Source organism: Kitasatospora sp. NPDC008115, from assembly GCF_042957205.1.
Lineage (GTDB): Bacteria > Actinomycetota > Actinomycetes > Streptomycetales > Streptomycetaceae > Kitasatospora.
On sequence record NZ_JBIBHU010000037.1, the window covers coordinates 1 to 56341 of the forward strand.

Consider the following 56341-nt stretch of genomic DNA (forward strand, 5'->3'; position numbering starts at 1 on the left):
TAGGGGGCAAGCGGTACACCGCGTTGGCCGTGCGGTGTGCCGCTTTGGGGCCGCTCGTCGGTGGTGGGGTCTAGGGTGCGGTGCCGTGGACGCTGCTGATCTTGATCGTCAGGCCAGGACTCTGTCCGGCTGTATCCCGCCCGAGTTCGTTGCGCAGATCCTTGAGCGTGGCCACGAACACGAGGTGGCGTTGCAGGCCAGCCAGGGCGAGTGGTTCTGCGCACGGGCATGGGCCCAACTTCTTGGCGAGCGCGGCCGGCGGGACGACGCGCTGGCAGTGCTGGCTCCGTACCTCGCCACCGGATGGTGGCCGGCCGCCCGGGCCCAGGCGGAGCTGTTGGAGAGCTGGGGCGGGGCCCAGGAGGCGATCGCACTGGCCCGGCCGTACGCAGCGGCCGGGGGAAAGGCGCTGGAGTTCTTCGCGCGCCTGCTGGCCCGGCACGGGGGTGCCGCGGAGGCGTATCAGCTGTTGCGACCTGGGGTCGAGGACTGGGTCCTTGCCACCGCCCTGGTCGACGTCGCCGAACTCGCCGGCCTGGACGAAGAAGCCGCCCGCCTGCTGTCCGGGCACATCCCGGCCGACCACCGCTGCGATTCCCCGTGGTGTTGCCGCGGCGTCCTGGACGCCGATACCGCACTCGGTCTGCTTGCCCGGATCCGGGAGCGCCAAGGCCGCACCGATGAAGCGATCGCCCTGCTGCACACGCGGCGCATCACCTCCGTCAACAGCCGTGACCAGCTCGCCGACCTGCTGGCCCGGCACGGCCGGCTCGACGAACTGCGCGAGTACGCGGCCACCGACGTCCACGGGCACGCCACTCAGCGCCTGGCCGAGGTGCTGGAGGTACGCGGTGACGTCGAAGGCGCGGTCGCGCTCTACCGGCGGGCGGACGGGGCCGTGGCGGGTGGCCCGAACGCGGCGTACGACCTCGCGCAGCTCCTGGCCCGGCACGGACGTGGCGGCGAGGCGGTCACCGTGATGCGCGCCCAGGCCGATGTCCGCCCCGGCGACGGCTGGATCCTCCACACACTGGCCGGTCTCTGCCTCGATCAGGGCAGGCCGCAGGACGGCCTGGCGCACCTCGATGGTCTCAAGGCCGCCCGGGGCGGTGAGGAGGAGTGGGACCTGTTCTGGATCCGCCTGCCGCTGATCGCCGCCAGCTCTGGGCCCGACGCGGCGCTCCAGCAGGCATCGGCCCACCCCGAAGGCGACAGCGCGTACGCCGCCGAGCACATCGCCCGGGTGCTGCACGACGCAGGCCGCACCGAGGAGGCCATCGGTCTCCTCGACCGGCACCTCCCGGCCAACCGCGGTGACATGGCCGGCTACTTCATCAGCCTCTACATGACCGACCACGCCGTGGAACTTCTCCAGCAGCACGACCCTCGTCCGACCGGTCAATGGAGTGGCACCTGGTCCAGCGAACCTCCGTTCTGACGGTGCTCCGCATCTCCGCCGGGGCCGGCCCGCCACCGACGCTATCCGCCCGCACGCGCCGCCGTGGCCGTTTCCGCGCGATGTCCCCCGCCCGGAAGCGGGGCACGACCGGCGACCGCCCGGTTCTACGGGATTCCGCCTCGGACGGCGCCCGGCCGGGTCATCATCGCGGCATGGATGACGACCTGACCCCTCCTCCGGGCCACACCGCGCGCCTCGACCAGCTCGCCGCCACGGCCCGCGATCTGCCGGCCGAGGCGCGCGAGCGGATCGAGGCCGCCGCCGCCCAGGTCCGGGAGAACCCGAGCGCGCAGACCGTGGCCGCGCTGCTGGCCGAGCTCAAGGCGGCCGGGCTCGGCGGGTAGCGCACCAGCGACCCGGACGACCGGTCCGCCCGACAGCTCCGGCAGGCCTCGACGCGCTCTCGCCGAGCCGCTGGCCCGGCGGCGGCCGCCCGTGGCCGGGCGGGCGCGGGATGCAGGCGGCCGCGTCCCGAGGAGGCAAGGGGGGTGTTCCGCGGGGCCCGGCCGGTGGGAGGCCAGCAGCGCCGGGGAGGACATGGGCGCGGCTGCTCTGCCCGGCGGCCCGGTGGTGCTGTGGCGGGGCCGCCGTGCCGGGAATGCTAGACCCCGAACGCCGACGTTGGAAGGTCCCTGACCTGGGATTTTTCGGCCGCGAACATGCCATCGCGAAGGTCTCGCCCGGCCGGCCGGGAGAATGAGCCCGACGTGGACAAGGACCAGGCCGCTCCGGTCGACGAAGCGCGGGCCCGGGAACTCACCGAGCAGCTGCGCGCGGCGATCGACGACGTCCGCGCCGCCGTCCTGGTCCTCGCCCGCCGGGTCCGCGCCGCCCACCAGGCCCGGGTCTGGACCGTCCTCGGGCACCCGTCGTGGCCGGCGTACGCGCTCGCCGAGTTCGGGATCGGCCGCTCGACCGCCTACCGGCTGCTCGACCTGGCGGCCGTCGCCGAGGCGATCGAGGACACCGTGCAGACGGAGCTCGGGGTGTCCCACGCGTGGGACAGCACCGACCTGGTCCTGCCGGTGCGCGCGGTCGTCGACCTCAAGGGCCGCACCGCCGAGCTCACCGACCAGCTCACCGACCTGATCGCCGACCGCCTCACCGCCGCCCAGCAGGACGCCGGCGGCGCCGCGCTCCCGGCCGGGAGGGTCGGCGGGATCGTCGCCGCCGCCGTCGCCGAGGTCCGCGCCCTTCCCGACATCCCGGCCGCCGAACTCGAGACCGGGCCCACACCGGACGGCATCACCGCCGAGGCCTGGCGCCGCCACGTCACTACCGGCCGCGACGCGATCTCCCAGCAGCGCGCCGCCCAGCTCGGCATCGGCGCCCTCGCCCTCGAGGTCGCCCCGGCCCACGTCTCCGACCGCCGGGCCGAGGACCACGGCCTGGCCCGCCTCGCGAACGACATCGGCATCACCACCGAGGAGATCCTCGCCTGCCGCCGCTACGCGATCTCCGGAGACGTCCGGGCGATGGAAGGCTGGTAGAACCACAGGCCAGAAGAGGCGGCTAATAGTTTTGCCCCCGCCTCCGAGGGCCTCGGACGGAGGAGGATTTATGAAACCGCCGCAGGTCACGGGTCTGCGGCGGGGGTGGTGGGGCCGGTCAGATCTGCCGGTCCGGGTCGGAGAACGTCAGCCCACCAGGCGAGAGCCGGCGACGGACCGGCACGGGCGCGGCCGCAGTCTCACCGGGCGGCTGGCGGAAGTCGGCGCCCTGCTCGACCGGCAGCAGCCGGCGCCCGCCGGACTGCGCGGGCACCGGAACGTCGACGGCGGACTCGGAGAAGGGCAGCGAAAGCCTGCGGCGGTCAGTCATGATCACCAGTCTCGCAGCCCGGACGCGGCCGGGTAGGCCAGACTGCTATCACCGGTGATAGCAGTCTGACCCTGGCCACCGGCGCCGACGGCCCTACCGAACTCCGTCGATCGACCACTGGACGCGGGCTACCGCGCGAGCAAGTGCCACAGCTGATTCCTGCCCAGCCACAGCGCGCACCTCGTGGTCTGGGCCCTCCAGCGGGGCCGGCCCACGGTGACCGTCGGAACCTACGCAGCTGAGTATCTATACGGATAGAGATCGGTCGCTCACTGAAATAGCCTGCCTTCTGATCGGAGAGCTTCTGGGGAGGGGAACAAGTGGGCCATCTTGAGGTAAATCCGGGTGAGGTGCACAAGTCCGCAGGGGTGGCACGGGCCATTGGCGAGGACTTCACGAAGCCCTACGAGGCGACGATTTCCGCCAGCCACAGGGCTAGCGGCCAGCTGACGGGCTGGTCGGTCGGTAGCAGGCTCGGCCTGGTGGCGAGCAACTGGGCCCCCGTGCTGGCCGGTGTCCGCGACCGTCTCATCAAGACGGCCGACAACCTCGCGGCCACCGCGCAGGCCTATGAGGGCAACGAGAACGCCAACGCCGATGTCTGGCAGAACCGGCGAATCGGCGAAGCGTGGGAGAAGCAGTGAGCAACGATTTCGAGCGGCTGCTTCGATTCGACCCGGCAGGGCTGCATGACGCGGCGAAGGCGTGGCGTGGTCTGGCAAGCGGAGCCGAGTCGGCCGAGAGCAGGCACCGCAGCCAGGTGAACGGCCCGTTGCGACAAGCGGGCTGGAAGGGAAGCGACGCCTCGTACGCGTTCTCCACGATGGGACGCACGGAGCAGACCCTGGGGATCGTACGGGTCGAGTCCGCAGCCGTGGCACTCGTCCTGGACACCGTCGCCGACCGGATCTACCAGGCGCAGACCAATCTGAAGAACGCTGTGCGTCGCGCTGAGGAGTGGGGGCTGTGGATCAGTGCTGACGGATCGGTGAGTCTGCCGCCGCTGAGCAAAGCCGAGCAGAACGAGCCCGAGGCCGATTCCAGTCCCGAGCGCCGGGCGTTGGCCACGCTGCGCGGGGATGTCCAGGAGCGGATCAACAAAGCGCTGGCCGATGCGAAGGAGGCGAGCGACAAGGGTGACCACGCGCTCAGCCGTCTCGATGCCGACGTGCTGACCCAGCCGAGGGTGTTCGGTTCCGCCGCGGAGGCCGCCCGCGATGTGAAGGACATTGCGAAGGACCTCGGCCTCGCCGAGCCGTACATCCCCGACAACCAGGACCCGCAGAAGTCCGCCGACTGGTGGAAGTCCCTGACCCCGGAACAGCAGAACACCTACCTCACGCTCTACCCGGAACGGATCGGCTGGGTGGACGGTCTTCCCACCGATGTACGGGACGAGGCCAACCGGCTGGTCCTCGACCAGCAGCTGGATGCGCTGAAGGCCGGCAACGCGCGTGGGAGCGGCCTGACGGCGGAGGAGTACAACGCCCGTGAGCAGACGCTCATGGCGCTCAAGGAACGGCTCGACCAGCAGGACGGAGCGCCGGAGGACAAGCAGCTCTTCCTGCTCGGTCTCGATGCCGGGGCCTACGGTGGAGACGGCAAGGCGATCGTCGCCATGGGCAACCCTGACAGGGCCGACCATACGGCTCTCATGGTCCCGGGCACGGACACGACGCTCGCCAGCATGCCCGGGCAGATCACGCGTATCAACGCACTGCAGGAAGCCGCGAAGCAGGCGTCCAAGGGGACGGACCAGAAGATCTCAGTGATCTCCTGGCTCGGGTACGACGCACCCGAGGTGGACGGGACCGTCATGACCACGGACCGGGCACAGGGCGCCGCCGAACCGTTGCGGCAGTTCACGAAGGGCGTTCGGGTCGTTCAGGGAGACCACCGCAGCCACCTCACCGTCGACAGCCACAGCTACGGCACGACAGCCGTCGGCGCGGCCGCTGCCGGCGGGGAAGGGCTGGACGCGGACGACATCATCGCCATGGCCAGTCCGGGGATGACCGTCCAGCGCGCGGAGCAGCTCCACATCGACCCGAGCCACTTCTGGACCGGCAGGGTGGGCGACGACATGCTGATCCAGACCGTCTCCGGCCTCACTCTCGGCGACGACCCGATGATCGACGAGTTCGGCGGCAACAACATCAAGACCGACACCTCCGGGCACAGCGGCTACTGGGCCCCGAACAGCCAGAGCCTCCTCAACCAGGGCCGCATCATCGTCGGAGGGACGCCGTCCACGATTCCCAAGGAGCCGGACCTCGTGATACCCCCGCCGTGATCACCAGGAGCCGGGCCGTCCAGGCCCGGCTGTACCGCCCCGCCCCCGTTCCGGCCCCTAGGAAATCCATGCCGTTCGCCCTGCCACGAATCGCCGGGCGTCGCGCTCCGGCGCGACGCCTCGCCGCTGCCGTGGCCGTACTCTGCCTGCCCTTGTTCCTCGGAGGATGCATGACCACGTCCGATCGTGACGCGCCGCTGCCCGTCATGGCCCGTCAAGGCGCCCAGGACTGGGCGCAGCACATGACCGAGTACATGGCCCAGACCGCCGGCATCGCCCTCACCCCCGGCTCAGCGGAACCGTTCTTCAACGACTGTGTCGGCAAGCACGATGAAGTTGCCAAGGACGGCCGGTACACGATGTCCTACGCGGTCTACAGCTCCGTTCCGCTGGAGACCCACCCCGAGGCCGTCCGTAAGATCCGCACAATGCTCGAAGAACAGGGCTTCAAGATCGAGGGCTACCGAGAGACCGCTAACGGGAAGATCTCGCCCCTCCTCGACGCCTCCCAGCCCTCCGGCAACTACCTGATCAGTGTCGAGACCACCACGGGAGGGCTTCTCCTCCTCCGGGTCAACACCACCTGCCTCATGCCTCCCGCGTCGCCCTCTCAGAGCGCCGGCTGACCTTGCAGCAGTGTGCCGGATCCCGGCGAGCCGCTGGTGGCGAGGACACGCGGGATGCCAGGACCCGCAGGTCGCACACTGACACCCCTTACAGGCGCGGGCCCGCCGCAGCCGTGAGGCGTCCCTTCTCCAAACGGGCGGGGGTCCGCGCAGCGGGGGTGTAGCGCAGCGTCGCCGATGGGCGAGCCTCGCCCGCCGAACAAGCAGACCGGCCGGTCCCGGGGCAGAAGGGGGGTGTTCCCCGGGCCCGGTCGGCGGGAGACGCAACAGCGCCGGTCCGAAACGGCCTCGGAGCCGGCGGGGCGGTCGGCGGCAATCACCGCGCGCGGATCGGCCTGGACCCGGCGGGCAACGGCGTTGCGTCCTGGGGGTCGGCGAGGTCGGCGGACAACGGCGAGGGGCAGGTCCACGCACTCGCCCAACCGCGGTGCGCAGGGAGCGCGCGGCCCAGCACGCCCGCGTGCTCGGTGGTGCCGCAGTCCCTCGCACGGCAACGCCCGGCGGGCTGGTTCCAGTGTCCCGCGTGGCGGCCCGAACCGGTGGGTCAGACGGCGACCAGGTTCGGACGGCCCGCCGCCCTGGGCGGCTGCTTGCGGTAGAGCGGTGCGGCGATGTCCGGCAGTCGGCCTTCGCGGACGTCGACGGCGGCCAGGCGGAGGGCGTCCTCCATCTCGGCCTGTGAGGAGTACTTGGCGATGAACGGGTGCAGCCGGTAGCTGTGTCCGCGGCCGTCTCCGCTGCGGATGACCAGGTTGCGGGCGACGAGGCACTTCATGCCGCGGCTGACCGCCGATTCCGCAAGGCCGAGGCGCTCGGCCATGTCGACCTGGCTGTGCCGGACATCGCCACCGGGAAGTTGCAGCTCGGACATGATGCCGAGCACGGCGATCGCGGACGGGGTGAGCTTCAGCCGGGGGATCATGCCGAGCACGCCGGAAGGGGTGATCTCCATGGGTGCCTCCTCAGCTTTCGCGGGCGAAGTCGTCGGGCCCGATCGTATCGGGGAACTCGGAGGCGAGCTTCTCCGCCCGGACAACGGCCAGGACGCCGTTCTGCTCATCACCGTTGCCGCGGAAGCACAGCCTCGGGTTCACGTCGTACTGCCCGCGCTTCTTGTGTCGACGAATGTAGTTCAGCTCGCACAGCCGGCCGATGGCGCTGTTCACACTGCTGCGCGCCACGCCGAGCTCGGTTGCCATCTCGACCTGGGTCTGGATGATCTGGCCTCGGTTCTGGGAGCCCATCATGTGCAGCAGTACTGCGACCTCGACCGGGCTGAGCCGGTGGGCCACGATGCACCGTGCCAGCACCTTCGCCAGGAACCAGTTGCTCGTCAGGGAGTAGCCCATCGAGCCGGCCATGTCGTGCGTGGCACGGCGCGGCCGGAACTTGACGGTGACTTCCTCGACCGACGGTGCTGCGGCCTGGGTGGCGATGTCCATCGCGAGCTGTTCGCCGAAGCGGTCGAGCATGCTGACCAGTTCGGGCTCGGCAGCGGGGCGGACCGGCCGGGTCCTGGGTCCCGTGCCGGCGGGCGCGGTCCGTCGTTCTGCTCGCACGCGGTCCTCCATCGAACGGTCTGGTCGGCAGGACACTACAGGAACTTGCAGATGGCTCGAAGATTCGATGCGGCGAGTCGCAAGTCTTGTCCGCCAGATCCGACACCTTCTGCAGAGAGCCTGGAGGCGCCGCTCTCGCCTGGCGGGAATCTTGCATGTGGCAGCAAGTTCCTCCCGTTCCGCGAACGACCATCCGAACGCGTCCGGCGGCGTGTCGAAAAGTTGGGACCCACCGCAACCAATCTTGCGGGCCATAGCAAGTTTCTGTCGCGTACTGGAGACACAACCACGGGAAGTGTCCCGAGTCCGGGACACTTCCCGTGACCCCCGGATTCGGCCGACTCCAATCGCCCCCTGTGGAAAACTTTCACCTACATGCAAATTTGCCAGTGCACTGTCCCGGATCACCGGGCACAACTTCGCGCTCAGTGTCCGGTAGGACCAGACACTGAGCTTTACAAACCAGCAGGTCAAAGGGCATTTCAACCTCGCAGCCTCTTACTAAAGAGGGACCGCCCCGAACGTTTCCCTCCTCTTCCTAGCACTGCGGTTCGATGGGGATGCACGAGCAACTGGAGGACCTCGGTTGGCACTCCCAGGTCGTGGAGGTTCACAGCATCGTGTTCGTCAGGTGGGTGGTGGCGTCGGCAACCACTCAGTGGCGGGCAGGCCGGGCCAATCAGGGCAGGCCGGTTCGGCAGGCAGCCGAACCGGGCCGGGGACTGTTGACCTTCACCGAGGGCAACTGCCCAGGCCGGACCGTCCACGGTCCGGCCGGTGCGGCGACGGGCCGACGGTGGGGCCGGCTACGGCCCTGACGGCGGATCCGGCGGCGCAGGGCAGGCGGCAGTGGATGGTCCAGCGCATCCGGGCGCTGGCCAGGGTGCGGTAGCGGAGCGCGCCGCGCCCAGCCACCCGGTCCGCGGCAAGCCGCGACGTCGTTGCGGTTGCCGCCGGGTCCCGGTGCGCCGGCGGACACCGACCGCAACCGACCAATCTTCCAGGGTGCTGCCGGGTGCGGTCGTCAGGGTGGGAGGAGCACACTCGATCGGGAATACACTGGACACCTGATCTGCTGATCTGTGGTGTCCAGAGATTCAAGATTGACGTTGAGGGTGGCCCAGCCCAGCCGAACCATCCAGATCGACGACGAGGTGTTCGCCTATCTCCAGCGGCACAGCGAGCCCCTGGTGGACACGCCGAACGACGTGCTTCGGCGCTTGCTGCTCGACGGCGAGCGGCCGGCATCCGATCCTGCGGGTTCGCGCCCCACCGGTGCGCTGATGCCGCTGATCGAGGCCGGGCTTGTGCGGCCCGGCGATCAGCTGCGGCACACCCAGAGCCGGCTGAAGTTCACCTACACCGCCACCGTCACCGCCGACGGCTGGATCGACATCCCCGACGGGCGGACGTTCCGGCTGCCCTCCCCCGCGCTCAAGGCCCAGGTCGGCTACGACGTGTCCGGCTGGGCGCAGTACGTCCACGTCCCCAGCGGCGCCACGCTCGCCGAGCTCCGCGAGCGGCTGGCAGCCGGTCACCCCTGAGAACGGACGGCAGGGCAGAGCGGACAAGGCCGTCGGATCGGGCAGAGCGATGAAGAGGGAGCACGTGGGGCTTTCGGAGGCGGAGAGCCTCGCCGTGCTGGAAGGAGTGGTCCTTCCGGCGGCCACCGCCGGGGCGGTGGCCCAGGAACAACCGGTGGTGGTGCTCGTGGCGGGGCAGCCCGGCAGCGGCAAGACCACCCTCGGGGACCTGCTGCACGCCGTCCTCGACGTGCGGGGCGGGGCGGTGCGGATCGGCGCCGACCTGTACAAGGCCGCGCACCGGCACTACCCGGTGCTGCTGGACGAGGACGTGCGCACCGCCGGCGCCGGCGTGCGGGCGGACACCCGCCGCTGGCAGGCCGCCGTGGAGGAGCGGGTGCGCGAGGGCCGCCTCGACGCGCTGGTGGAGACCGCGCTCGCCGACGCCGACGAGGTGCGCGCGCAGGCTGCGGCGTATCGGGCGGCCGGGTACCGGATCGAGGTGGTGGCGCTGGCCTGCGCCGAGGCGTGGAGCCAACTGGGCGTCCTCGCCCGCTACACCGAGCAGACGCTGGCGACCGGGGCGGGCCGGTACGTGTCCTGGGAGAACCACGACGCGTGCGCGGCCGCGCTCGTCGCCACCCTGCGGGTGGTCGAGGAGGAGAGGCTGGCCGACCGCGTCACCGTGGTGCGGCGCGGCCTGGTCCCGCTGTACGGCAACGACCTCGTCGGCGGTGCCTGGGCGAAGGCGCCGGGCGCGGCGCGGGCGGTGAAGTTGGAGCGGGCCCGCTGGTGGGACGCCGTAGAGAGCGAGGGCTTCCAGCGCGAGCTGTCCCGCACCGAGCGGGCGCTGGTCCGGGCCGAGGAACTGGTTCCGGCCGACCGCGTGCTGGCGGTGGCCCGCGACGCGCGCCGGGCCACCGCGCTGTCCGAGCCGGTGCGCCGGATCGCGCAGGCCCTGCGCCGGCCGCCGGGCGTCGACTTCCACCGGCTGTCCCCGGCCGAGCACCGCGAGATCTTCGACCTCGACATCGCGCCGATGATCCTTAGCGGCACGGTCACCCGGGAGCGGCCGGTGGCGGTGTTCGTGGTGGGCCAGCCCGGCGCGGGCAAGAGCGACGTCGCCCTGATGGTCACGCGCGCGATGCGCCCGGGCGCGGTCCACCTCGTCGGCGACGACCTCAAGATGATGCACCCGGACTACTACGACCTGCTGCGGTGCGAGGCGCGTGACGCGGGGGCCGCGATCCGCACGGACTACAAGGCCTGGTTCGCCATGGCGCAGGCGTACGTGCGCGAGCGGCGCGGCGACATCGTCGTCGAGACCGCCCCGGGCAGCGCCCGGGAGGTGCTGGCCGGCGCTGAGGCGTTTCACCGCGCCGGCTACCGCGTCCAGGTCCTGGCGCTGGCGGTGCGCGCCGCCGACAGCCGCCAGGGCACCGCCCGCCGCTACGCGGACGCGCAGCGCCACGGGATCCCGGCGCGGTTCACCACGGTGGCCGGCCACGACCGGTGCTTCGAGGCGGTGGCCGCCATGGTCGAACAGGCCGTCTCCTCGGACGCGGTGGACGAACTGGTGGTGATGAGCCGTGACGGAGGCGCGCTGTGGCGCCGGGGACGGCCCGGCACACCGGGGTGGGCGCTGGCCGCCGAGCGGAGCCGCCCCTACACCGAGGCGGAGGCGCTGCGCTTCCTCACGGTGCAGGCGTCGGTGCGCCGGGCGCTGCCGCAGCACCGCGCGGAGGTGGAGGGAATCGCGGCGCTCGCCCGCCCGCTCCTGCCGGAGCGTCTGCGGCCCCTGTCGCTGGACGTTCCGCCCGTCGGGCCGCTGCCCGCCGTGCCGGTCGCCTGAGCGCCGGTCAGCTCCCGCCGGCCAGCTCCCGCAGGATCGCCGTGTAGTGGGCGGCCAGGCGGGCGGCCTCCCCGGCGTCCACGCCGTCCTTCAGCCGCTGGAGGTCGGTCATGGCCTGCTGCCGGGCCTCCAGCAGAACGTCCAGGGCCGCCGGGTCTGCGCCTTCCCGCGCCGCGCGGCGCAGGTCGCGGATGCCCGAGCTGGACCAGGCCACCACCGCGCGCACGGCCCACACCGCCCGGTCCCACTCGTCGCCCGGCTCCTGCGGGCCGTCGGCGGCCGGCAGGCCGGTGGTCTCGGCGGGGCCGTCCTCGGGACGGGGGTCAGGCACGGTGGCACCACCTCGGGTCGGATCGTCACGGTCGCGGCCAGTCTCACACGCCGCCAGTGCCGCGCCCGCTCGTCCCGGCGGCGGAACGGTCGGTGTCCCGGGCGGTGCTGCCGACGGCCAGTACCGGCGCCGGCGGGCGAGGGCGTAGGTTGATGCCCGGTCAGACACACCGGGGGAGGGCACACATTGGCGCGAGACCTGCGGGCGCTGTTCGGCTCGAACAACCGGGCCCTGGACGCGGACGAGGCGTTCACCAACCGCCAGGCCCAGTGGGCCGCCGTCGCCTCCGCGCTCACCGGCCACCTCGCCCGCATCGCCGCCCCCGGCTTCGACGTCCAAGACCTCGAGGCGTCCCGGTGCAACGTGCTGGTCTTCCACGGGGTCGGCGGCATCGGGAAGTCCACGCTCTCCCGCAAGCTCGAGGCGGCCCTCGCCGACGCGGACCGGCGCCCCGCCCAGTGGGGAGAACCCGCCTGGCCCGACCACCCCCGCCTCCTGCCCGTCCGCGTCGACCTCGCCCGCTCCACCGGCACCGACTTCGAGCACCTGGTCCTCGCCCTGCGCGCCGCCCTGGCCCACCTGGACCGCCCGCTGCCCGCGATCGACCTGGCGCTCGGCCGCTACTGGGAGCACAACCACCCCGGCGAGCCGCTGGAGGACTACCTGCGCCGCGCCGGCCTAGCCGGCCGCGCCGGACGGGCCCTGCCCGGCCAGCTGCAGGCCGCCCTCGGGGAGGCGGCCCAGCAGCTCGGCCTGCCCGGCGCGGTCGGCTCCGCCGTCGGCCAGGTCACCACCGCCGCCGTCCGGGCAGTGCGCGAGCGCCGCGCCGCCGCCCGCGCCCTGGCCGGCTGCCCTCGCCTGGCCGACCTCCTGGAGGCCGAACCGGACCTGGAGGCGCTGTCCTACTACCCGCACCTGCTCGCCTACGAGATCGACCGGCTGCCCGCGAAGAAGGCCGTCGTGCCCGTCGTGCTGCTCGACACCTTCGAGGACACCGGCGACCGCACCAACTGCGACCTGGAACGCCTGATCCAGCGCGTGGTGTGGCTGATGCCGAACGCCCTGTTCGTCGTCACCGGCCGCTCCCGCCTCCAGTGGGCCGACCCCGCGCTGCAGGGCCAGCTCGACTTCACCGGCCCCACCGCCTGGCCCCGCCTCGCCACCGCCTCGAGCCCGCTGCTGCCCGCCGCCCGCACCCCCGATTCGGGCGCCGGCCCGCAGCAGATCCTGATCGGCGACTTCTCCCCCGAGGACTGCGAGGACTACCTCGCCCACCGCCTCACCCTCGACGGCCGGCCCCTCATCCCCGCCGAGACCCGCGACGTCATCACCACCCGCTCCCACGGCCTGCCCCTGTACCTGGACCTCGCCGCCCTGCGCTTCCTCGAGATCCGCCGCACCCGCACCCCCGAGCCCGCCGACTTCGAGCACGACTTCCCCGCCCTCCTCGCCCGCACCCTCCAGGACCTCACCCCCGACGAGCGGCACGTCCTGCGCGCCGCCAGCCTCCTGGACGCCTTCGACCTCCCTCTCGCCACGGCCGCCGCCGGGCTGGACCGGCAGGCCGCCGCCCAGCGTCTGGTCGAGCGGCCCTTCGTCCGCGAGCACGAGGCCGCGCTGTGGCCTTACCACCTGCACGCCGTGGTGCGCTCCACGATCCGCCGGGCGGACGACCGCACCGACGACCGCTGGACCCCGGATGACTGGCAGCACGCCGCCGCCCGTGCCCTGGACGCGCTCGGCGGCCAGTGGACCGCCGGACGCGACGCCCGCGGGCGGGCGTTTCTCACCGGCTGCCTGCGCCAGGGCCTCGCCCTGGCTCGCGACCACCGGCTCGACATCGGCTGGCTCGCCGACGCCGCCTGGGCCTACGTCTCCGACTCGGTGTGGGAACCGATCACCCCGCCCCCCGCCGACTCCTCGGCCGCCCCGGGCGCCCCGGCCGGGCAGGCCGCCGCTGGCGGGCCGGACAGCACCGTCGCCGTCCTGGCCACCCCGGCCGACGCCCTGGTCGAGGCCCTGCGCACGCTCGCCGCCCGCCAGCGCGAACACCGCACCCACACCGCCGACCGCCTCACCCGCGTCATCGACAGCCGGCTGCTGCCCGCCGACCTGACCGACCTCGCCCTCTACTACCGGGCCAAGGCCCACCGCGATCTCGGCCGCACCACCGCCTCCCGCCAGGGCATGCAGCAGGTCGCCGCCGGCACCACCCGTCTCGCCCCCGCCGCCCGCCGGGGCCTGGCCCACCTCGCCCGCCTCGACGGCGACTTCCCCACCGCACTCGCCGCCGCGCAGAACCTCGGCTGGGCCGGCCGCCAGCACCGCGTCCTCGGCGACCTGTGGTGGGTCCACGGCGAGATGGACCAGGCCGCCGCCGCCTACGAAGCCGCCCGCACCGACGCCGAACACCACGGTGTCGCCGGCGAGCGCGCCACCTCCCAGGCCCAGCTCACCTTCGTCCGCGCCTTCACCGACCCCCAGGCAGCCGACGACGACCTCCACCTCGCCGAACAGCTCCTCACCGGCCTCGACCTGCGCGCCACCACCCTCACCACCCGCATCGCCGCCCTCATCCGCGACGCCGGAACCCCCGGCGACACCATCCCCGAACTCGCCGACGTCCTCGGCGCCGAGGTCCGCACCTCCGGCGTCCGCGCCGCCGAGGCCACGCTCGCCCTCGCCCTGTGCTTCCACCACGCCGTCCTCGACGACCCCGACGACCAGACCGCCCTCGCGATCGCGATCCGCGACCTCGACCACCTCACCCGCGGCCGCGACTACGCCTACTACACCGACATCGCGACCTTCATGGCCGGCCAAGAACTCAGCTTCCCCTCCCCCGCCCGCTGGTACGACGGCCCCGACCAGGTCCGCGACCGCTGGCGCACCCTCGTCACCGCCCGCCAGGAACGGCTACGCGGTACCGCACGCTAGAGAAGGCCCGGCACTCGACACCCCGGCGGAGAAGCGGGAAGGCCATGACGGGCCCGGCACGGCGACCGGCCGGCACCGGATACCGTGGTGCCCAGAGGCAGAGGCAGGAGGAAACCCATGAGCGTCCAACCCGTCTACCACCCCCCGCAGCCACGCGTGCCCCGCACCCCCGACGGCATCGCCGCCGCACTGCAGGGCGGCCGCCGCATGGAGTTCTACCGCGAACTCGGCCAGGCCCCCATCGACCAGGCCGAGCAGGTCCTCAACCGCTGGTGGTGCGAAGCGGAGATGGACACCGACCCCGACCAGGACCGCACCATCGCCGCCGCCCGCAACGGCACCCTGCCCACCACCACCATGGCCGATGTCCTACGGCTGCGCCGCGAACGAGGCGGGGACCTGCCCGGTGAGTGACGAAGAACCGGACGACCTGTGGCCGGTCCTGCCCTCCGAAGCCGTCCAGGACGCCCTGTCCGATCCCAGCCTGCCCGTCGACCTGTTCTCCGTGATCGTCGCGCTCACCGTCGCGATCGCCGAGAACCCGTGGCTGCCGGAGAGCAGCGCCCGCGACAGCGCTGGCGACTGGCGCCGGCTCCCGATCCCCCACGGGCGCGGCCTGGTCGAATACGTCATCGACACCCACAACCACGTCGTGCGCCTTACCCGCGTCATCCCCCTCTGACAAGCCACCGCCCCCAGAGGCCGGGCTGGCTGTGAGGGTCCTCCGGAATGGTCAGACCCAGGCGTGGAAACCGGGTCCTCGCCGCCCGGGAGCCGACGCCTCGCTCCCCCAGCCCCCAGCCGGCTCAGGACCACGGACGCCGCGACGCCGGTGGCGGTGCCGGCCTGGACGGCGGCGTGGATCCGGTCGCCCTCCGGGTCCCGGTAGAGCTCAGCACGAAGCCACCAGCGGCGCAGGACGCCGCCGATCGTCCCGTCATCGGCCCCCATCTCCCGGTAGAGCTACATCCGCTGCGCGGAAGGCAGGGCCTCGGCCACGACGTCCTGGGTACGCGGGATGGGCTGGCGGCCGTCGTGGTGGCCGTGCACGGGCTGCGCGCTCAACCGTTCCTCCGGAAGTCTCGTGCGGACGGGACCGGCACCAGTGTCCCCCCGGCCGGTAGTCGGCCCCGCGTTCATCGGGGAGCGGCGGCCCGGGGCGGGCGTCGCACCTGCCGGCTGAGGTTGATCAGGACCTCGCCGTAGCCGTTGTCGTCGAGGAACCTGCGCAGCAGCCGCCAGTCGAAGCGGGCTCACGGGGCAGGCGTGGGTTCCGGTGCCGCGTCCCACCAGCTGGCGTCAAACAGGATCGCGGCGACCGGTCTGGCCATGACGTCTTCCTTCAGGCGGTTGGTGGGGACACTGTTGGCGGCTTGCGGGAGCTTTCCGGAGTCCTGCGGTTGGTCGGGTCCCCGGTGCATCGACGCGATGCCAGCGCCGACGGGTGGTTCGCGCACGTCGTCTCCGGGCTGAAGCGTGGGGGTTTCGCGGACGGCGCGTTGGCGGCCGTGGCAGGATGGCGCGAGCACCACGTTCGGGGAGGATTCGGTGACGCTGCGTCGGGATCAGTGGTTCGTATTGGAGGTTCTGGCAGCTCAGGGCAGTATCTGGGTGTCGAACGTACGACCGCCTCAGGCCCGCAGTAGTCCCGGCACCATCGCGCAGGTCCTGGCCGAGCACGGCCTGTGCGAACTCGCTCCCGACGATATCCTCGACACCCTTGTCGCCGACGGCGCGCGTCCGGACTGGGCGGCGCGGATCACGGCCCTCGGCCGGACCGCCCTGACCTACCGGGCCCTCCAGCAGAACCCGACGCCCCAGCCGGACCCGGAACTGGACCCGCTCGAGATCGACCTCTGCGGCTCCGCCATGGACGTCTTGCGCGCTGCCCTGGTCGCTGCTGAAGCCGGCACACTCCCCGGAGTCGACGATGCGAGGCTGCGTGCCGCTCTGGCCGGAGCCAGATCGGTCCCCGGATCGCTGCGGCACACCATGACCCCGGCGCCGGAGGAACTGCTGGCGGTCTTGTCCGTTCTCCATCTGGAGTCTCTGGTCCGGGACGCCAGTGGCTACCACCACCTCCTGCGGCAGCTACCCGGCGACCTGGCCACATGGCGGGCGCTGACAACGGTGCCAGCACAAATCGGCTGCTGAACCGGATCACCCGAAATCCCCTCGATCAGTCGGCGGCGCAGTGCCTTGGTCTCGACCAGGACGGCGAGGGCTTCGGCTTCGGCGGTGCTGCGGACCATGTCGGCGAGCTTGTGGAGGCAGTCCCGGCCGCCGGCCCTCGCCAACAGGCCCTGCTCGCTCACGCTTCTCCACCTCGCTGCCGCCGCGATGTGGCCCGGGCCGGGGCCGACACGGCCGGGGAGAAAGTCCTCCCCGGCCGGCACGAATTCAGGAGAACATATGGAAATCATCGTTTCCGGACTGCTGGCTGTCGGCCGCGGCTTCATTGCGGTCCTGAACTGGATCAACACCATTGAGGGAGTCAAGATCCTCTCCAAGGAGATCAAGAAGACCAGGGAGAAGTAACCGCCGCCGAGTCGCAGTCCCTGACGCGCGGTGGGGTGCCCGGAAACGGGCGCCCCACCGCGCATCCATGTCCCCGAGCCCGTGCCTGGACGGCGGCACGCCGGTGACGGTCAACGCCACCGCGGCGCTGAGTGCCCTCCCCATGAGCGTGAGGGGCAGCCGCATCCGCAACACGGCCGTGGACGGCTGACCGTCCTCCCCGCAGGTGCGGGACCGCCTTCTCGAGCGCCTCGCCGAGGTGGCCACCCCAGCCGGCCCGACCCCGAGCGAGCTCAGCGCCGAACCTGGCAGACCCCTGCCCCGGACCGTCCGATCAGCACCTGACTCCACCGACCGAAAGTGCTGCTGACATGCGCCCAGACCTCTTCACCGTCGACCTCCCCGGCCCGGGACGACTGAGTACCATGGCCAGACCTCGTGGCAATGACTGGCTTGAAGACGAGATGGCCGCGCTGAGGAAATGCGGCGTCGACATCCTGGTCTGCGCGCTCACCGAACCCGAACTCGACGAACTCGGCCTCGCAGACGAACGCCGGACAGCTGCAGCAGCCGGGCTGTATACGAGCGAAACCTGGGTAGGTACGGTGACAAGCTCGGGCCCAGCATCGAATTGCTACGAGCACGTGGCAAATCGTGGGAGGACATCATCGAGAGTGCGGCGCGGACCGGCGGCCAAGACCTCGGACTGGGGAAGAGGTAGTGATGCTCATCGCATCCTTCAGCACCTTCGGCCTGGCAGCCGACTTCGACCCCCCGTTCAGCCGGAGGAGCCCTGAAAGGACAGCCAGTCCCACCGACGCGCCGCATGGCCACTACGGCGAGCTCGCCGACACCAGCGTTGTCCTTTACCGGGAAGCGGACGGGCTCCGACTTCGGGTAGGCGAGAAAGCGGTCCGGCTCGACGGAGGCGTTGACGCCCACCATCGTGTGGTCGGATCCGATTGTGTTCTGACCGTAGGGCAGAACACCGAGCTGCACTATCCGGTCCCGCCCGAGTGGTACGGCCTCAAGGACGACTTGACACCGTTCGTCGAGGCCGAGCACTTCGACCTCGGTCTGTTCATAGCGAACGTGGTCCGCGATCCCGAACGGGCGGCGCGGATCTACCGCTGACATGCCGGTGCGGTGAACACCGGGCTGGTGGCCCGCCTCCTCTCGGAGCGGGCCACCAGCCCGACACTTTCACCCAGAGTCGGGCCGGGGAGAGCTTGCGGAGGTAGTCCCGGCCGCTGGCCCTCGCCAGCAGGACCTGCTCGGTCAGCTTCCCGGCAATCTTGATCGGGTCGGTGGGATCGTCGGCGTACAGCTCCAGCACCGCGTTGTAGATGAGCTCGTGGGCCGGGCGATAGAAGCTGGATGAGCGCAAGGTCTCCACGACGTCGGCGATGGCGTCCTTCGAGAGCATCGTCGCGCCGAGGAGCAGCTGCTCGGCACGCAGGTCGTGGGGCACCTCGAAGGCCGGGCCGCCGGCGCCGGGTTCCTGCTCGCTCACGCTTCTCCACCTCGCTGCTGCCGCAATGCGGCCAGGGCTGACGAACGGGTTGTCGCGGCCACCCTGCCGCCCCCACCGACCGGTGGTCCTGACTCTCCCCGAACGGGCGACACTGTCGCGGATCACGCCGCGCCGGTCCGCAGCGGAGCCGGGCGGGCGGTGTGAAGCGGGATCGCTCCGGCCCGGGTGGTGCGGGCGACGGCGAGCGCGGCGTGGTGGCGTGCACGTTGCTGATGGCCAAGTCCCGGCACAAGAAGCCGGAGAACGTGCGCCGCTACTTCAAGCCGTCCCCCGAGACGATCTCCGAGCTGACCAGCCTGCTGGCCCCCGGCGACGCACGCCGCTTGATCTCTCCCTGGGCCTCTACGGGCAGCGCGACTCGGCCAGCGCGTGCTGCGCCTCAGGAGTCCGTGAGACCGGGGAGGCGGCCGCCGCTGCCCGGACGGGCCGAGGTGTCAGCCGGGCGATGAGCACGGCCAGGACGAGGCCGAGCGCGGCGGCGAGTGCGGTCCATGCCGGCAGTGCGCCGGCGCTGATGCCTGCGGCGAGCAGGGCACTGCCGGCCGCCGATCCTGCGGCGGAGCCGAGGTACATCGCGGCCATCTGAAGGGCGACGACGGTCATCGCCTGTTCGGTGCGGTCGCGCGTGAGTGCCTGTTGCAGGACGGGCACGCTGATCCAGCCGCTTGCGCCCCACACCGCGGTGGCGGTCAGCCACGCCGCGGGGTGATCGACGAGCCAGACGACGAGGAAGGAGGCGAGGAGGAACGCGGGGACGATGGGCATCAGCCGGCGGGGCCCCTGTGTGTCGAGGGGTTTGCCGATCAGGCCGGATCCGAGTACGCCGCCGATGCCCCAGGCCCAGACGAGCGCGAAGCCCCAGCCGCCCAGGCCGCGTTCGTCGGCCATCGGCAGGAGGTAGGTGTAGAGGCCGAGGCTGGCCAGGCCCAGGACGAAGGACAGCGTGATGCCCATTGCGATGTGCGGGCTGCGGAGCACGGAACGGGTCCCGGTGCCGCGAGCGGCAGGAAGCTGCGGCAGCGTGCCGGAGCGCAGGGCGAGGGCGACCATGCTCAGGACGCCGATGAGGACGACGAAGCCCATCGTCCCGCGCCATCCCACCTGTTCGCCGATCAGCATGCCCAGCGGCACGCCGGCCACGGTCCCGGTGGACAGTCCGAAGGTCACCAGTGCCATCGCGCGCCCGCGTTCGTGGTCGGCCACGAGCGCTCCGGCGGTCGCCGTGGCAACCGCGGTGAGCACGCCGGCACCGGCGCCCGCCACGACGCGGGAGGCCAGGAAGACGCCGAGGGTGGGGGCCAGTGCGGTGGCGAGGTTGCCGAGGTTGAAGGCGCCGAGCGCGACCAGAAGGGCCGTTCTGGTCGACCGGCCGGCCAGCACACGAGAGAGGAAGGGGCCCGCTGCGGCGTAGGCGGCGGTGAAGGCGGTGACGCCCAGTCCGATCGCGCCGGCTGTGGCGGCCAGGGAGTCGGCCATGTCCGGCAGGACGCCCGCCAGGACGTAGGCGTCGATGCCCAGGGAGACCGCAGCGACGACCAGCGGCCAGATCTTCCCGATCACGCGGCACCCCCCTCGGCTTCGGCCGTGCCCTCGTCCTGGTAACCGGCCAGAACGGTCTTCACCAGGCCCGGGAACCGGGCTTCGAGGTCTTCGGTGCGCAGCCGGATCATGCACTTACGTCCTTCGGCGCGGACGAAGACCACGCCGGATTCACGCAGCAGGCTCGTGTGGTGGGTCAGCGTCGAGCGCGGCAGGTCCGGGCCGAGCTCCAGACTGTCGACCTCTCCGCGCTCGGTGAGGATGCGCAGCATCGTCAGGCGCAGGGGCTCGCTGAACGCAAACAGCACGCGCGGGAGCGCGATGTCGTCCGCGTCGGGATGGTGGTACGTGCGGGCCGCGGCCATCACGTCACTCCAATCGTTCGAGAATTCCCGCACAATATAGTGCGGGAATTCTCGAACGATCAACCCCGGGGCCGGATGGACGGCGGGCCGCTCTCACTCCTCGTCGGAGGCGTCCTTGTCGCGAAGGGGAGGCTGGCCAGAATGACTGTTCAGCGGTGCTCCCGACCGAGCCGGGAGGCGGCGGCTGGGACATGGCCTTCAGGTACACATGTGATGTGACCCCAGGATCACGTCACATGTACGCCCGCTCGTCGACACCCGGGTCCTGGAGCAGGACCGCGGAAGGAGGCTCGGTTCGGCCTGGGGCCGACCGGCGGCCGCTCAGGGCTCGATGTGGACGGTGACGTAGAGGTCGCCGTTGTCGCCGCCGTTGGTTCCGCGTTCGCCCAGGCCGCGGAGCCGGACGCGCTGTCCTTCGCGGAGGCCGGCGGGGAAGCGGACCCGGTGCTCCTGGACGCGCTTGGGAACGAGGCCGATCCCGCGGCACAGCGAGCACCAACCCTTGTCCTGGCGGCGGGGGTCGCCGGCGCAGTCGGGGCAGGTGCTCCGGGCGTTCTGCCGCAGTGGCACGGTCGCGCCATGCCGGGCTTCCTCCTGGCTGAGCGTGATCCGCCAGCGTATCTGGGGTGTGCACATCACACGCTGAGAACAACAGAACCCGCACCGCGCACCGGTGCCTCGCCTTACCCCCTCGCGGCGTATCGCGTCGGATAAGTCTTGGCTATCCGACGCGACGGGACGTCGGGGCGTTTCGGCGACACCCGGCGACAGGCCGGCCCCGATCGGGTGACCGCAGGGCGGCGGCATTGACTCGTTCATATAGACACCGAACTGAGGCTGAATGGATGAGGTGGAGTCCCGCTACGCTCACCCCGTCCATCTGGCATCAGATCAGGTTGGACCTAACGAGCGGGAGCAGCGATGAAGGTTCGCATCGTCCTTGAAGACCCGGCCCCGGAGGACCTCGACCGTCTCCGGGACTTCCTGGCGCCCTACACCCCGACCGTGGAGATCCAGCACGACGACACCTGGACCACCGACCGGATCGAGCGGTATTTCCTGGCCCTGCCGCCCAACGCCCAGCGGATCCTGGAGGAGGCGATCGCCCGCGGCGGCTATGTGGAGGCCGAGGCGCTGCGCGGCGACGACGGGGCGGCCAGCCTCAAGGGGCACTCGGCCGGCCTCAAGCGGGTGCTGGACCGCGGCGTGCGCGAGGGCTGGTGGCCCGATACCATCGCCGCGCCCGTCCAGGCCCAGGGCCCCGGCTTCGGCAAGGTCGTCGGCTACCGGATCACCGCCGACCTGTTCGACGCGTTCAGCGACGCGGTCCTCTCCCTGCCGACCAACCGACGCGCCATCCTCAGCCAGGAGATCACCCAGCGCGGCCCGGGGGTGCCCTGGGACGCCCAGCTCGCCGTCGAGGTCCTCGGCATCCACGGGCTCGACACCACTCCCAAGGGTGCCCGCGCCGTCCTGCGCCACCTCGCCGAGACCGGGCTCATCGTCAAGACCGACCCGAACCGCGCCGTCTACCGACTCGCCGCTGACCAGTAGCCGTCGCCGGGTACCCGGGGTCGCGGCGGGGCGAGCGCGGGGCGGTCGTGCGCCCCGGACCCGGCTGTCGGCGGTTCAGGACGCCGAGGTACTCCTCGCTGCGTGGTCGTGAGCGTGGCCCAGTTGCGGCCTGGGCCGTGGCCACGCGGTGGTGCGCTGAGACCTGCCGGATTGGCCGCGCCGCATATCGAAGCGATATGCGGCCCCCGGTACCGAGCGGTACGCTGAATGCGGCGATAGATTCTGGTCATCGAAACGCGGTCCGGATTGAACCGCGGACCGGGAACGAGATCGGCCGCCGCCCCGGGTTCCGTGCACGGAGGGGGACGGCGGCCTCGCAGGTGACGACGGCTCACAGCCGGGGCGGCTACCCCTGCTGTGAGCCGATCTCAGTCGCCGAGAACTCGCGCGATCCGGGCGGCGATCTCCGCCACGGCTACCCCACCGGCCTTCACCGCGCCGAGGATGAAGGCGTGGTGCTCGCGCACCCGCTCCAGCTCGGCTCCGGCGCGGACGGTTTCGGCGAGGTCGCGCAGTGCCTCGGTGGTGAGATCGGCTTGACGATCCGCATCACCGTTCCCCAAGCCACTCTCGGACCGAGTGCTCATGGGCAACTCCCTTCCCTATGGCGCGGTGTCCGGGCCACCCCGGGCGCCACGTGGCCGCCCGGGATCAGGGAAAGGTGCTGGTGTTCAGGGTAGCGGTCGGTCACCATCTTTGAGTCGCGGAGAAGTGCACAAGGTGACACGGTATGGATGGCATCATGACCCCCTCAGGGCGGCCGCCACCAGCCGCGCGTGACCTCGCCGAGGTCCTTGTGGGTGTGGTGACGGTCCGTCGGCCAGGACTTCACTGACCAGGGATCATGGGGGGATGACGTCTCCCGCCCGCCGGCCGCTCGGCACCGGCCCGCAGCCCGCTGTCCTCACTGTTCCCCAGTCCCCGGCACCAGCCGACCCGGCCTGGCCGCTGCTGCCGGACCCGCCCGGACGGCGACCGCTGTGGAGCGGCCCTCGCGGGTAGGTTCGCGAGGCCATGCAGATGCGCTCGAAGCGGTGCCACGCAGCAGCGCGACGTCCAACAGTGAGGTTCACCATGTGCATCATGGTGTTCTTCAGCATGAGGTGACTCATCTTCTACATGCACACCATGAACGACCTGCGGGAACGAGCTGTTCATGAAGGCCTCGTTCTACGAGGACACCGAGGCCTTGATGGCCATCGAGGCCTCCTTCAGCGCTGTCATGGAGACCGAGACGTCTATGCCGGTGTCCTTGCTATGGTTGGCGGTGAACCATCCCGAGCAAACGCAACTCACTGCTCGGTGTAGTCGACCTCGACAAGCGTCGAGGAGCAGGAACAAGAGAAGAGCGGGACCGCTCCCCTGCAGATGAAGACGGTCCCGCTCCGTGGTTCACTGCTAAGAGACGGCCGGGGCTGCAACCTCGGCCTTCTCGCTGTCTGCGATCACCACGGCCAGTGGTTGAGGCCGAACCCGATGATGGGCCCCGCCACACCGAGCGCTGCGCCCACCCACTTCTTGCGGGCAACCTTCGAGAGGATCCGCTCGATCCGCTCGATCCGCTCGGTCAACCTCTCCAGCCGATTAATGACCGCGTCCAACGACTCGTCGCGGCGCTCCACCGACGATCCCTCCCCACCCTGCGCGGGGTCGGTCTCGTGTCCGTACTCAGGCCCGTGGCCCATGGTGGAGGTCCTCTCTTCCAACTGGTTGTCGCAGCCCCCTGGATGGGGGGCTGAGCGGAAACCCCTGGAGCCGTAAGCGGCACCGGGCGTCCGGCCGGGACGCCCGGCTGGAAGAAGAACTGGGGTCAACTCTACCGGTCAGCACTGCACTCATGGGCAGACAAGAGCCCTAGCACGGTCACCACCGTCCCCACCTGCCGAAACGTCAGCTCAGGGGTACCTGTTCAACGCCCGTGTCGAGACCGGATCCTCCCGCGCAAAGGTCAACGGGCCTGAACATCGGTGAACCCGACCACACGGCCGGGGACGTCGACCAGACCGCCGTCGAGCCCGGCGTCCCGGCCGGGCGCCGGCGGCTGTGGAGCGGCCCGCGCGGATGAGGATGTAGTCGTACCACTCGACCGTCGGCGCGGTGCCCCATCTCACCGCCGCCTGAACAGGCTGCTCCACCAGGAGCGAAGGGGCCAAGGCTCAACCTCGTGCGGGTGCAGGACCCGTCGGCAGTCCTCCGCAAGGCGTCCGACAGCGAGCTCCATCAACCCCTGGTCCTCCCTCGCGAAGCGCAGCTGGCTCGCGGTGAGCTCCTCTCGGTTCCGGCCGGCGGTGACAGCAGCCGTCCAGTCGCTGAGGCGACCGACCACGACCTCGATGTGCATCGCGGCCGACTCAGCGGAGTGGGCGACGGAGTACGGTCCCTCGACCACCACTGCACCGACCGCGCGGGCGACCGCACCGCGTTGCTCCTCCAGGTCCTGGAGCCGGGTCTGGGTCGAGGCGATGGTGAAGCCGCGGCCGTGTCCCGGCGGGCGAGGACAGCGGTCGCGCAGGCCGCGTAGGCCTGGCGTCGCGCCTTCTGTTCCTCCAGGGCTGCGCCTGCCCCTTGCTGGTGGTCCGGGCGACGCCGAGGGTGCCCACGACGCCGATCACCGCCACCGTGACCGTCCCGCCGATGCCCGCCAGGCCGAGCAGTACCGCTGAGTCCATCCGCACAGTGTGCTCGGCCCCGGAGAGCACCTCGTCAACGGGGAGCTGATCCGCACGCCGCCACGCACCGGGGGCGCCGGGAGATCTGCTGGTGCCCCCGGCGCCCGGTCTTCTACTTCGGCGGGGTGGCCACCATCCGGTCCGCCGACCACAGCACGACGGCCTGGGCGACGACGGCCGGGACGGCCAGCAGGCCGAGGCAGACCAGCGCGGCCGTGGGCGCCTCCATGCCGCTGGCCTGGAGACGGAAGCCGATCCAGGCGTCGGCCCCCGCGGCGACCGTCGCCAGGCCGCCGGCGGTCAGCCGCAGCTGGAGACGGCGCGGGCGCGGGACATCCTCGCTGGTCAAAGCGGTGGACTGCTCCGGCCGGGCCTGCGGAGGTGGCCGGACCGTGCGGGCGGTCCGCTGGGCGGGGGGTGGCGCCGTTGGTGCGGGCGGCGGCCATCGCCGCTCGCAGGCCGGCCTGGACCCGGCGGGCGGTCGCGTTGACGTCCTGGTGGTCGGCGAGGTCGGCGGACCCGGCGAGGGCCAGGTCCGCGCACTCGCCCACCGCGGTGCGCAGGGAGCGTGCGGCCCAGCACGACCCGCACAGCCCGCCCACGTGCTCGCTGCCGCAGTCCTCGCACGGCAGGGCCCGGCGGGCAGCCTCGGCGGCCTCGGCTCGCGCCCGCTGCTCGGCCCGGCGGGCGTCGGCCTCGAGGCGCCACTGCTCGGCCCGCTCGCGGTCGACCACCTGCTGCTCGGCGCGCAGCATCGCGTGCCGGTACAGGTGGGCGTCCACGTAGGCGCACCGCTGCTCGCCGGTGGCGTCGGCCGGGAGCTGAGCGGCGGCCTCGAGGACCAGGGACCGGTGCCGGGAGCGGCGGTCGGCGAGCTGCTCGGCGCAGGTCACGCAGGAGGTGCGGGAGTCCAGGCGGAGCCCGTCGTCGCACGCCGGGTGGGTGCAGCCGGCCTGCTGCGGCAGGCCCTTGACCAGCAGCCAGGCGACCGGATCGGTCACCAAGGCGCTGCCGCCCTCGGCATGCAGGCGGTGCCGTAGCCGACCGGCCAGCATCAGGGCAGCCTGTCGTTCTTAGCTGTGCATCAACGACCCTCCCGGCTGATGAATTCATCGTTGACGTGACGGGTGGCGACCCGATGGGCAACGGAGAGCAGTTCTTGGTGCTCGGTGTCCAAGCTCAGCGGTTGATGGGAGCCCTGGCGGACCTGGAAGAAGGCGATCGTCCCCCGTGGGGGCATGGGGTCGCCGCCGATCAGCCGGAGCATCTCGCCGGCGATGTCGTTGAAGCCGTGGACTCCGTTCTCGGCAAGGTCGGTGCAGTAGGCGTTGATGGTGGGCGTGCCGTCTACGAAGATCCGATCGACGCCGGACGGAGCGCCCGCGATTTCCTTCATCCGGTTCACGGTGAGGGTGGTGATCTCGATCTCGCCTTCGGCGGACACCAGGGCGCAGGTCAGAAGAGGGCTGTGATCGTCGGCCGGTTCCCGTTGCGCGATGAAGTCGAGAACGTCGGTTGGGCCTTCGTCAACGGGCGCGGAGTCGCCCTTCGGGAAGGCGTCCTCGAGTTCGTCGTAGAACTCGACCGGTGGGCGTTCCTTGATGCGCTGCTGGAGGCTGCGTAGGGCAGAGTAGTCGGCTTCGGCCTTCTCGATCCGGCGCAGGATGTGCCGACCGATCGGCAGGATGGCCGGCGTGGCCATCCAGTTGGGCAGCTCGTACTCAACGACTGGTCGGTCCTTCGCGTAGCCGACGCCCTTGGCCAGGTTGGTGACGGCGGCGGAGGAGACCATGCCCGGCTTGACCCATGGAGTTCGGGCACCCCACGCCGCAGAGCGGGATACTGCGCTCCATGCGACGGCGACCATCTGCCCGACGGTGAAGCCGGCGTCGAGCGCGTCCCGGGCGGTCTGGAAGGCCTCGGGCAGTCGGTCGTCGGGGATGGGGGCTTCGTTGTACTTGTGAGCGAGGAGTCCAGCGAGGTATCGGACAACGAGATCGGCCTCCAGATCGAGGACCTGGTCCTGCAGCTCGGCGAGCCCGATCTCCTCCTCCAGGATGAATTCCACCGTGTCCCGGGCGATTGTCTGGGCGTCGCCGCCGATGCCGAGCCAGGCCGGCAACCGCCACGGGACCTGGGTCACGTACACACCGGTCACACTGTCTTTGTCGTCGAAGCCGAAGTCGCCCACCGTCGCGGGGAAGGTCGGCACCATCCACCGCTTGTTGTGCAGTTCCTTCAGGGCCTCCACATCGCCGTCCCCGGTGCCGGTGAAGGTGTACTTCGCCGTATTCATGGGGCCCACGGACTCCCTCTCGGCGGACTGCATGATGCCGATGGCCGCCAGCAGTACGAGCGCAGCCCTCGCCGACGGGCTGTCGCTGGCCGCGTCGACCTCTGCCTCCCCCGTCAGCCACTGTGACGCGTTCTTCACACGCCGCTCGGCGCGTTCCTTCTCGACGGCGCGGGCGTGCTCGGCTTCGCGGGCCTGGGCTTCCTTGGATGCGTTGACGCAGTCCAGGCAGTGGTACTTCCCCGTGGTCGGCGTCGTCGGGAACAGGCCGTGGCCCCAGACTCCAACCGCGGCCATCTCCGACCGGGTCGTGACGGTCAGAGGGGACTGGCAGCCGGGGCACGTCACCGTGAGGAGCGAAGCGAACGAGTTCTCCTTCGCGATCTTGGAGGCGCCCGAGCCGATCGCTGAGACGGGGCGGGCCCATACTCCGGGCTCCGCGAACTCCCAGTACGACGCGCAGATCTCGCGCAGTTCCTCCGGGACCTCCGGCGTGATGTGGATCTCGACCAGCGGATTCGTCGCGCTGGGGTACAGGATCCGCTTGCTCTCGACGGCCTTGTCACGTCCCTGTTCGCGGGTCCGCCGACGCTGACGCTTACCCATTCGCACTCCCCTTGTGCCCCAGTGAGGAGGACCACCGTAGCGACATCGGTCCCCGACCGCAGACGACGGTCAGATCGTCACGCACCGGTAATCGACATTCGAACACCGGCGAGCCCCGCTACAGCTGTCTTCCGCAGGGCGATCACGGCCCTGCTCGACTCCGCGGGTGCGGGCGGGGCTGCCGAACGCCCTGAAGGCCGTTCAGGGCCGCTCTCGTGGTGTCTCAGTCGCGGGCCATGGAGGCCAGCCGGGCCATGTGGCCCTGGAAGGCGAGTGGGACGACCCGGCCGGAGGGGCCGGACCGGTTCTTGCTGATGATCGCTTCGACCGTGCCGGCGGCCGGTCCGGTGTCGGTGCCGTCTTCGGCGAGCTCGCGGTGCAATAGGACGATGATGTTGCTGTCCTGCTCGATGGCGCTGGCGTCCTTGAAGTCGGAGACCTTGGGGCGGTCCCGGTTGGCCGCGTTGCGGTTGAACTGGGCGAGCGCGACGACCGGGATCTCGAACTCGCCCGCGATCATCTTGAGGCCGCGGCTGATCTCCCCGACCTCCTGCGCGCGGTTGGCGTTGGCCTTGGTGTTTTCCGGGGTCATTAGCTGGAGGTAGTCGCAGACCAGCATCGCGGGCATGTGGCCACGGGAGGCCATCCAGCGCAGCTTCGCCCGCAGCTTGGACAGGGTCTGGCTGGCGGAGTCGTCCAGGTAGAAGTTGTGGGCGTTGCGCATGACGTCGCTGACTTTGGCGATCTTCGCCCAGTCGTTGTCGTCCAGCTTGTGCTTGACCAGGCGCTCCAGATACACGCCCGACTCGGCGGAGGTCAGGCGGGCCATCAGTTCCTTGCCGCTCATCTCCATGCTGGCGACCAGGACGGGCTTGTTGCGGTGCAGCGCGACGTGCGCGGCGAGGTTCATGCCGAACAGGCTCTTGCCGCCGGCGGTCGCGGCGCCGACCGTCATCAGGTTGCCCGGCAGCAGTTGCACGACGTCGTTGATGTCCGGCCACGGCGTGTCCAGCGCACGCGGGTCCAGGCCCCGCTCCTGGTCGTCGATGAAGTCTTCCCACCGCTCGGCAACCGTCAGCCGCGGCGCAACGTCGGCGGTGCCGGCCACCAACTGCTGGAGTTCGGCCATGGCGGCCTGGACCGCCACGGGCGCCTCGCCCACAGCGGCATAGCCCTGCGAGGCGAGCCGGGTGCCGGTCTTGACCAGCGCGCGCCAGGCCGCGAAGTCGCGAACCGTCCCGGCGTAGTGCCCGGCGTTCGCGGCCGTCGGTACCGCGTTGACGCAGGTGTGAAGGTAGCCGGCGCCGCCGACCCTCTGGAGCTCGCCGCGGGTGGTCAGCTCCCCGGCCACCCGGATCGGGTCGGGTGGGGTGTTGCCGCCGGAGCGGTCGTGCAGGTCGAGGATCGCCCGGTAGATCGTCTCGTGCGCTCCGCGGTAGAAGTCGCCGGGCCCGTTCAGGGTGGCGATGACCTCGCTGATCGCTGCAACGGACAGCATCATCGCGCCCAGCACGGCCTGCTCGGCGTGGTGATCGTTCGGCTGTTCCCGCTCCAGCGCCTGGCGGGCCATCGGAACCGGCAGCGGGTCGTCCTCGGACCCCGGGCCGTAGTCGTCGGCGAAGTCGGTGTCTGCGATGCTCAAGGGTGGAACTCCTGGTCAGTGAGTGATGAGGCAGGTTCCGCAGGGCGGCTGGACCATGCCGGGTCCAGCCGCCCGCTTCGTTGCTGAAGGGTCAGTCGGCGGCCGGACGAGCGGCCGACGGGTTGCACTGCGGGCACGGCTGGAGCCGCAGGAAGCCGGCTTCGTCCCGGCCCTGGATCATCCGGGAGATCGGGTCGCAGTCCGAGATGCCGCAGTGCTGCGCCTGGTCGACGTTGTCCGGCGCGGTCCGGGGACGGGCCACGCTCGGAGCGTTCCGGTCGCGCAGCACGACGTGCCGTGCGCGCAGCTTGTCGATCCGGGCCCCGATGGCGGAGGACGGGTCCTTGAGCCCGCCGGCCGTGCGGTGGGTCAGGTCGTAGACCAGGACGTCGTCCGGCTCGGTGTAGCCCAGAAGTGGCATCGCCGCCAGCAGCCGGGGCGCGAACTTCTTCGCGTCCCGCAGCCCGCACGCGAACGGCGCGGGCAGCTCCATCAGGAACTGGACGATCGTCTGGAGCTCCTCCGGCATGGGGGCGGGGTTGTTGTTCCTCGCGGAGCGAGTCCCCCTCCCCTTCCCCGTCCCGGCGTCAGCCGAGACGGACGGGATCGTTGTGGCACGGGGGTTAGGGGGGGTAGTTCCTACCTCCGGGGGGTGTGGGGGGGAAACGCTTCCGTCGGCGTTGTCAGCGCCCACGGTCTGACCTGCGGAAATGCATCCTCCACCGTGGGTCCTGTCACCGCCCACGGTGTCACCGTGGGCGGTGACAGGACCCACGGTCTGACCTGTGGAAATGTCCTTTCGTTCCGTCCTGCCCGTAGCCGTGGGCGCTGTCACCACCTGCGGTGTGACCTGCGATGATGCCGGAGCGCTGTCAGCGCTGAGCGGCTCCGACGGCATCCAGTCCGGGTTGTACGCGGGCCGCCGGTACAGCTCATACCCAGCCGCACCGAACTGGCCTTTCGCCTCGTTGATCTGGCCGATCCGGCGCAGGAAGCCGGCCTTGGTCAGGTTGCGGAAGGACTGCTGCACCGCGGCGCGGCCGACCAACCCCTCGCCCTTGCCGTTGGTGTTCTTGACGCCCTCCGCTCGCAGCGCGGCGAGGATGGCGGCCTGAGTGGGCTTGGTGCCTCCGGCCACCATGAACATCAGGTGCAGCAGGACCACCGTGTCCAGCGGGTCGGGCAGGCCTGCGCCGTAGACCATGTGCATGTGCACGGTGACCTCGGTGACCGGCTCGTTGCCCGGGATGACCCGCATGGTGTCGTCGTCATGCAGCCTGTTCACCTTGCCACCCCCGATCCGGTGGCGGGCAGCAGGGCCAGCCCGGCCTGGACAGGCTGGCAACGGACGAGCAGCGCGGCCTTGGCGGTGGGCGGGATGCGGCGGGCCGGAGTGACATGGCCGTGGCGCTGTTGCTGTGTGATGGGGCGGGGCAAGGGGGGCGCTACCTCTCGAGTGGAGCGCCGTCACGGGGTACCAGCAGGGAGTAGTCAACTTGGGCGAGGAGACGGGTGTCTCTCGCCCGGGGACGGGTATGCCTGGTACCGTCGTGACGACGCAGTATTCGGAAGCGATAGCGGCCCAAATCTTGGCGGATGCAGGGTCGCTTTCGCGTTTCTGGAGTTGTGTGAGGTGCCCGGGGGCACCAGGCGAGCCTAGCCCCGCACGGGCGCAGTCCGAGCGCTTTCGGGGCGTGTCCTCGCCCTACTGATCGTCAGGTCGGTGGTCGCACCGACTTCCCCTTCCCGTACGGGCCGGATGACCGCAGCATCTCCAGCGAACCTTCCACCGAGAGCGCGCCGTCGTCCTTGGCATCCGCCCACCGCCGCAGCGTGCCCGCCACTGCGCGCAGGGTCTCGTCCGGCAGGCCAGCCGCCCGCAGGGTGTCGGCGGCCTCTTCCAGCTCCGGTGCCCACCGCCACGCCCGGGACGCCGTCTTGGCGATGTAGTCGGTCTCGACCAGATAGCTGCCGCTCCGCTTGCTGGCTACGTCCAGCAGCGCCTGGTCGACGCCGTGGTGTTGAGCCAGGCCGTAGGAGAGCGCGGCAAGCACCCGGGACGCTTTCTGGTATGCGCTGTAGGAGACCTTCAGCGCGGAGGCCTGCCCGATCTCTCCGCCCAGGACCGCCGTTGACACTGCGGTCCCGCCGAACATCGCGGTCAGCAGTGCGGTGGCGTCGGACGGCCCGGAGAGGAACAACCGCGTGCGCTTGCCGCCGGCCGGCGGGGAGCCGATCACGGAGCCGTCGAGTACCGCCCGCGCGCTGCGACCCACCAGGTCGCCGATCCGGCACACCCGGTCCGGGCTGATCGCGTTGCCCTCGACGTACACCCCGGTGAACCCGAACTCGGCGACCTCACGGGCGACGTCCTCGGCGGCGGCCGGCGGGCACAGGCTCAGCACGACCTCGGCCCGCTCCAGCAGCCCGCCCAGATCGGCCGCCGGCTCCAGCCCGGCCTCCGCCGCGCGCCGAACGGTCGCCTCGCTGCGCCCGGCCGGGCACCACAGCACCCGGGTCCCGGTCGACGCCGCGCAGGCCGCGACGGCCGCGCCCATGCTGCCCGGATGCAGCACAGCGAGGACAGGCTGAGCCGCCGTCATCGCACACCACCCGCAATGTGCGCGATAGCTTCGACCGCGGTCGACGTGATGTGGTCCGGCTGCGCGCCGCCCGGCCAGTTGCGGCCGTGCGAGATCCAGATGGTGCGCAGCCCGGCGGCTCGGCCGCCGGCGACGTCGAGGTCAGCGTTGTCGCCGATCATCCACCCGCCCCGGGAGAGGTTTCGGCCGACGTTGGCGGCCGCGGCCTCGAAGATCCCGCGCGCCGGTTTCCGGATGCCGATGGCTCCGGAGATGCAGACGGCGTCGACTGCGTCGGCGATGCCGGAGGCCTTCAGCTTGGCGTGCTGGATCTTCGCGCCGCCGTTGGTGACGACGACAACTTGGTGGCCAGCCTTCCGTACGGCGGTTAGGGCCTCGATCACGCCCGGGAACGGCGTCACCAGGGCGGCGAGCTCCGGCTCGTACCGCGACCAGAGCTCGCTCGGCGAGTCCGGGAGACCGAGCTCGGCGCACAGAGCCTCGATCACGTCGAGGTCCGCCCGGATCTGCATGGCCTCGAGCATCCGCTGCTCGACCGCCGGCCCCAGATCGTGTTCCGTGCAGTACCCGGCCACCCAGGCTGTCACTGCGGCGAGCCGGTCGATCAGCGTGTCGTCGAAGTCGACCAGCACCAGGTCGCCGTTGCCGCGCGTGGCGGTGAGCGCCTGGCGGATCTGCTCGGCGGCGGCCTCGGGCCCGACCTTGTCGGTGCGGATGGTCAGGTCGAAGCGGAAGTCGGGGTTGTCGTCGAGGTCGGCCCGGGTCGCGTCCCACGCGGCCAGCCGCGCCGTAGTGTCCGTGTCGCCCCGGCCGATCGATCGCGCCTCGGTGATCTCCCGCGGACACCGCAGCAGGACGGTCAGCCATTGGGCAGGGTAGCGGTCGAGCACTGCCCGCACCCCGTCGACCTGCCCCAGGTGCATCACCGGCACGCCGTGCGCGAAAGCCTCGTCCAGGCCGGGACGATCCGTCACGTACGTGCTCTCGTACCGCGAGTTCTCGTACACGACGGCTCCCGACGCCCGCAGCTCCTCGAGCTGCTCCGGCGTACCCATCCGGTACCCGGCCGACCGGCCCGGTCCGATCTTCACCCGCGAGAACAGCGAGAAGGCCGGGTCGATGTCGCTCAGGGCCCGGGTGACGGTGTCCTTCCCGGACGCCGGCGGCCCGTACAGGATCACGCCGCGCGAGGCTGCCGTGCTCATGCGTACACCTCCCGGATGGCTTGCCGGGCCTGGTCGGCGAGGGAGATCGCGGCGCCGAGCCGGTTATCGACGACCAGGTGCGGCACGGCCGGCCGCAGGTCGACATCGATCGTCTGCAGGTACTCGTCCCACCGCCCCAGCTTCCAGGCGTCCCGGGCAGCCGAGCGGAACGCGACGTACTCGCGCATCGACTCCGGGTCGCACTGGACCCAGATTGGCGCGACGTCGACGCCGAGCGACGCGCACCGGTTCGTGAGCCGTTGCATCCAGCCCACGTTGGTCATCTCGGCGATGAACGGCGCGGTGAGCACGGTGGAAATCCGGCAGCCGATGTTCGCCCAGGCGGCCTGCATCAGGCAGTCGTACTCCAGGTCGCGCACCTGCTCGCGGTACAGGTCGGTGTGCCGGTCGTGCGGGTCGCCCCCCAACGAGACCAGCAGGCGCTCCACCAGAGGCCTGGTCAGCGGGTCCTTGTCCAGCAGCGGCCAGCCGGTCAACTGGGTGAGGAACTTGGCGAACTCGGTCTTCCCGGAGCCAGCGTAGCCACCCACCAGGACCACGACCGGGCGGTGCGGGTCGCCACCGGTGTGCCGGCGCTTCCAGGCGTCCAGGATCCGCTGCTGCACGCCCAGGTGGTCGGCTTCGTCGCTGCCAGCCGCGATCCGGTGGATCGCCCGCTCGACAGCGAGCACGTGCCCGCCGTTGTGCTCGTCGCTCGCCGGCGTCAGGCGGAAGGTCGTTTCCTCGCCCGGCAGCGCAGCGCGGAATCCGAGCTCGGGGTCGGTCGCCCGGTACAGCAGGCAGTATGCCCGCCGGTAGTGCGGACCGGGGTAGACCTCACCCTGCTCGTGCTGCCACAGCGTCTGCGGGTTGGCCGCCGGGATACCCCGGAGCCTCGCCTCCTCAGCGACCTGACGTAGCCGCTCCCCCGCTCGCTCCAACGTCAGCCCGTGCGCTTCCCGCTGCGCACGCAGCAGGTCAGGCCGCCACCCGGTACGTCCCTTGGCCATGCCCCCACCCTCCAGTGTCACCATGCCCGGCAGCCTAGGGCTGACCAGCCAGAACCCATGTGTACGCAGATGTGAATACGTGTGTACGACGTCGTTGATGGAGCTGATGACGCAGCTGTGATTCCTCGTCAGGTCTCCAGCCGCTGTGATGTACCTCGCAAGCGGCCAGGGGATTCGGGCGAATTGGAGGTGAGCATCAGTGGCCGTCCTCGGCATTGTCGCTACCGGCAGGGCGGGCGCTCGGGTGTCGGCTGATCGAGTAGCCAATTTCGAAGAGTTCGCTGCTCATGCGGGTGTCGTTGACTTCGACGACCTGTCCGGTTGGCGAGGTGGTGACCCGCAGTACGCGCAGCAGCGGGACGCCGACATCGGTCGGCAAGCCCAGTGCTTCGGCTTCCTCGGGCGACGGCATTCGCGCGGAGACGGTCTCGCGCCACGCGAGCGGACCGTGGCCCATCTCTTCCAACCTGTCGTAGATGCCACCCGGCCCGGTGTTGGCCTCAGCCAGTTGAGTGTCCCGGGCCAAGTCGGCCGGCAGGTAGCTGGTTGCCAACTGCATGGGGGTTCCCGTCTCGGGATCTCCCATCACCCGGTCCCGCACCAGGACTTCGGCTCCCGGCTCCAGGCCCATGAGTCCAGCCAGGTCAATCGGGACCACGCCCCAGCTGATCGTCGGGGCCTGGAGAGCCTTCCACGGCTGGGCGGTGGGATCGAAGTAGTAGCCGATCTCGTCCCGGAAGACTTCGCGGGACCGGGTGACGCGCATCTTCTCGGGGCGCTCGCGGACGATCGTGCCGCGGCGTCGGATCGCAACCACCAGGCCCTCTTGCTCCAGCAGAGCGATAGCACTGCGGACGGTTTGGTAGCCGGCGCCGTACTGCTCCTGGAGCTCCGTCAGCATCGGGAGTTTGTCGCCGGGCCGGTAGTGCCCCTCGGCGATCTTCTGGCGCAGGTCAGCGGCGATCTCGCGATACGAGGCGGCCACGGCGGTCACCCCTTTCTAAGGCTGGACGGACCAAGTCTAGCGATAGCTCTATCAGGCGCAGACGGTGCGACACAACATCAGTCGCGACATATAGCTATCGGTATTGACATCATGTCGCCAGTCCGCTCTACTTGGCAATAGCGATAGCTATAACGCTTCGTAAGGAGTTAGGGCATTGCTGTCACCACCCACAACTTCATAGCTCGACCTGCGCCGAGCCGCTCACGGCACATACGGGTGACGATCCACGAGGTCCCCGCCGCCGGGCTACGGACAGCTCTCCGCAGCGGTTGCGCTGCCCGCCCCCCACGGCTCCGGCCGTGGCGGTCGGAGAACGCAACGGCACCCGCCCCGAGACGAGGGAGAACCCCATGCGTCACAACGGCCGGCCTCCCTTGAAGGCCTCGAAGATCCGCGCCACCCACATCACGCTCAACCCCGGCGAGCCCGTCACCATCGTCTGCACCGACTGCGGCACCTGGCGCAAGCTGACCCGTTCGATGATCCCCGCGCACCGCTTTACCGACCTCGGCCGCGACCTGATCGGCGCTGATGGCCGCCAGGTCCGGCGGGACACCCGGTGCCCCGGCAGCGGCCAGCGCATCGAGATGGACCTCACCGTCGCCCGCTGGGTCACGCGGATCGAGGACGGCCTCGCCGAGGTCGCCGCCCGCCGGCCGACCACCGTGCTCCGCAAGGTGAAGGCGCCGCTGCCCCCGGCGATCCATCAGCTCACCTCGGCCGCGCCGACCGCCGACACCGCCCACGCCGCCTACGTCGGGCACCGCAGCCGCTGCGCCGCCTGCACCGACCCCAAGCGGCGCTGCACTGACGGCCTTCGCCTGGGAGCTACCTACCTTGAGCTGGTGCGCCAGGAGGAGCAGGCCCGGACCGAGCGAGCCGTCGCCGACCGGGTCCGCGCCGAGCGGGAACAGTGGGACGAGGACCGCATCCAGGCCGATGAGCAGCTTCGGCGCCGTCAGGGCCTGTGGGCCGAGCGGTACCCCGCGGCCGAGACCACCGACATGATCCGCCGGAGCACCTCCTACGCCCTGCACGCGGACAGCCGCCGCCGTCTCTACGGCCCCGACCTCCAGATCGAGGACCGTGACACCCGCGAGCAGTCCCGCGCGCTGGCCGAGACCCGCACCGAGGCCGCGATCCGTGCGGCCAGCCCGCTGCGCAAGCGCGCCGCCTGACTCCCCATCACCGCACGAACCACCACGGCCGCAGCCCACCCGCAGATCGCGGGTGGGCTGCGGCCGTGGCTGCTCGTGCAGCCAGAACGCAAGAGGCCCCGGGGCTGCACCCCCGGGGCCGAGTCGGTCGCACCACCCACCCCGCTCAGGACGAGAGGAACACGACCGTGAACACCATGATGGCACTCTCCGACGACATCCCGGAGACCACCGCCGCCGCCGACCTGGACGAGCTGTACGGCCGGTACGCCGGCCGCCTGCTCGTGGCCGCCGCCGAGCAGCTCGCCGACATCAGCCCGGCCGCCGCCGACCTCGACGAGGACCTGGCCGACGCCGTGTGGGACGACGTCGCCGCCGGCCTCTACCCCGACGAGAACCGCGGCCTGGAGGGCCTGCTGGTCCTGCTGCGCGACAAGGTCCGCCGGGTCCGCACCCGGGCGACGGTCGCGAGCGAGGCGGTCCGCGAGGTCGTCATCGACCTGGACGACCTCGCCGACACCGGGCCCGCCTCCACCGGCGCCGTGCGGCCGCTGCCGGTCACCGTCTCCGCGGCCGTCGCCACCCTCCGCTCCCTCCCCCTGGCCGGCTGACCCCGATGAGCAGCCAGCACCTGGGCGACGCCGAGGTCGCCCGCCGCATCGCCGCCGCCAACGAGGCCGCCGCGGCCGCCGAGCGCGCCCGCCAGGAGACCGACAGGCTCCGCCAGCAGCAGGGAGGCAACAAGTGACCCGCACCGACCCCACGCTCTGCCGCTCCTACGGCGGCGGCGGAACCCCCGGCACCCCCGCCCCGCAGAACCCCCCGATCACCTCGAAGAAGGGCAGCAAGTGAGCAGCCCCGAGGACCAGGCCTGGACCCAGCGGCAGATGGACGAACTGCTGCGCCGGGCCCGCGAGATGCACGCGAAGGCACAGGCCGAGAAGGCCGGCAAGAAGTAGCAGCCACCAGACGAGAGGGGAACCGCCCGTGAGGACGACCGAGGAGTACGCCGCCTGGCAGGCCGGGCTGGAGCAGATGAACGCCGCCTACGAGGGGGCCGACCACGCCGAGTACCTGGCGTACATGGACGGGCTCGACGCGCGCGACGTCGCGGCCTGGGCCGCCCCGGTTCTGGAGCGGCCGGTCACCGGCGGCGCGCTCCTGGAGCAGCGGCATGTGCTGGACGAGGCCGCCCACCCGCAGCTCGTCGAGGCGTTCTGGCGCCTCGCCGCCGCAGCCTGACCGTCGCCCGTTGCTGTCGTTCGCCGCTGTCCTGTCCCCGGCTCAGTCGGGGACAGGACAGCGGTGTTCGTCGGTGCCTGACGACCAGGAGCACCGCGCTGCGGCCGGGACCGTCCCGGCCCTCATGAGGAGGAACGCCATGGCCCAGCAGGAGACCCACAACACCGTCACCGGCTCGTCGGTGAACGGGGGTGTCGTGCAGATCGGCACCGCGACCGGCCCGATCAACACCGGCAACGGCACGCAGTACAACGACCTGCGCACCGGCGGCGTGGAGTTCCACGGGGCCGGCGGCAGCTACGTCGAGCACGGCACCACCACCGTCGTCGACGGCCGGTCGGTCAGCAGCATCCGGCTCGACCGGCTCTGACCGCCCCCACCCCATCGCGCGCCGTCGTGGACGGCTCCGTACCCCGCGGAGCCGTCCACGACGGCGCTTTCTCCCCTCTTCCCAGGAGGCTCTGATGCTCACCGTCACGACCACCGGCCAGATCGCCGCCTGGCGCGGCCGCGTCGAGCAGGCCGAGGCCGACCTCGCCACCGCCACCGACCAGCTCGCGGACCTCATGGACCAGCAGCGCGACCCCGACGAGCAGCTGCTCGCCGCGCTCTCCGACCTCGCCACCACCCGCGACGCCCTCGCCCGCGCCGAGCAGACCGCCGCCGAGGCGATGGCCGACGAGGCCCGGACCAAGAGTGTGTGCGACGTCATGGTGAAGGACGCGGCGGCGCAGCTCGCCGCCCGCGAGCGCACCATCGTCCGGCTGCGCGCCGACCTGGAGCAGGCCCTCGCCAGGAAGTCGGCCGAGCCGGAGCTGCCGGAGCACACGGTGCTGCGGTTCCTCGCCGTCGGCGGGGGCCTGGTCGTGGTGACCGTCGAGGACCGCAGCTACGCCTGGCGGTGCCTGGCGTGCGGCGACGACAGCGGCCACTACAGCACGCGGGACGACATGCGCCGCCGGGCCAACGACCACGCCGCCGGCTGCCGGGCGATCCCGGCCCGGAGCGGCGACACCACGAAGACGAAGGAGGAGGTCAGGTGACCGACAGCGTGTATGTCGAGGGGCAGCGCGACGACAAGTCGACGCCGGTGGAGCAGCGGATTGTGCTGGCGCGGTGGGAGAAGGTGCTGGCGGGTGTCGGGGCGGCGCTGGCGGTCGGTGTGTCGACGATCGGCCTGGTCGCCTCCTACAAGGCGGTGGAGGCGAAGGCCGCGCTGCCGGTCGAGCGCGGCGGCTGGGGCTGGGACGAGCCGTGGATGCTGCCGGTCGCGGTTGACCTGGCGATCCTGGCGTTCGGCATCGTCAATCTGCTGCTGATCCGCTGGGAGCGGGAGGCGGCCTGGGTGAAGTGGGTGCCGAGGGCGCTCACCGGGCTGACGATCTGGCTGAACTGGCAGGCCGGTGCTTCCGGCACCGCGGCCGCCGGGCACGCTGGCCTCGCCGCCCTGTGGGTGGTGTTCTCGGAGATCGCCGCGCACCTGTACGCCGGGCACATCGGCCGCCTGCGCGGCCGCCGGCGTATGGAGGGCGTCCGCCCGTCCCGGTGGCTGCTGTCCCCGATCGCCACCGCGCAGATCGCCCGGCAGATGAAGCTGTGGGAGATCACGAGCTACACCGAGGCGCTGGAGCTCGCCAGGTCGCGCGAGGTCTACCGCGAGCTGCTCACCCAGCGTCACGGCAAGCGGTGGCGGCGGAAGGCCTCACGGCAGGACCTGCTGCCCGTCACGCTCGCCAAGTTCGGCCTCACGGTCGAGGAGGCCCTCGGCCAGCCCGCGAAGCGGGCCGAGGCCGACGCTGTACGGCTCCACGAGGCGGAGGTACGGAACCGGGCGCTGGCCCTACGGATGGCTGAGGAGGAGGCTACGGAAGCCCTCGCCGCGGTCGAGCGGCAGGCCGCGATCGACGCCGCCAAGGCGCGGGCGGAGGCCGAGCGCCTGCTCGCCGAGGCCGAGCGGACCCGGGCCGAGCAGGAGGCCCGTACGGCCGCCGACGCGGTGGTACGACAGCACGAGCTGGCCCTACGGGTGCAGAAGGCGAAGGCCGACGCGGAGGCCGAGCGGCTGCGCGCCGAGGCCGAGGCCGAGGCCGCGCGGGCCACCGCCCAGGCGGAGGCGGAGGCGGCCGAGATCCGCGCCCGCGCCGAGGAAGCGCAGCTCAAGGCGCAGATCGAGCGGGAGCGGCTGGAGCGGCAGGCGGCCGAGGAGGCCCGTCTGGCCGAGCTGGAGACGGGCCGCCGGCAGGCCGAGGCCGAGGCTGAGCAGGCGCGCCACCAGGCCGAGGCCGACGCCGAGCAGGCCCGCCTCGCGCAGGTCAAGGCGGAGGCCGAGCGGGCCGCCGCCGAGGCCGCCCGTAAGAAGGCGGAGGCGGAACGGCAGGCGGCCGTAGACCTGGAGGCCGCGTCCGTAACCCGGGCCAAGGCGGCCGTGACCGAGGCCGAGGCAGAGCGTCGCGCGGCCGAGGAGAAGCGCCTCGCCGCCGAGGCCGAGGCGGCTGCCGCGCGGCTCGAGCAGGAGATGGCCGTAGCCCTGGAGAAGGCGGCCGTCGCCCACGAGAACGCGACCCGTAGCCCGGCCGAGCGCCAGGCCCTGATCGTCGCAGACCTCATCGAGCAGTTCGGCGAGAAGGTCGTGACGCTCAGCTACATCGAGCGGGCGCTCGGCGTCACCGGCGGCACCCGCCAGGACCGCCGTGACCGCGCCCGGGAGATCGTCACCGACCGCCGTGCGCAGCGCGCCGCCCAGGACGGGCCCGACGCGCTCGCCGCCTGACCGGCCGACAGCACCACGGGAGCACGGCCTCTCCGGTGGCCACCAGGACGCACCAATCGCCCTGGTGGCCGCCGAAGGCGCCGAAGCGCCGAGCACCACCGTAGCGGCCCCGCCGACCAGCCGGGCCGCTACGCCACATCACGTTTCCCCAGCTCAGAGAAGGAGCTCCACCATGACCGAGCAGTCGGTCTACAACGACCCCGCCTACGACATCACGTCCGTACCGTCCTGGAAGACGCCGCCGCTGCATGGCGCCTACGCCCCGGGCGCCCGGCTGTCCCCCCGCGCGAAGGCCGGCCTGGCCGGCGGGGCGGTGGTGCTGGTTGCGTCCGGGATGTTCGCCTGGTCGCACTACGCCTCCGTTTCGGCCGACGCGGAGGTGCGGCGGGCGCAGATCGCCCTGGACGCCTCCCGCGTCGACCTGGAGCGGCAGAAGCAGGACGCCTCGCTGGCGGCCGAGATGGCGAAGACCGGCGCCGTGGAGAGCGACGCGCAGCGGGCCCGCCGGGAGGCGGTCCAGGCCTGCGTGGCGAAGGCCGGCGGCGCGTACAACGCGATCGCCGACTGCGGGAAGGCCTTCCCGATGGAGGTCTCGCCCGGCATGGTCAACACCGCCTCCGCCGCCGCCGAGGGCGAGCAGGACGGCCCCGTGCCACTGGCCGGCCTGGTCGTCCTGGGCGCCGTCGTGGCCGTCACCGGCTACGGCTGGGCGAAGAAGCGCCTCTTCCGATAGTGACAATCCGTGACCTCCCTCCCCCCTCCCTCCCTTCCGAGAACGTCCCCCCGGAACTCCCGCTGGCCGGTCAAAGGCCCGGGGAGTTCTTTCCGGGGCCGGGAGGGAGGGGGGAGGGAGGTCACCTACAGTGAGGATCCTTGGTGATGGCGACGCCTCCCGCACCGCCCGTTCCGACCACACCCCCCACCGTCCACCTCCCCTCCCAGCCCCCCGCGCAGCCCACCGCCGAGGCCCCGCAGGCGGGCAACGGGCCGGCCCCCGCAGCTGCGGTCAGTCCCGCCCCGGGGCCCCCGAACCCGGCTGCGCCCGGCTCCGTCGCCCAGATGCTTACCCCGATCGCCCCGGCCCGCCCGGTCCCGATCGGCTCCACCGCGACCCTCGGCCAAGCCGCCGAGCCCGGCCCCGGGGGCACCGCGGCGGGCGGGGACACCAAGGGCAAGAAGAGCGGCAAGGACGATGCCGCGAGCGCGGAGGGCCCGCTGTCCGCGCTGGTGCGCGCGCTCGCCGGCCGGTGGGGCCGCACCGGCACCGCCACGACCGTCAAGCGCAGCCACGAGGTCAAGGAGACCCGGGTCTCCGGCACCTCCACCAACACCACCAACGCCAACAAGTCCGACCGCACCGCCAAGAGCGAGAACAGCTCCCAGCGTCGCTCGAACCAGGACGCCAAGAGCAGCCGGGACGCCAAGGTCGCCGACCTGAGCAACAAGACGTCGGCGCAGCACGGCAAGACCAGCAGCGAGTCGAAGAAGGCCGCCAGCACGGACGCGAAGACTTCGTCGGACGCCAAGCGCGCCGATACATGCGACGCCAAGACGTCGGCTGCCAAGGACGCCAAGACCTCCGACACCACGTCCGATACCAAGGCGGCCAAGGCGGACAACTCGTCCAAGACGGCCAAGGACGACCGCACCAGCGCGGACACCAAGTCCGCCAAGAGCTCCGACTCCAAGGCGTCGAAGGTCTCCGGCGGTTCGGCCGGCTCCGGGAGGGCGGGAAGCTCGGGATCCGGCTCGGGTGGCTCGAAGAGCGGAAAGGGGCTGGGCCGGGAAGGGAGGGACGAGGCGAAGTCCGGTTCGGGCTCCGCGAAGAACCGTGCCTCGGACGAGCCGGGAGCCAGGCGCACCAAGGGCCCGAAGCCGGACGGCACGGACGGGGGGCCGGCCGGTGTAGGCGCGCCCGTCGTCAAGCCGGACGGGCCCGGTCCGACTGGGGCCCAAGCCGAGAAGGGAAAGAAGAAGGAGAAGGAGAGGGAGGGCGGGCAGGGCAAGGCCGACCTGGTGAAGAAGGAACAGGCCGAGCCCGGCGCGAACGTCACCCCCACCAAGGCTGTGGGCGAGCCGGAGCGCACCGAGCGCCCGCGGACGCAGCCCGCCCGGGAGGCCGGCTACCGGGACGGGCGGCGTACAGCAGGTGCGTTCGGCCAGGTCCAGGCCTACCGGGACGGCGTGAAGGACGGCTGGTCCGACCAGCAGGCCTCCGACGACTCCGAGCGCAAGAAGATGAACGAGGCCAAGATCCGCAACGCCCAGCGGCCCAAGGAACCGCCGAAGCCGGGAATGGCGCCCACCACCGGATCGACCACCGATCTGGCCACGAAAGGCCAGGCGGCCAAGCCGGTCACGGGGTCGGAGCAGGGCGGTAAGGCGGCGCCGGTGGTGCCGCCCATGCCCACCACCCCGCCCGCCGTCCCGGCCCAGGCCAAGACCCAGGCGGCCACCAAGCCCGGCGACGGGCCCGGCGTCAACCCGGCCAAGCCGGTCACGGCGCCGGTCCAGTCCAAGGCCGGCGCGGCGTCCAAGCCCGGCAACGGGCCGGGTGTCGACCTGACCAAGCCGGTCACGGCGCCGGCTCAGTCCAGGACCGAGGCGGCGTCCAAGCCCGGTGGGGCGTCGGGTGTCGACCTGACCAAGCCGGCGAAGCCGGGCGGTGCCCCGTCCAAGCCGGTCACGGGGTCGGAGCAGGGGGGCAAGGCGGCGCCGGTGGTGCCGCCCAAGCCCACCACCCCGCCCGCCGTCCCGGCTCAGGCCAAGACCCAGGCGGCCACCAAGCCCGGCGACGGGCCCGGCGGTGCCGAGGTGAAGAAGCCCGCGGCCGCGGACCGCCCGCCCGGCCGGGTCGACGCCGAGACCGGTGACCGCGAGCCGGTGACCAGCACCGCTGTCCCGGCCCAGGCCGCCCCGCCGCCGGACCAGGCCGCGGCCGACGCCGTGGCCGGCGCCGTCCGGCCCACCCCGCACACCGCGCCGGATGCTCCGGCCACCCCGAGGAGGTCGCACGACCCGATGCCCGAGCAGAGCACCGCGAGCCGGGCCACGCCCGCGCACGTCAACGAGGTCACCCCCAGCACGGTCCGCTTCACCGCCGATGGCGAGGAGCGCGAGCTGGGCCGCACCGAGATCCGCACCCTCAAGGGGTTCGTGACCACGATGCGCAAGCGGGGCTCCGACCTGGCCAGGATCGCCGAGGAGAGCAAGACGGCGGTGGCCATGGCCACCGAGCACGCCCTCGCCGCGCAGAGGCTCCACGAGCGGGCCAAGGCCGTCAAGGGCGGTGACGACCTGATCTGGGAGCTGGACAACCTGGCCATGCAGTGCCGGGAGCTGTCCAGGGCGGCCGAGCAGACCGAACGCCACGCGGCCAAGGGCGCCGAGGCCGCCGCCGCCCTGGTGGTCAACGCCGACACCCGACACGGCGGCATCTACAAGGCCGTCGCCGACAGCCCGCTCACCAGTTCCGCCGAGAAGGAGTTCTACACGGACCAGCAGGGAGGCTGACCGATGGCAACGAACAAGAACAGCAAGGCGGCGAACCTCGCCTACCGCGAGCTGAAGCGGGAGGTGGCCAGGCTCGCCAAGGACGTCGTCCGTGGTGCCGAGCACCACCAGCGGCTCGCTTCGCGCTTGGCCGAGGGGGCCACGAACGTCGGCCGCACCGCCGACAACATCGCGTCGCTGAACGTCGACACCGCCACCGTCGCGGAGACCCGCGAACTCGCCAAGGCCATGCAGGCCCTGGGCAAGACCACGAGCGGCTACGCCAACCAGGCCGACACCGCCTCCCAGTACGCCCGCGCCGTCGAGCTCGAGGCGGTCAGGTCCCACGAGGGCATCCAGCAGGCCGTCGACAACGCCCCGGTCCAGATGGCCGACCGCACCTGGTACACCCAGGAGTAAGGAGCACACCGCGATGAGCACCGACACCACCCCCGCCGAACAGGCGGTGCGCAGCCCGACGGTCGAGCGGGCGGTCGCCGTCGTGGAGACCGCCGCCCCGGCGGCGGTCGCCGCGGTCCTGCCGTTCCTTCAGGGCCAGGCCGCCAGCACCGTCTCGTGCCTGCTGGCGGCCCCGGCCGCGCTCGCGGGCGCGAACTTCGCCGGCCTGCTCTCCGAGCGGACGCTGGCCGCCTTGCCGGGCGGCGACATCCTGGCCGCGCACCGCCGGCCCATGTTCGTCTCGGCGGTGGCCACCGCGACCGCCGCGGCCACCGTCACCCTCCAGGGCCTGCCCGGCGCGGACGCCCTGCTCGCCGGGTGGATGACCCTGCCCTCGGTCACCGGCCTGGTGTCCGTCGCCTGGTGGGGCGCGAGCGGGTACACCGCGTTCGTGCTGCGCAAGGTGCTCGGCAACCGGCGCCGGCGCCGCGCCGCCGTCCAGGCCCCGGCGGCCCAGGCCGCACCGCAGGACTCGCTGACACCGGCGCAGCGCGCGGTGCTGGAGCGCTGGCTGGCGCACATCTCCGGCAAGGAGGGCACCCACCCGGGCCAGGAACTTCACCTGACCGCCCACGGCCCCGAGGCGTGGGAGGGGATCATCGAGGCCGCGCCCGGCCGGCCGGTCACCGTCACCGCGGAGACCGTGTCGGGGGTGTACCGGCTGCCGCCCGCCTGGATCCGCATCACGCCGGGCCCCCACGAGTCCGCCCGCGAGATCCTGGTCCACACCGCCCAGCCCGTCAGCGAGCAGGCGCAGTACGGGCCGCTGGAGACGCTGTGGCTCCAGCGGGTCGGCAACAGGTCCGGGTGCATGCCCGGCACGCACCTCGAGGGCGCGGTGCAGGACCCGGCCACCGGCGGGGTCGCGGCGTGGATCGTCGCGGATGAGGACACCGACGCGATCACCCTGCCGGACATGGTCCGCATCGCCGGAGCCCTGCGGAAGACCACCCTGCTGGTGTCGGTCGAGCCGACGCAGGACCCGCGCCGGGCGATCCTGCGGCTGATGGACCGCTCCCCGCTGGAGGCCGGCAAGCCGCTGCCCGGACCCGAGGCACTGCGCTCGAACGCCAACGGCTTCGTCCAGCTCGGCCTGGGCATCTCCGGCAGGCCCTCGCGCCTGCAGCTGTTCGACCCCAAGGGCGGCGCCCGCCACGCCCTGGTCGCCGGCGTCACCGGCTCCGGCAAGGGCGGCGTCCTGCAGCTGCTGTGCCTGAGCTACCACGTCAACGGGATCGCGATCATCTACGCCGACCCCAAGGGCAGCAGCAACCCCGATGTCGAGGACATGTCCGCGTTCGCGGGCACCGGCAAGGACGGCGCGATGGGCGCCCTGCGCCTGGCCTACGCGATCCTGCTGCACCGCATCGAGCAGTCGCAGGCGATGCGGATGAAGAACTTCACCGCGACCGAGGAGATGCCGTTCATCGCGGTCGTCCTCGACGAGTTCGCCCAGCTCCTCTCCGAGAAGAGCGAGTACATGAAGGAGGCCGCCTTCATCGTCGCGGCCCTCGCCGAGCAGGGCCGCTCGCTGGGCATGGCGATGGTGCTGTGCGGCCAGATCCTCAACCTCGACAAGATGGGCTCCGACACGTCGATCCGCGACAACATCTTCTACGGCGGCGCCCTCGTCCTGCTGCGGTCCGACGGGGCGCAGAAGCACCGCGTCGACCTGCCCGAGGGCTTCGACGGCATCGACCCGAGCCGGATCCCCGCCTACTGGCGCACCGGCACCGACAGCCTCGTCTACGACCCGACCGTCCCCGAGGACGACCCGCGCCGGACCTTCGGTGTCGGGTACGTCGTCGGCCCGGACGAGCGGGCGGAGATGATGCGGGCCTGGATCCTGGAGTCCGCCGCCGGCCTCTGGGACGAGGACGCCATCGCCTACCCCGCGGACTTCCCCGGCTGGGAGGAGCGCGACCAGATCGCCACCGTCCCCGTCGGCCCCGCCGCCGAGGACGGCGCCGACGGTGGCGGCGCGCCCTGGACGCCCGCGCCCGCACCCACGCTCGCCAAGGAGCCCACCGCGAAGGAGAAGATCCTCGCCGTCCTGGACGAGTGGCGCGACCCCGCCGGACTGGACGTCACCTACCTGCACATCGACCAGATCATCGAGATGACCCAGGTCGCCAAGAAGACCGCCGAGAACAAGCTCACCGAACTCACCAAGAGCGGCGCGGTCGTCCGCAACCCGCAGGTGGGCGGCGAGTACGGCCTGCCCCTGACCGCCGACGCCAGCGAGTCCGTCGAGGCGTAGCCCGGCAGGCCCGCCCCGTTCTCCGCCCGCCCGGCCACCACGGCCGGGCGGGCGGATCCACACCCGCACCACCGCATCCAAGCCCCGGCCACCCCGGCCGAGGGCCCCTTACCCATGCCCTCAAGGAGGCACCCCGCCATGGCGCACACCCACCTGGTCGTCGGCACCACCGGCTCCGGCAAGACCCACACTCTCCAGCAGCTCGCTGCCCGGGCCACCACCGACCCCACCGCGACCACCTGGGCCATCGAGCCCCGGCGCGACGGCCTGACCACCACCGCCGACCGGTGCGCCGACTTCGACGGCGCCGAGCAGATGCTCGACCAGGTCCTCGACCTCGCCCGCCAGCGCGCCGCCGCCTGTGTCGCCACGGGCAGCACCGCCCACACCCCGACCGAGGACCAGCCGCGGATCCTGCTCCTGATCGACGAGGCCGACCACCTCCTGTGCCGGCCCCGCCCGGCCGAGCAGCTCCAGGAACTGATCGCCACCGGCCGCGCCCTCGCCATCGAGACCGCCGTCGCCGCCAGCACCCTGCGCCTGGACGTGTGGCCGCTCGACCTGCGCGACCAGCTCCTCGCCGGTGACATCACCGTCCACGGCACCCCGGCCCACCCGGTCCTGCCGCAACTGCGCGAGCGCATCGCCGACGGCACCGCCACCGTCCTGCCCCACGCCACCCGCACCCTCACCGCCCACTTCGGCCACTGACCGCTCCCGGCCCCTCCGAGGGCCGACGGACCCACCCCGGATCCCGGCCACCACGGCCCGGCCCCGGGGCGGGACCGTCGGCCCCAGAAGGCGCCGCGGCGCCCGCACCAGTTCGCCGACTACCGCCGACCCCGATCGGAGACCCGCCCACCGTGCTCGCCACCCGCCTCACCGACGCCGCCCTGCGCGTCCTCGCCACCACCACCAGCGCCTGGGAGGCCACCACACCCCTGCGCGAGAAGGCCGCCACCACCTGGCGCACCCGCACCAGCCCCGCCCAGCGCGCCGGACAGATCACCGCCACCGCCCTGACCGCCGTCCTCGCCGCGTCCCTGACCATCACCCTCGTCACCACCGCGGTCCGCCTGGCCGCCGCCATGGCCTCAAGCCTCGCCCGCGGCTGCCTCCACGCCGCCGCCTACCTGTGGCACAGCGATGCCGCCGACGGCGTCCGCGACGTTCTCCAGGTCCCGCTCGGCGGCGTCGCCGCCTGGCTGCGCCAGCACGCGGCCGGTCTGCCCGCCACCCCGGGCCAGGTGGGCGGCGCCGCACTGGTCCTCACGCTGGTGCTGTTCGTCGCGGCCCGGCGCGGCTCCACCGCCGCCCGCGCCGGCTGGGCGCTCCTCGGCGTGGCCGCCTGCGCGGCGACCTGGCAGGCCGGCCCCGCAGGCGGGCACACCGCGGCCGCCGCCGTCACCGCCGGCGTCTGGCTGATCCTCGCACCGGCCGCGTACGCGGGCCGGTGGTGGAAGACCGAGCGCCGCACCCGCATGCTCCTGAGCCCCGCCGTCGAAGAGGCCCTCACCCAGCTCGCCGCCGCCCACACCCGGCCGGACACCATCCCGGCCCCGGCCTCGCAACCGGCTGCCCGGCCGGCGCCGCTGCCCCGCATGAGCCCGCTGGCCAACCTGGCCGCCGTCAAGGCTCCCGCTCCGGCCGCCGGCGGCTTCCGCTGCCGCCACTGCGACCAGCCGCTCGCGTGGGCCGCCAGCGAGGACGACCCCGAGCGGACCTGGCGTACCCCGGACGGCACCACCACCTGCCCCGACGCACCCACCACCCCCGCCCTGCACCACGCCCTCTGACCGTCCGGGCCGTCAGCCTCGCCCCCGGCCGCGCTCCGCCCGCCCCGCCGACACCAGGCCGGGGCGGGCGCAGGCGCCTCCGGAGGCGGGGCCGGCCGTCCGGCCGACCTCGCAGTTCCGCCTGGAGGACGTCGTGAACACCACCGTCACCGTCACCGCCGACCCGGCCAGCCCCGAGGAGATGGGCGCCGCCGCGGTCACCGCCATCACCGAGACCCTCAAGGCCGCCGCCCGCCGCCGTCCCCCGGTCGACCGCCAGGAGCCGTGGCGGATCGAGGGCACCCCCCACAGCGCCGCCCGCCTCACCGTCGGCGACCTCACCGCCCGCCTCACGCGCCTGCCCGACCACCTGCTGGTCGTCTGCGGCGTCCCGCAGTGGAACCGCCGCGCCGCCTGGCCGCTGCGCAACACCACCTGGGACGGCGCCCTGGTCCTGCACACCACCGCGCCCGAGCCCGACCCGAACACCCCGGCCCTCGACCTCCACCTGCCCGCCCCGGCCCCCGCCCCGGCCCCCACCGACGGCGAAGCGCCGCCCGCAGCCGGCCGCCGTACGGCCCTGGCCGGAGTACTGACGCTCGGCGACCTCGCGGCCGTCCTGGCCGGCCTGCCCGACCACGCCCCGGTCATGGCCCTGGTGCCCGGCTACGTCGGCACCGCCGAACTCGTCCTGGAGCGCGCCGACGACTACGGCGACTGCCTGCTCCTCGACACCGACTACCCCGACTGCATGCCCTTCGGCCCCGACGCCGCCGACGCCGCCGACGACGACGAGAGCGAGTAGCCCCGCCCCGCCCGCCGAACCCGATTTCCCCGAGAGGACCTCCAGATGAAGCTGCGCCTGCCCGTCTCCGCGCTCACCGACGCCGTCTCCTACACCGCCAAGGCCCTCCCGTCCCGGGCGCCGGTCCCGGTCATGCTCGGCATGCTCCTGGCCACCGGCGACGGCAGCCTGCGCCTGTCCGCCTGCGACGGCGAGGTCTACACCTCCGCCACCGTCTCCGCCGAGATCGCCGAGGACGGCACCGCCCTGGTCCCCGGCCGGCTCCTGAACGACATCTGCTCCCGCCTGCCCAAGTCCGCCGACGTCGACCTCGAACTCGTCGACAAGGGCGCCCGCCTGGCCGTCGGCTGCCGCGCCGCCCGCTTCACCCTGCCGGTACTCCCCATCGACGAGTACCCGGCCGCGCTCCCCCTGCCCGAGGCGGTCGCCACGGTGCAGGCCGACGTCCTCGCCGACGCCGTCGCCCAGGTCGCCGTCGCCGCCTCCACCGACACCTCCCTCCCCGCGCTGACCGGCATCAAGATGCGCCTGGACGGCGAGGCGCTCCACCTGGACGCCACCGACCGCTACCGCATGACCCACAAGGAACTCACCGTCAGCCCCACCGGCACCCTGCCCGCCCCCGCCAAGCGCGGCGGGAAGAAGAACGGTGACGACGAGGCCGCGGCGCTGGTGCCCGCCAAGAGCCTCGCCGAAGCCGTGAAAGCGCTGGAGGGCGAGCACACCCTCACCCTGCACTGGTCGCAGGGCCTGCTCGGCCTCTCCATCCCCGGCGGGCGCACCTACATGACCCGCCTGCTCGACGGCGAGTTCCCGAAGATGGGCGGCTTCTTCGACGGCGACTGGCCCATGACGCTGCGCCTGTCGGTCGCGGAGGCCGTCGCCGCGATCCAGCGCGTCGCCCTGGTCGCCACCCGTAACACGCCCGTGCGCCTGGTCGTCGACCAGAACGGCGAGCAGGTGGTCGTCGAGGCCGGCTCGGGTGACGACGCGCAGGCCAGCGACCGCATCCCCGCCCAGGCCGCCGGCGCCGACACCGACGGCGCCTGCGACGGCCTGGCACTCGCCTTCAACCCGGCCTTCCTGGTCGACGCGCTGAAGGCGCTCGGCACCAGCGAGGCAGACCTGCGCGTGCGCCACCCGCACAAGCCCGCCTACCTGGCCGGCCGCCTCGGCGACGACATCGACGCCAGCTACCAGCACCTGGTCATGCCGGTGCGCCTCTCCGGCTGAACCACACCTGTTCCCCGCCCGCGCCGGGTCGGCCGCACATCCCGCGGCCGGTCCGGTTCCTTTCTCTCCGCACCCCTTCGCTCGGAGGTACCCGCCGTGTACGACCCCTGGCCCGACGACAAGCCCGTCAACGCGAGGTGGCTCGACCTCGCCGACCGCGGCCTGCTCGACTACGACCGCGACCGCTACCGCATCCACGGCGTCCCCAACAACGTTGTCGAACTCATCTGGGGCGGGTTGCTCGCCGACCATCCCGACGGCCCCTGCCTCACCGACGCCGGCCGCGCCCGCCTCGCCGTGGAGCGCGCCCGCGACAACCCGGACACCGGCGCCCGCGAGCCCGACGCCATGCCGCCGCGGGCTGCCGCGTGGGTGCGGGAGAACGTCTGGCCGTCGAGCTGGCTGCGCTCCTTCGAGCACATCCCGGGCACGTTCACCGACTGCGCCTGCCAGGGCCCGCCGTCGAGCGAGTGCCAGGCGGGCCGCCACGGCGAGTGCCGCGAGGACGGCCGCCCGACTCGCGAGACCGTCATCCAGGCCGGCCTGAACCGCCACGCTTACCACCCCGTGCCCCACCGGCACGCGTCCCCGGACCTGCGCTCCGGCGTCAACGACCTCGCGTGGGTGTGGCTCGCCGGACCGCCCTGCCGCCGGCTCTGCCGCTGCGCGTGCCACCACGCGAAGCCGCTGATCCAGCAGGCCCGCGGCGAGACCAGGCCGGGCTGGTGGTGGGTCAACTGCTGCGGGCGGATCGTCACCCGCCGCCTGCTCAGCGACGACGCGTGGTGCCGCACTGCCGCCGATGCCCAGGCCCTCGCCGACTGGCACATCGCCGGTGAGAAGGGCCCCGCCCCCGCCGACTCCCCGGGCCTGCCCGACCTCCCGTCCGCTCCGGCCGGGACCCGCGAGCAGCTCGTCTTCTTCTGAACCACGCCAACCCACTCCGCCGAGGAGCCAGCACACCGTGACCCACCCCGGCCCCTACCCGGCACCCGCCGACCCGCTGGCCGCCGTCATCACGCAGCGCGCCCAGGCCCTGGCCGCCGACCTGCTCCAGCTGCGCGCGGACGCCGACCGGCTCGCCGCCGACCTCGCCCGCCGCCGCTGGTCCACCGAGGACACCGCCCGCCTGACCGTCCTCGCCCAGCGCATCCACGCCCAGGCGTCCCGGATCGAGGGCCTGGCCGACGCCCGCACCCTCACCTGAGCCGCACCCCCGCCCCTGCCCGCATTGCCGTACCCGCCGACCGGAAGGACCCCGCCCGATGCCCTGGGCCATATCCCGTGACGAGCGCCTCGCCAAGCTCCGCCAGAGCCTGGCCGAGAAGGGAGCCGTCCAGAACACCCTCATACCCGGCACCGCCGCCCACACCGGCCTGCAGCAGGAGATCGACGCGATCTGGGCCGAGATCAAGGTGCTGGAGGGCTGTTGGAGCCTCAACCCGAAGGCCGTTCTCGCCGGCCTGCTGGTCATCATCGTGATCGCGTGGCGCCTGATGACCTGATCCACCCGGCAGCGGACACACTGTGGGGCCCGTCACCACCATGACGGGCCCCACAGGAGACGGGACCGGCTAGAAGAACTCCACCGGCGGCCCGTCCTCCAGGCCGTCCGGCCCGAAGTCCCGGCGCATCCTCAGCCGTTCCGCCTCGATCTCGGCAGCGACCGCCTCGTTCTCCTCACGGAGGATCTGGGCGTACACCACTCCGGCGGCCGGTTCCAGCGACAACCCGTCTGCCAGGCGAGCCTGGATGTCGCGGGCGAGATGTCCGGCCAGCCGTCCCATCGGGTACAGGTGGCGGCCGGTCAGGTCGTGCAGCTCCAGCAGTTCCACCACCGCCCGCGCCTCGCCTGCGCGCAGCGGCAGCATCACCACGCCGTCGGTGTCGTCCCGCAGATACTCCAGCACCCGGGCGTGAAGGATCCCCTGCTGTCGGCCGGCGAACCGCTGCTGCCACGGCTCGGGGACGGTATGTGAGAGGTAGGGGGCGAGGCGATCGGCCAGGCCGGGCCCGCCGCCAGGGGCGGCGTAGTAGGGGCGTTCGGCGCTGCCGGCGCTCGTCGGGTCCAGCAGCACGGCCGACACGAACGACCGCAGCCGGGCCGGACGCGGTACCTGGCCGTCAGCCAGCCACCGAGCGCAGGCCATCAACTCCGCAGGAGGCCGCGCCGGGTCACCGGTGAAGAAGTACCAGCCGGACACACAGTCCCAGCCCAGACCGCACAGACCCTCCGAAGTCAGCCGTTGGCCGACCGTGAAGCTGACCGACACGACCGCGTACGGCTCCTGGCCCTGGAGACCGTGGACGGCGTGCACCGCTGCTGGGACGCCGTCCTCGGTCAGCGCCACCGCCACATCGACGGCGTAGTGGCCCAAACCGTGCCGGACCCGCTCCGACTCCTCGCTCACGACTACTCCCACCCCGTCGACCGGCTCTGGCAGGGCTTCACGGTGACATACCTTCCGCCGCTCAGCCAGCGCGCCATCCGACTTTCGGATGGGCGCTGACGCCACGAATCACCACCCCAATCCGACCGGACACTGACGCCGTGCACCACGGCGCCGGCCACCCCCGCCACCCAGGCCGGGGTGCGTGGCGCCGGCCGCCCGGCCGTGACCGGCTGGGTCTCCATCCCGCGCTGACGCCCCGCCGAACACTCATCGCCCCGCCGCCCCTGCGCCTACCCGGTCGAAGGGGCGGCGGTACCCCCGCGACCAGCACCCCGATCCGCCGCACCCGAAGAAGAGGACCATGAAGCTGACCATCGTCGTCCAGAACCTGCAACGCGGCGCCCTGCTCGCCGGCGACGGCTCTCCCGAAGACCGCTGGCCGCTGCTCGCCGAGCGGATCGCCAAAGCCGACCCCGACCTGGTCCTCCTCCAGGAAGCCGAAGGCTGGACGGACTCCGGCCACCGCCAGCTCGTCCGCGCCGAACAGGACCTCGGCCTCGATGCGCTCCTCGCCCCCGCCCGCAGCGGCCGCGGCACCGCACTTCTCTACCGGCGCGAGACCCTGGGCCGCCGCACCAGCTGGACCACGGACCACACCACCGACGAGACCCACCACGGCTTCGGCACCGCGGGCTTCACCGTCCCCGGCCTGCCCGCCCCACTCGCCGTCACCAGCGTGCACCTCACCCCGTACAGCGCCGACCGGGCCGTCGCCGAACCCGACTTCGCCGCGTCGCGCACCTACCGCCTCGGCCCGTACTGCGTCCTCGGCGGCGACATCAACTACCCGCCGGCCGCGGGCCCCGACCCGGCCTGGGACCGCAGGCGCCCCTACAACCGCGGCTCCCGCACCCTGCTCTCCGACCCTGCCCTCGACCAGCAGCCCGCCCCCGACCGGCGCGTCGCCTGGAAGCTCGCCGCCAACGGCCTGGTCGACGTCGCCTTGCACCTCCACCAGCAGACCGGCGACGACGACCTGCTGCGCCGCACCGGCACCGACGACCGGATCGACCAGCTGTGGGTCTCCGCCCGGCTGGCCCCGGCCATCGACTCCTACACCCTGCTCGACGACCCGGACGGCGCGAGCGACCACCACGGCCTGGCCGTCGCCCTCGACACCGCCCGCATCGACACCACCCGCCCCTGGACGTACCGGTGACCAGCCACAGCTTCGGATAGCGACGCTGCCCACCACCGCGCCCGCCGCCCCGCGCCAGCCAGGCCGGTGCGGCGGGCAACGTGGTGCGCGGCGCGGCCGCCCGGCCGACACCGACCAGATTGGAGAACCTGTTGAACACGACGCCCCCCACCGGCAACCTCGCCGCCGCGACCTTCGAGATCACGACCTTCGGCACGCTCCACCAGGACCCGCCGCCCGGTGACGCCCTCACCGTCGATCTGACGACCGCTCTGAGGAACCCGCCGGAGGACCCCACCGTGCGCGATCAGATGATCAACTCCACCGGCCTCGCCCAGTTCGTCCTCGACTACGTCCTCGCCACCCCCGGCGCCCGCGAGATCGTGGAGCGCACTGTGCGCCGGGCTCTGGCCCAGCACACCGCGCTGCCCGGAGAGACGGTCCGCATCCATGTCTATTGCCGCGGTGGTAGGCACCGCAGTGTCTCCGTGGGCCGCCAAACCGGCCGACTGCTCCAGGAGCTCGGCGCGACCGTGACTGTGATGCACCGCCACGTCCACCTGCCGGTCCAGGAGAGCACCCGGTGACCACCCCGACCGCACACGACAACGGGTCCGGCGGCAGATGCGTGTTCTGCGCGATCGCCGCCGGCCTCGCGCCCGCACAGATCGTGGCCCGCTGGCCCGAGGCGTTGGCCATCGTCCCGCTGAACCCGGTCACCGACGGGCACCTGCTAGTCCTGCCAACGCGCCACGTCCCCGACGCCGCGTACGACCCGGCCGTCACCGCCCTGACGATGCGCCACGCCGCCGAACTCGCCCAGACCGCGGGCCCGGCGAACCTGATCACCAGCATCGGCGCCGAGGCCACGCAGACCATCCGGCACCTGCACATCCACCTGGTCCCGCGCCGGGCCGCCGACGGCCTCCACCTGCCCTGGACCCACGCCAGCGGCACGGCCGGGCCACAGGCAGTCACCGACGACCCCACCGGCGCCCGGATCTGACCCGTCCCGGGCACTGACACTGCCCACCACCCCGCCCGCTCCCGAGCCCGCCAGGCCCGGGCGGCGGACGCGGTGGTGCGCGGCGCGGCCGCCCGGCCGGACACCGACCTCGGAGGCACCCCGTGAACACCGCCCGCACCGCCCGCTTCGCCGCCGCCTACGCCCTGCTCCGCGCCGGAGCTGACATCGGTGACCACCTCGTCCAGAGTGATCACTGCGCCCGTACCAAGGGCGCCACCGACACCGCCCCCGTCACGGGCGACGACGGCACCGTCCACGGCACCGCCGCCGGCCGCCGCGCCTGCGCGATCCACTGCCTGACCTACTCGGCCACCCAGGCCGCCGCCCTTCTGCTCGGCGCCCGCGCGCTCGGCCTGCGCCTGCGCCCCGGCCCGGTCACCGCCGCCCTCGCGATCAGCGGGCTGACGCACTACGCCATCGACCGCCGGGTGCCGGGCGGCCTCCTTCAGCGGTTCGCCGACGCCACCGGCAAGGGCGGCTTCTACCGCCTCGCCGACCACGGCATCAACGGCGCCTACTGCATGGACGCCGCCTGCCACCACGGCTTCGAGACCATCGCCGCCGCCGTCCTCGCCCGTTGACCGTCACCGGGGGCCAGGCCCCCACACCGGAAAGGACCTTGTCCGCCATGGCCGACCGGCGAGACCGCATGACCCCCGACAACCGCGCGATGCCCGCCGCTCACGCCCCGATCGCCCGGGGGACCCTGGTGGTGCTGATCGGCCCGGCCGGTTCCGGCAAGACCACCTACACCCACGCCATCCCGTCCAGCCAGGTCGTCTCGCTCGACGACCTGCGGGCCCTGGTGACCGGAGGCGACGCCGGAGACCAGAGCGCCACGGCCCAGGCAGTCCAGACCCACGACCTGGTCCTCGAAGGCCGGCTGCTCCGAGGCCGAACGGTCGTCTGCGACTCGACGAACGTGGAACAGGCCGTAAGGGCGCGGCTGATTGAGCGGGCCCGCCGCCACGGCCGGCCCCTCCTGGCGATCGTCCTGACGACGCCGCTCGACCTCTGCCAGCACCGAAACTCGCTCCGCCCGCCCAACCGACGGGTGCCGGACGACGTCGTGCGCTGGCAGCACCAACTCGCCGCCGAATCGCTCCCCGGCCTGACCGCCGAGGGCTTCGACGAAGTGCGGATCTACCCGGCAGTCAGCCACTCCGGGCACTGACGCTGCTCACCACCACACCCCGCCCCGCGCCCGCCAGGCCCGGGAGCGGGGTGCCGTGGTGGGCGGCGCGGCCACCCGGCCACCGGCCGCCTGAACCGACCGGCCCTACTCCACCGGAGAGCCCGTTGCCGTACGTACCCGACGTCCCCGACCTGTCTCCGCCGACCGTCACGATCTGCGGAAGCACCCGCTTCTGGGAAGCCATCGCCGAAGCCGCGTTCCACGAGACCGCCGCCGGTCGGATGGTGCTCGCCCCGGCCGTCAACATGCGTGACCACCACCCGCTCTGGGCCGACCCGGCGGCCGCCGCCACCCTCAAGAGCCGCCTCGACGCCCTGCACCTGGCGAAGATCACCTGCGCCGACGAGGTCCTGGTCGTCACCGACACGAC

60 protein-coding genes and 1 pseudogene (1 of these 61 cut by a window edge) are annotated in these 56341 nt (G+C 72.2%); 42 read left to right on the plus strand and 19 right to left on the minus strand.

Annotation, left to right across the window (positions count from 1 at the left end; translation table 11 throughout):
* The first annotated feature begins 184 nt into the window (after positions 1-184).
* From ACFZBX_RS33250 to ACFZBX_RS33260, 3 genes are all read left to right on the plus strand, one after another.
* Positions 185-1438 (plus strand): tetratricopeptide repeat protein, encoded by a 1254-nt coding sequence (locus tag ACFZBX_RS33250; RefSeq protein ID WP_391537519.1) that lies wholly within the window; start codon positions 185-187, stop codon positions 1436-1438.
* Between the two features lie 173 nt (positions 1439-1611).
* On the plus strand, positions 1612-1803 hold the full coding sequence (locus ACFZBX_RS33255) for a hypothetical protein (protein WP_391537520.1): 192 nt from the start codon (positions 1612-1614) through the stop codon (positions 1801-1803).
* 363 nt (positions 1804-2166) lie between these two features.
* Positions 2167-2949, plus strand: a complete 783-nt coding sequence (locus tag ACFZBX_RS33260) for a hypothetical protein (protein WP_391537521.1) — start codon at positions 2167-2169, stop codon at positions 2947-2949.
* 118 nt (positions 2950-3067) lie between these two features.
* On the opposite strand, the gene ACFZBX_RS33265 is transcribed toward ACFZBX_RS33260, so the two are convergent.
* A complete protein-coding gene (locus ACFZBX_RS33265) occupies positions 3068-3280 on the minus strand; it encodes a hypothetical protein (RefSeq protein ID WP_391537522.1) in 213 nt (70 codons plus the stop codon).
* A gap of 320 nt (positions 3281-3600) precedes the next feature.
* Between ACFZBX_RS33265 and ACFZBX_RS33270 the strand changes: the two genes are divergently transcribed.
* The 3 genes from ACFZBX_RS33270 (at position 3601) to ACFZBX_RS33280 (ending at position 6199) form a co-directional block, all read left to right on the plus strand.
* The gene (locus ACFZBX_RS33270) at positions 3601-3924 is read left to right on the plus strand and encodes a hypothetical protein (protein WP_391537523.1); all 324 of its coding nucleotides are present in this window, start codon (positions 3601-3603) and stop codon (positions 3922-3924) included.
* On the plus strand, positions 3921-5573 hold the full coding sequence (locus ACFZBX_RS33275) for an alpha/beta hydrolase (RefSeq protein WP_391537524.1): 1653 nt from the start codon (positions 3921-3923) through the stop codon (positions 5571-5573). The genes ACFZBX_RS33270 and ACFZBX_RS33275 overlap by 4 nt, the downstream gene beginning before the upstream one ends.
* A gap of 170 nt (positions 5574-5743) precedes the next feature.
* Positions 5744-6199 (plus strand): hypothetical protein, encoded by a 456-nt coding sequence (locus ACFZBX_RS33280; protein ID WP_391537525.1) that lies wholly within the window; start codon positions 5744-5746, stop codon positions 6197-6199.
* 544 nt (positions 6200-6743) lie between these two features.
* Here the strand turns inward: ACFZBX_RS33280 and ACFZBX_RS33285 are convergent.
* Both ACFZBX_RS33285 and ACFZBX_RS33290 read right to left on the minus strand, forming a co-directional pair.
* A complete protein-coding gene (locus tag ACFZBX_RS33285; RefSeq protein WP_391537526.1) occupies positions 6744-7151 on the minus strand; it encodes a hypothetical protein in 408 nt (135 codons plus the stop codon).
* Between the two features lie 10 nt (positions 7152-7161).
* On the minus strand, positions 7162-7758 hold the full coding sequence (locus ACFZBX_RS33290; protein WP_391537527.1) for a replication/maintenance protein RepL: 597 nt from the start codon (positions 7756-7758) through the stop codon (positions 7162-7164).
* Between the two features lie 1115 nt (positions 7759-8873).
* Here ACFZBX_RS33290 and ACFZBX_RS33295 point away from each other — a divergent pair.
* Together ACFZBX_RS33295 and ACFZBX_RS33300 are read left to right on the plus strand one after the other, a co-directional pair.
* Positions 8874-9302: a hypothetical protein gene (locus tag ACFZBX_RS33295; RefSeq protein ID WP_391537528.1), complete on the plus strand. Its 429-nt coding sequence runs from the start codon at positions 8874-8876 to the stop codon at positions 9300-9302.
* A 64-nt stretch (positions 9303-9366) separates the two neighbouring features.
* A complete protein-coding gene (locus ACFZBX_RS33300; RefSeq protein WP_391537529.1) occupies positions 9367-11133 on the plus strand; it encodes a zeta toxin family protein in 1767 nt (588 codons plus the stop codon).
* 7 nt (positions 11134-11140) lie between these two features.
* On the opposite strand, the gene ACFZBX_RS33305 is transcribed toward ACFZBX_RS33300, so the two are convergent.
* Positions 11141-11464, minus strand: coding sequence for a hypothetical protein (locus ACFZBX_RS33305; protein ID WP_391537530.1), 324 nt, complete (start codon positions 11462-11464; stop codon positions 11141-11143).
* A 186-nt stretch (positions 11465-11650) separates the two neighbouring features.
* Here ACFZBX_RS33305 and ACFZBX_RS33310 point away from each other — a divergent pair, with 186 nt between their 5' ends.
* The 7 genes from ACFZBX_RS33310 (at position 11651) to ACFZBX_RS33340 (ending at position 18052) form a co-directional block, all read left to right on the plus strand.
* Positions 11651-14401 (plus strand): ATP/GTP-binding protein, encoded by a 2751-nt coding sequence (locus ACFZBX_RS33310; protein ID WP_391537531.1) that lies wholly within the window; start codon positions 11651-11653, stop codon positions 14399-14401.
* 117 nt (positions 14402-14518) lie between these two features.
* On the plus strand, positions 14519-14815 hold the full coding sequence (locus tag ACFZBX_RS33315; RefSeq protein WP_391537532.1) for a hypothetical protein: 297 nt from the start codon (positions 14519-14521) through the stop codon (positions 14813-14815).
* The gene (locus tag ACFZBX_RS33320; RefSeq protein WP_391537533.1) at positions 14808-15083 is read left to right on the plus strand and encodes a hypothetical protein; all 276 of its coding nucleotides are present in this window, start codon (positions 14808-14810) and stop codon (positions 15081-15083) included. Before ACFZBX_RS33315 ends, ACFZBX_RS33320 begins: the two co-directional genes overlap by 8 nt.
* 866 nt (positions 15084-15949) lie before the next feature.
* A complete protein-coding gene (locus tag ACFZBX_RS33325) occupies positions 15950-16555 on the plus strand; it encodes a hypothetical protein (protein WP_391537534.1) in 606 nt (201 codons plus the stop codon).
* Between the two features lie 258 nt (positions 16556-16813).
* Positions 16814-16939, plus strand: a complete 126-nt coding sequence (locus tag ACFZBX_RS33330; RefSeq protein WP_391537535.1) for a hypothetical protein — start codon at positions 16814-16816, stop codon at positions 16937-16939.
* A 67-nt stretch (positions 16940-17006) separates the two neighbouring features.
* Positions 17007-17129, plus strand: coding sequence for a hypothetical protein (locus ACFZBX_RS33335; RefSeq protein ID WP_391537536.1), 123 nt, complete (start codon positions 17007-17009; stop codon positions 17127-17129).
* Between the two features lie 512 nt (positions 17130-17641).
* On the plus strand, positions 17642-18052 hold the full coding sequence (locus tag ACFZBX_RS33340) for a hypothetical protein (RefSeq protein ID WP_391537537.1): 411 nt from the start codon (positions 17642-17644) through the stop codon (positions 18050-18052).
* Here ACFZBX_RS33340 and ACFZBX_RS33345 read toward each other — a convergent pair.
* Positions 18000-18431 carry a DnaB-like helicase N-terminal domain-containing protein gene (locus tag ACFZBX_RS33345; protein ID WP_391537538.1) on the minus strand — a complete coding sequence of 144 codons (432 nt, stop codon included), beginning with the start codon at positions 18429-18431 and terminating at the stop codon, positions 18000-18002. The two genes, ACFZBX_RS33340 and ACFZBX_RS33345, sit on opposite strands and share 53 nt — an antisense overlap.
* A gap of 191 nt (positions 18432-18622) precedes the next feature.
* Here ACFZBX_RS33345 and ACFZBX_RS33350 point away from each other — a divergent pair.
* Positions 18623-18775: pseudogene (locus tag ACFZBX_RS33350) on the plus strand (site-specific integrase); the annotation flags it as partial.
* Positions 18776-18794: 19 nt separating this feature from the next.
* Here ACFZBX_RS33350 and ACFZBX_RS33355 read toward each other — a convergent pair.
* From ACFZBX_RS33355 to ACFZBX_RS33365, 3 genes are all read right to left on the minus strand, one after another.
* Positions 18795-20012 carry an MFS transporter gene (locus tag ACFZBX_RS33355; RefSeq protein WP_391537539.1) on the minus strand — a complete coding sequence of 406 codons (1218 nt, stop codon included), beginning with the start codon at positions 20010-20012 and terminating at the stop codon, positions 18795-18797.
* The gene (locus ACFZBX_RS33360) at positions 20009-20356 is read right to left on the minus strand and encodes an ArsR/SmtB family transcription factor (RefSeq protein ID WP_391537540.1); all 348 of its coding nucleotides are present in this window, start codon (positions 20354-20356) and stop codon (positions 20009-20011) included. The genes ACFZBX_RS33355 and ACFZBX_RS33360 overlap by 4 nt, the downstream gene beginning before the upstream one ends.
* 321 nt (positions 20357-20677) lie before the next feature.
* Complete coding sequence (locus ACFZBX_RS33365) at positions 20678-21175, minus strand: DnaJ C-terminal domain-containing protein (protein WP_391537541.1); 498 nt, start codon at positions 21173-21175, stop codon at positions 20678-20680.
* Positions 21176-21277: 102 nt separating this feature from the next.
* Between ACFZBX_RS33365 and ACFZBX_RS33370 the strand changes: the two genes are divergently transcribed.
* On the plus strand, positions 21278-21910 hold the full coding sequence (locus ACFZBX_RS33370; protein ID WP_391537542.1) for a hypothetical protein: 633 nt from the start codon (positions 21278-21280) through the stop codon (positions 21908-21910).
* A gap of 389 nt (positions 21911-22299) precedes the next feature.
* Here ACFZBX_RS33370 and ACFZBX_RS33375 read toward each other — a convergent pair whose 3' ends face one another.
* The 3 genes from ACFZBX_RS33375 to ACFZBX_RS33385 form a co-directional block, all read right to left on the minus strand.
* Complete coding sequence (locus tag ACFZBX_RS33375; protein WP_391537543.1) at positions 22300-22518, minus strand: hypothetical protein; 219 nt, start codon at positions 22516-22518, stop codon at positions 22300-22302.
* A gap of 858 nt (positions 22519-23376) precedes the next feature.
* A complete protein-coding gene (locus ACFZBX_RS33380) occupies positions 23377-23553 on the minus strand; it encodes a hypothetical protein (RefSeq protein ID WP_391537544.1) in 177 nt (58 codons plus the stop codon).
* Between the two features lie 1159 nt (positions 23554-24712).
* Positions 24713-24949 carry a hypothetical protein gene (locus ACFZBX_RS33385; RefSeq protein ID WP_391537545.1) on the minus strand — a complete coding sequence of 79 codons (237 nt, stop codon included), beginning with the start codon at positions 24947-24949 and terminating at the stop codon, positions 24713-24715.
* Positions 24950-25202: 253 nt separating this feature from the next.
* Here ACFZBX_RS33385 and ACFZBX_RS33390 point away from each other — a divergent pair, with 253 nt between their 5' ends.
* Entirely contained in the window at positions 25203-25640 is a 438-nt protein-coding gene (locus ACFZBX_RS33390) for a hypothetical protein (protein WP_391537546.1), read from the plus strand.
* A gap of 44 nt (positions 25641-25684) precedes the next feature.
* Here ACFZBX_RS33390 and ACFZBX_RS33395 read toward each other — a convergent pair whose 3' ends face one another.
* From ACFZBX_RS33395 to ACFZBX_RS33425, 7 genes are all read right to left on the minus strand, one after another.
* Positions 25685-27499: a hypothetical protein gene (locus ACFZBX_RS33395; protein ID WP_391537547.1), complete on the minus strand. Its 1815-nt coding sequence runs from the start codon at positions 27497-27499 to the stop codon at positions 25685-25687.
* Between the two features lie 223 nt (positions 27500-27722).
* Positions 27723-29141 carry a replicative DNA helicase gene (locus tag ACFZBX_RS33400; RefSeq protein WP_391537548.1) on the minus strand — a complete coding sequence of 473 codons (1419 nt, stop codon included), beginning with the start codon at positions 29139-29141 and terminating at the stop codon, positions 27723-27725.
* Positions 29142-29232: 91 nt separating this feature from the next.
* Entirely contained in the window at positions 29233-30426 is a 1194-nt protein-coding gene (locus tag ACFZBX_RS33405) for a hypothetical protein (protein WP_391537549.1), read from the minus strand.
* 430 nt (positions 30427-30856) lie between these two features.
* Positions 30857-31699, minus strand: a complete 843-nt coding sequence (locus ACFZBX_RS33410) for a DUF1932 domain-containing protein (protein WP_391537550.1) — start codon at positions 31697-31699, stop codon at positions 30857-30859.
* Between the two features lie 41 nt (positions 31700-31740).
* Positions 31741-32949, minus strand: coding sequence for an HAD-IA family hydrolase (locus ACFZBX_RS33415; protein WP_391537551.1), 1209 nt, complete (start codon positions 32947-32949; stop codon positions 31741-31743).
* Positions 32946-33959, minus strand: a complete 1014-nt coding sequence (locus tag ACFZBX_RS33420) for an AAA family ATPase (RefSeq protein ID WP_391537598.1) — start codon at positions 33957-33959, stop codon at positions 32946-32948. Before ACFZBX_RS33420 ends, ACFZBX_RS33415 begins: the two co-directional genes overlap by 4 nt.
* A 196-nt stretch (positions 33960-34155) precedes the next feature.
* Entirely contained in the window at positions 34156-34953 is a 798-nt protein-coding gene (locus ACFZBX_RS33425; protein ID WP_391537552.1) for a GntR family transcriptional regulator, read from the minus strand.
* A 362-nt stretch (positions 34954-35315) separates the two neighbouring features.
* On the opposite strand from ACFZBX_RS33425, the gene ACFZBX_RS33430 reads away from it, so the two are divergent.
* The 18 genes from ACFZBX_RS33430 to ACFZBX_RS33515 all read left to right on the plus strand — a co-directional run bounded on the left by ACFZBX_RS33430 (position 35316) and on the right by ACFZBX_RS33515 (position 51663).
* On the plus strand, positions 35316-36143 hold the full coding sequence (locus ACFZBX_RS33430; RefSeq protein WP_391537553.1) for a hypothetical protein: 828 nt from the start codon (positions 35316-35318) through the stop codon (positions 36141-36143).
* A 167-nt stretch (positions 36144-36310) separates the two neighbouring features.
* Complete coding sequence (locus ACFZBX_RS33435; protein ID WP_391537554.1) at positions 36311-36733, plus strand: hypothetical protein; 423 nt, start codon at positions 36311-36313, stop codon at positions 36731-36733.
* Positions 36734-36738: 5 nt separating this feature from the next.
* Positions 36739-36870: a hypothetical protein gene (locus ACFZBX_RS33440; RefSeq protein WP_391537555.1), complete on the plus strand. Its 132-nt coding sequence runs from the start codon at positions 36739-36741 to the stop codon at positions 36868-36870.
* Positions 36871-37109: 239 nt separating this feature from the next.
* Positions 37110-37364 carry a hypothetical protein gene (locus ACFZBX_RS33445; protein ID WP_391537556.1) on the plus strand — a complete coding sequence of 85 codons (255 nt, stop codon included), beginning with the start codon at positions 37110-37112 and terminating at the stop codon, positions 37362-37364.
* Positions 37365-37503: 139 nt separating this feature from the next.
* Positions 37504-37734 carry a hypothetical protein gene (locus tag ACFZBX_RS33450; protein WP_391537557.1) on the plus strand — a complete coding sequence of 77 codons (231 nt, stop codon included), beginning with the start codon at positions 37504-37506 and terminating at the stop codon, positions 37732-37734.
* A 94-nt stretch (positions 37735-37828) separates the two neighbouring features.
* Entirely contained in the window at positions 37829-38407 is a 579-nt protein-coding gene (locus tag ACFZBX_RS33455) for a hypothetical protein (protein ID WP_391537558.1), read from the plus strand.
* Positions 38404-40134 (plus strand): DUF2637 domain-containing protein, encoded by a 1731-nt coding sequence (locus ACFZBX_RS33460; RefSeq protein WP_391537559.1) that lies wholly within the window; start codon positions 38404-38406, stop codon positions 40132-40134. The genes ACFZBX_RS33455 and ACFZBX_RS33460 overlap by 4 nt, the downstream gene beginning before the upstream one ends.
* A gap of 172 nt (positions 40135-40306) precedes the next feature.
* On the plus strand, positions 40307-40867 hold the full coding sequence (locus ACFZBX_RS33465) for a hypothetical protein (protein WP_391537560.1): 561 nt from the start codon (positions 40307-40309) through the stop codon (positions 40865-40867).
* A gap of 326 nt (positions 40868-41193) precedes the next feature.
* A complete protein-coding gene (locus ACFZBX_RS33470; protein WP_391537561.1) occupies positions 41194-43647 on the plus strand; it encodes a hypothetical protein in 2454 nt (817 codons plus the stop codon).
* Between the two features lie 3 nt (positions 43648-43650).
* Positions 43651-44046 (plus strand): hypothetical protein, encoded by a 396-nt coding sequence (locus ACFZBX_RS33475; protein ID WP_391537562.1) that lies wholly within the window; start codon positions 43651-43653, stop codon positions 44044-44046.
* Positions 44047-44059: 13 nt separating this feature from the next.
* Complete coding sequence (locus tag ACFZBX_RS33480) at positions 44060-46345, plus strand: helicase HerA-like domain-containing protein (RefSeq protein ID WP_391537563.1); 2286 nt, start codon at positions 44060-44062, stop codon at positions 46343-46345.
* Between the two features lie 138 nt (positions 46346-46483).
* Positions 46484-47056, plus strand: coding sequence for a type IV secretory system conjugative DNA transfer family protein (locus ACFZBX_RS33485; RefSeq protein WP_391537564.1), 573 nt, complete (start codon positions 46484-46486; stop codon positions 47054-47056).
* 152 nt (positions 47057-47208) lie between these two features.
* Positions 47209-48141 carry a hypothetical protein gene (locus ACFZBX_RS33490; RefSeq protein ID WP_391537565.1) on the plus strand — a complete coding sequence of 311 codons (933 nt, stop codon included), beginning with the start codon at positions 47209-47211 and terminating at the stop codon, positions 48139-48141.
* 133 nt (positions 48142-48274) lie between these two features.
* On the plus strand, positions 48275-48925 hold the full coding sequence (locus tag ACFZBX_RS33495) for a hypothetical protein (RefSeq protein ID WP_391537566.1): 651 nt from the start codon (positions 48275-48277) through the stop codon (positions 48923-48925).
* A gap of 45 nt (positions 48926-48970) precedes the next feature.
* Positions 48971-50158 carry a DNA polymerase III subunit beta gene (gene dnaN / locus ACFZBX_RS33500; RefSeq protein WP_391537567.1) on the plus strand — a complete coding sequence of 396 codons (1188 nt, stop codon included), beginning with the start codon at positions 48971-48973 and terminating at the stop codon, positions 50156-50158.
* Between the two features lie 96 nt (positions 50159-50254).
* The gene (locus ACFZBX_RS33505; RefSeq protein ID WP_391537568.1) at positions 50255-51085 is read left to right on the plus strand and encodes a hypothetical protein; all 831 of its coding nucleotides are present in this window, start codon (positions 50255-50257) and stop codon (positions 51083-51085) included.
* 37 nt (positions 51086-51122) lie between these two features.
* Positions 51123-51365: a hypothetical protein gene (locus ACFZBX_RS33510; protein ID WP_391537569.1), complete on the plus strand. Its 243-nt coding sequence runs from the start codon at positions 51123-51125 to the stop codon at positions 51363-51365.
* Positions 51366-51423: 58 nt separating this feature from the next.
* Positions 51424-51663 carry a hypothetical protein gene (locus tag ACFZBX_RS33515; protein ID WP_391537570.1) on the plus strand — a complete coding sequence of 80 codons (240 nt, stop codon included), beginning with the start codon at positions 51424-51426 and terminating at the stop codon, positions 51661-51663.
* 69 nt (positions 51664-51732) lie between these two features.
* Here ACFZBX_RS33515 and ACFZBX_RS33520 read toward each other — a convergent pair whose 3' ends face one another.
* Positions 51733-52569, minus strand: a complete 837-nt coding sequence (locus tag ACFZBX_RS33520; protein WP_391537571.1) for a hypothetical protein — start codon at positions 52567-52569, stop codon at positions 51733-51735.
* A 343-nt stretch (positions 52570-52912) separates the two neighbouring features.
* Here ACFZBX_RS33520 and ACFZBX_RS33525 point away from each other — a divergent pair, with 343 nt between their 5' ends.
* From ACFZBX_RS33525 to ACFZBX_RS33550, 6 genes are all read left to right on the plus strand, one after another.
* A complete protein-coding gene (locus ACFZBX_RS33525) occupies positions 52913-53770 on the plus strand; it encodes an endonuclease/exonuclease/phosphatase family protein (protein WP_391537572.1) in 858 nt (285 codons plus the stop codon).
* A gap of 131 nt (positions 53771-53901) precedes the next feature.
* Positions 53902-54336 (plus strand): hypothetical protein, encoded by a 435-nt coding sequence (locus ACFZBX_RS33530; protein WP_391537573.1) that lies wholly within the window; start codon positions 53902-53904, stop codon positions 54334-54336.
* A complete protein-coding gene (locus ACFZBX_RS33535) occupies positions 54333-54755 on the plus strand; it encodes an HIT family protein (RefSeq protein ID WP_391537574.1) in 423 nt (140 codons plus the stop codon). Before ACFZBX_RS33530 ends, ACFZBX_RS33535 begins: the two co-directional genes overlap by 4 nt.
* Before the next feature lie 122 nt (positions 54756-54877).
* Complete coding sequence (locus ACFZBX_RS33540; protein WP_391537575.1) at positions 54878-55357, plus strand: hypothetical protein; 480 nt, start codon at positions 54878-54880, stop codon at positions 55355-55357.
* A 47-nt stretch (positions 55358-55404) separates the two neighbouring features.
* The gene (locus ACFZBX_RS33545) at positions 55405-55950 is read left to right on the plus strand and encodes an AAA family ATPase (protein WP_391537576.1); all 546 of its coding nucleotides are present in this window, start codon (positions 55405-55407) and stop codon (positions 55948-55950) included.
* 125 nt (positions 55951-56075) lie between these two features.
* Positions 56076-56341, plus strand: the 5' portion of a protein-coding gene (locus tag ACFZBX_RS33550; RefSeq protein WP_391537577.1) for a hypothetical protein. Its footprint extends 406 nt past the window's final position; only the first 266 of its 672 coding nucleotides appear in the window; it begins with the start codon at positions 56076-56078; the stop codon falls past the right edge of the window.

Excerpts from the sequence above, each read along its gene's own strand:
- ACFZBX_RS33255 (WP_391537520.1), top strand. The coding sequence starts at position 1,612 with ATGGATGACGACCTGACCCCTCCTCCGGGCCACACCGCGCGCCTCGAC.
- ACFZBX_RS33265 (WP_391537522.1), bottom strand. The coding sequence starts at position 3,280 with ATGACTGACCGCCGCAGGCTTTCGCTGCCCTTCTCCGAGTCCGCCGTC.
- ACFZBX_RS33280 (WP_391537525.1), top strand. The coding sequence starts at position 5,744 with ATGACCACGTCCGATCGTGACGCGCCGCTGCCCGTCATGGCCCGTCAA.
- ACFZBX_RS33285 (WP_391537526.1), bottom strand. The coding sequence starts at position 7,151 with ATGGAGATCACCCCTTCCGGCGTGCTCGGCATGATCCCCCGGCTGAAG.
- ACFZBX_RS33315 (WP_391537532.1), top strand. The coding sequence starts at position 14,519 with ATGAGCGTCCAACCCGTCTACCACCCCCCGCAGCCACGCGTGCCCCGC.
- ACFZBX_RS33330 (WP_391537535.1), top strand. The coding sequence starts at position 16,814 with ATGGAAATCATCGTTTCCGGACTGCTGGCTGTCGGCCGCGGCTTCATT.
- ACFZBX_RS33335 (WP_391537536.1), top strand. The coding sequence starts at position 17,007 with ATGTCCCCGAGCCCGTGCCTGGACGGCGGCACGCCGGTGACGGTCAAC.
- ACFZBX_RS33340 (WP_391537537.1), top strand. The coding sequence starts at position 17,642 with ATGCTCATCGCATCCTTCAGCACCTTCGGCCTGGCAGCCGACTTCGAC.
- ACFZBX_RS33360 (WP_391537540.1), bottom strand. The coding sequence starts at position 20,356 with ATGGCCGCGGCCCGCACGTACCACCATCCCGACGCGGACGACATCGCG.
- ACFZBX_RS33365 (WP_391537541.1), bottom strand. The coding sequence starts at position 21,175 with ATGAACGAGTCAATGCCGCCGCCCTGCGGTCACCCGATCGGGGCCGGC.
- ACFZBX_RS33370 (WP_391537542.1), top strand. The coding sequence starts at position 21,278 with ATGAAGGTTCGCATCGTCCTTGAAGACCCGGCCCCGGAGGACCTCGAC.
- ACFZBX_RS33375 (WP_391537543.1), bottom strand. The coding sequence starts at position 22,518 with ATGAGCACTCGGTCCGAGAGTGGCTTGGGGAACGGTGATGCGGATCGT.
- ACFZBX_RS33395 (WP_391537547.1), bottom strand. The coding sequence starts at position 27,499 with ATGGGTAAGCGTCAGCGTCGGCGGACCCGCGAACAGGGACGTGACAAG.
- ACFZBX_RS33410 (WP_391537550.1), bottom strand. The coding sequence starts at position 31,699 with ATGGGCGCGGCCGTCGCGGCCTGCGCGGCGTCGACCGGGACCCGGGTG.
- ACFZBX_RS33415 (WP_391537551.1), bottom strand. The coding sequence starts at position 32,949 with ATGAGCACGGCAGCCTCGCGCGGCGTGATCCTGTACGGGCCGCCGGCG.
- ACFZBX_RS33420 (WP_391537598.1), bottom strand. The coding sequence starts at position 33,959 with ATGGCCAAGGGACGTACCGGGTGGCGGCCTGACCTGCTGCGTGCGCAG.
- ACFZBX_RS33430 (WP_391537553.1), top strand. The coding sequence starts at position 35,316 with ATGCGTCACAACGGCCGGCCTCCCTTGAAGGCCTCGAAGATCCGCGCC.
- ACFZBX_RS33440 (WP_391537555.1), top strand. The coding sequence starts at position 36,739 with ATGAGCAGCCAGCACCTGGGCGACGCCGAGGTCGCCCGCCGCATCGCC.
- ACFZBX_RS33450 (WP_391537557.1), top strand. The coding sequence starts at position 37,504 with ATGGCCCAGCAGGAGACCCACAACACCGTCACCGGCTCGTCGGTGAAC.
- ACFZBX_RS33455 (WP_391537558.1), top strand. The coding sequence starts at position 37,829 with ATGCTCACCGTCACGACCACCGGCCAGATCGCCGCCTGGCGCGGCCGC.
- ACFZBX_RS33465 (WP_391537560.1), top strand. The coding sequence starts at position 40,307 with ATGACCGAGCAGTCGGTCTACAACGACCCCGCCTACGACATCACGTCC.
- ACFZBX_RS33470 (WP_391537561.1), top strand. The coding sequence starts at position 41,194 with ATGCTTACCCCGATCGCCCCGGCCCGCCCGGTCCCGATCGGCTCCACC.
- ACFZBX_RS33475 (WP_391537562.1), top strand. The coding sequence starts at position 43,651 with ATGGCAACGAACAAGAACAGCAAGGCGGCGAACCTCGCCTACCGCGAG.
- ACFZBX_RS33480 (WP_391537563.1), top strand. The coding sequence starts at position 44,060 with ATGAGCACCGACACCACCCCCGCCGAACAGGCGGTGCGCAGCCCGACG.
- ACFZBX_RS33485 (WP_391537564.1), top strand. The coding sequence starts at position 46,484 with ATGGCGCACACCCACCTGGTCGTCGGCACCACCGGCTCCGGCAAGACC.
- dnaN (WP_391537567.1), top strand. The coding sequence starts at position 48,971 with ATGAAGCTGCGCCTGCCCGTCTCCGCGCTCACCGACGCCGTCTCCTAC.
- ACFZBX_RS33515 (WP_391537570.1), top strand. The coding sequence starts at position 51,424 with ATGCCCTGGGCCATATCCCGTGACGAGCGCCTCGCCAAGCTCCGCCAG.
- ACFZBX_RS33525 (WP_391537572.1), top strand. The coding sequence starts at position 52,913 with ATGAAGCTGACCATCGTCGTCCAGAACCTGCAACGCGGCGCCCTGCTC.
- ACFZBX_RS33545 (WP_391537576.1), top strand. The coding sequence starts at position 55,405 with ATGGCCGACCGGCGAGACCGCATGACCCCCGACAACCGCGCGATGCCC.